Consider the following 57,671-nt stretch of genomic DNA (forward strand, 5'->3'; position numbering starts at 1 on the left):
GCTTCGATGCATCCAGATTCAAAGCTTTCACCACTGCCAAAGCTGCTAAAAAATTCAGTGCATTGTGTTCTCCTAGCAAAGGTAGAGGAAACGCTAGATCCTCTACTTTCAGAGTTTCAGGATTGATCAAGTGCCCCTGCACATCACCACCGCTCAGCCCGTAAGTGATGGACTTGCCTTGCCAAACTGTTTTTGCTGTTTCTAGTAAAAGCGGATTTTCATAGTTCAAAATTGCCACTGAATCTTTCGGCATCTCAGCCAGTAACTCACATTTGGCTTGAGCGATCGCTTCTCGCGATCCCAAAATTCCAATATGCGCTGTTCCTACATTGGTAATCACACTAATATCAGGACTTGCAATCTGAGACAGCAGCGCAATTTCTCCGAGCGCTCTCATTCCCATTTCAATCACTGCAAAATCATGATCTTGATTTAATTCTAAAAGTGTTTTTGGAACTCCGATCTCATTGTTGTAATTTGCTTGCGTCTTATGAACTTTGCCGTATTTCGATAAAACTGCTGCAATCAATTCTTTTGTCGTCGTCTTTCCAACTGACCCAGTAATCGCAATAATTGGAATCTTAAATTGAGTCCGCCACCAATGCCCGATCGCTTGATACGCAACCAAGGTATCTGGAACGATCAGGACAGGAAGATCACCTGCATCAAATTGAGCATCCACGATCGCGGCAATTGCCCCTTGCGCGATCGCGGATTCTACAAAATCATGTCCGTCGAATTTCTCACCACGTAATGCCAGAAAGATTTCACCTGGTTTGACAGCACGGCTATCTGTTGTGATGGAAGTTGCCGTGCATGACCGATCAGGTAAATTCTGAAAAGATGCCTCAAGGACTGAAATAATCTGCTCTAGAGTTGCGTGGAAAGACATGAGAATCAATTGGCGTTTAACGGATTGAGTTTACATCTTGGCGCTACGCTTGCCTAGAGGGGATCGAAAGCTCCTGCTACCCCCCACTCCCCACTCCCAAAAACCATGGGACGAAAAAAAATGGGGCGAGACTCACCCCATTTCTCTCGAATTTTCTACCCTCTACGGCAGATTTGCATTTGCCATAGCCGGAGTTGGTGGAAACACTTTCTCTTCCACCTCTCCCGGTGAGCCTAAAGGCTGCCCCGCGCTCTCGTTATAAGAAACAATCACGCTCCCTGCATCTCCTGCCGTGACCACGACCTGCTTGTTTGCTGTCCAAGTCCGCTGCGTCCCCTTCGGCAACGCTCCTTCGTAGGCAACTTGGTCATCTGCGGTCACTCGCACCCAAGACTCCGCAGTCAAGGTCATGCCAACCCGCACAGGCTTATTCGAGGATGGAGCAACTTTCTTAGCCCCTGTCTCTTGCTTCGCCGGGAACATCGGTCCCATCGGAACCGTGGGAGGCTTCTGCATCTCAATCGTTGCCACTGCCGACTGAACCGATCGATTGAGAAAATACGATAAGCCATTCACTGCCCCAACAATCAGCAGCAGATAGAGCAGATACAGATGCACCGGGCGCAACTGTGCTCCGGGCAGACTTCTCCAAGGCGCACGGATCTGAGGGAGTGCCATCACACCAGTCGTTGGAAACTCGCTGGCAAATTGCACACCATTTAGCCCGATCGCATCGGCATATTGGCGGATAAAACTATGGATATAAACAGGCTCAGGCAACTCGTCAATCTTGCCCTGTTCGATCGCACGTAACAATCGGGGCTGAATACAAGTCGTGCCTGCCACCCGTTCGAGGGGAATCTCTTGTGCTTGACGGCGATCGCGGAGTCGAGCACCCAATTCAGCGAGCCGTTCGGCTTGTTCTCGATTCGTTTGGAGGGTTTGCTGTCTCATCTGCGCTGCTCCTTCATCTGTGCTGGCAACCTCTCTGGGAGGGTCATTCCCTGCTTCAACAAGCGAATTTCAAACTTTTCGAGTGAGCGATATTGTCCTGGGCGCAAGGTAGATTTGCTCGGTGGCTGGAGTAAAACATCCCCAATCGCGATTCGGTGAAGCCGAACAACAGGATAACCTAACTGCTCAGCAATGCGCCGAATTTGCCGATTTCGACCTTCTCGTAAGACAACTCGCAATAGTGTACCAGAGGAATTCCGGTTTAGAATGTTCACAGTTGCAGGCAAAGTCTTTCGATCGTCTAACATTACGCCTTCTCGCCATTGCCGCAGAGCGGAACTAGACAATTGTCCCACCACTTCGACATCATAGGTTTTCGCAATGTGATGGCGCGGATGAGTCAGATAATGAGTCAATGCGCCATCGTTGGTCAATAAAAGCGCTCCGGTCGATTCTACATCTAACCGCCCTATCGGGTGAAGACCTTGCCCCTGTCTTAAGTCTTCAGGGAGAAGCTCAAGAACAGTACGGCGGTCTTGCGGATCGTGGCAGGTCGTGACCACTCCTACAGGTTTATTGAGGAGTAAATAGAGAAATTCGGGGCGATCTTGGGGGTAAATCACTTGCCCATCGACTTCGACTTGGTCTAGGTCAGGGTCAGCTTTTTGTCCCAATTCGGCGATCGCGCCATTCAGCCGAACTCGTCCTTCGAGAATCATCTGTTCCGCCTGCCGTCGGGAGGCGATTCCCCATTGTGAAAGAATTTTTTGTACTCTTTCGGTCATGACAAGATTGGGCAAGAGGAGTAATACCGAAACATCACCGTAACTATGTGCATCAAAACTAATATGTACAAATATTACATCAGCCTGTATTCAGTAAAATGGCGGAAGAATTGAATCGTTCGGAATTCGTAATCCGCTGCGACTTAGCGATAAGTATTTATGAAGTTCGCTCATAGGGCAGAATGACTTGTACCCATGCCCCTCCCGTTTCAGGATGGTTTTGTGCACGCACAGTGCCTTGATGGGCTTCAATGATTTGTCGGACAATCGCAAGTCCCAAACCACTGCCGCTGGTTGGCTGCATTGCTTCTCGCCCTTGAGTCGAACGAACTCGGGAAGGATCAGCTCGATAAAAGCGTTCAAAGATATGAGGGATAGCGTCTTCAGGAAATCCTGCGCCAGCATCAACGAGATCGACTTGAATCTGGGGGGAAACTGATTGGTCGTTTACACTGGTTTCGATCCGAATGATCCCTTTGTTTGGGCTGTACTTGAGGCTGTTATCCAGTAAGTTGAGAAAAACGCGGTGCATTCGAGCCTCATCTGCGCGAACGATCACAGATGCTAGACCACTGTAATAAAATTGTACTTGTTTTTCACTTGCGATCGGTTCTAAGCTTTGCCAAGCAGCATTGATCAGTGTGACGAGATCCGTTTGCTTTAACTTCAATCGCTGCGCCGGATTGAGATCCAGTTGGCTCAGATCCAGCAAGTCTTGAACTAAACGACTTAAGCGCAAGGTTTCATTGAGCAGGCGATCCACCCACTGACGATTTGGGGGATCGATGCGAGATTGCAGGGTTTCGGCAACCAGTCGAATCGAAGTCAGGGGAGTTTTAAGCTCATGGGCGACATCAGAAGTCCAGCGATCGCGTTGTTGCGATAGAGTAACCGCTTCTTGGCGGTCTTCTAAGAAAACACCCACTTCTCCACCTTGAAGTGGAAAAGCCAGCCCTCGCAGCGGAGTTGAGCGCGCTTGAGAGAGGTTTTCAGCATCGGCAGAAGCCGGATAAAATCGCCATTCGCGCTGATGGGGTTGACCTTTTTCCCGCGCTTTTTCGATCAGAGCATCCAGTTCATACGATCGCACTAACTCCAACAATAGCCGTGGAGCATAGTCATCGCCCTGATTGATCCCCAACAGTTGCACAGCCGCAGAATTGCACCAAATCAACTGATTCTCTTCATCGACTTGCAAGTAGCCGATGGGAGCCAGGTAAAGAATCTGCTTCCAAACTTCCAGTTTGCGTTCGAGTTTTTCCGTCTGAGCTTGATCATGTGCAAGCCGCATGGACAATCGAGACATGATCGATAAGTCCACGCTTGCCTCATCCGGCGGCAGCGTCTTTGCCAACTGGTCAATGCGAGAACTAAGATGACTCCGGTAAATCGTCAGTGGCAGAATTCCGATCGCAAGTCCAGCCAGAAACCAGAAAACAGACACAGGCAAAACAGGGGGCGAGAGTTCACTATGAGCGTTGTGCTCATGACTCCTAGCTTAACCGAATCGATACCCAAAGCCTCTGACTGTGATTAAATACTGCGGATTACTCGGATCAATTTCTAGCTTTTCTCTAATCCAACGAATATGAACATCAACTGTTTTACTTTCCCCAATAAAATCGTGTCCCCAGATTTTTTCGAGCAGTTGATCTCGTGACCAAACTCGTTTGGGGTGACGCAGAAACAGTTCGAGCAGTTTGAATTCTTTGGGAGAGAAGTTCACGACTTCACCACGCACGGTCACCCGGCATTCCTGCGGATAGATTGTGACTTCCTGATATTGCAGAGTCGGCTCAGTCTGAGCGGGCTGAAATTGCTGGTGACGACGCAGGAGCGCACGGCAGCGCGCGACTAATTCCCGCATGCCAAAAGGCTTGGTCAGATAGTCATCCGCGCCGACTTCGAGTCCGACAACGCGATCCATCTCGCTGCCTTTGGCACTGAGGATGAGAATGGGAACGCTGCTGCCTTCGCGTCGCATCCAACGACAAATATCTAATCCGTTGATATAAGGCAGCATTAAATCCAAAATAATCAAGTCAGGCAGAGCCGTCTCGCTGCTACGGTCTGCATTCATCGCCGCTTGTAATCGCGCTAATGCTTGTTGCCCATCTACAGCAGTCGTTACTTCGTAGCCTTCATCAGAAAGGGTGAGCGCGATCGTATCTCGAATTAAATCTTCGTCTTCGACAACCAAAATGCGTCCGAGCGTAAGCTTGGGTGAGATGGGTGCGGATTCGGTCAGAATCGGGGTCGGCATATAAAGTGCATCTCGACTTGTCGGCAAAATTCTACCATTGATCCAGAATCTAGTATGGATTTATACAGTTTTTTATGATTCTAATAACTGATTACCAGCCAGATCGGAATTGTCACCAGAATGGCGATCGTACTGAGGGCGATGCTACTCGCTGCCAGGTTGTGATCTAAGTTGTACTCTTCCGCCAAAATCAAGCTGGCAAAGGCACTGGGAACGCCTGCCATGATGATTAACGATAGCCGGGCATCGTGATTCAGTCCTAATAAGGTAACGGCGATCGCAACTAAACTTGGCAAAATGACTGCTTTCAAGGCAACCGGGACAGCCGCTGCTTTCAGACTATCAATTCCATTCAGTTGAATCAAGCGCATCCCCATCAGCAGGAAAGAAGCAGGAATCACAAACAATAACGACGATTGGCAGAGCGTTTCTGCCCAGTTGGGAAATGCGATCGACTGAGTAAAATAAGCAGCCGCAAATGCCCATAACGTCGGAACCGTCAAAATGTCACGCAGCAAGGTTAAAGGCGTACTTTGAGTTTCCGATCGCCCATAGTGACTCGCGACTAAAACGCCAACGCCAAAGGTTCCTACAAGATTTTGCGTCACGCTAAAAAATACAGCCCAACTGAGATCTCCATCGCCAATCAAAGCCGGAATAAGTCCTAACCCAACAAACCCAGTATTGCCGATCGTCGCTGCGATCACAAATGTCCCTTGAGAAGCGCGGTCAAGCGGCGGAAACCAAGGTTCAATTTTATCGAGCCAAGCGGGTTTGACTTGAGTTTTGAGCCAAATCAAAATTCGCAAAGCAAGCCACGCGATCGTTAACCCTGTGCCGAGGGTGGCGATCGTCACTGCGGGAACAATCCCAATATTGGATGAAAAATCTGTTTCTCGTACCAGGGCAAAGATCTGCCAAGGAACACCGACCCAGTAAAGACTTCGACCTAAGAATCTTGGAAACGATTCTGGTAAAAAACGAAACAACAATGCTCCCACCCCTGTCCAAAGGATTAAGGGGGTGTAAGCGTGAACCAAACTTCCGATCATGCCCTTTCCGCCACTGGGCGCTACTCCCATCGCTATCGTAACGGATCATGAAAGGAATTAGTACAGTCAGAAGAGAGACATTTTTGGCAAAAAATTACTGCCAGGTTTTAATTCTCCACTGATTGTCTTGACGAACAAGGGTGTAGCTGACTGTCATATCGCGATCGGTCTGAGTCTCGGCAGGCTGACCCGGCGAAAAATATTTACGAACTTCCGTCACCGTTGCTTTAGCGATCGCTTGAGTCGGATCAGTCGGGCTGACCTCTACCGTGTCTACTTTCACAGCATGATCGTATTCAATGTGCTGGTTTTCGCGTTTTGCTTCGTCAGATGCACGTTGCCATTCTGCCAACTTCGGCTCGGCTAAAACTTGCGTCAGTTTGCTAGGGTCATGATTGCTTCCCATTGCCGCTTTTTTCGCATTGAGCCAAGTTTCGATCGCGGTTTGTGCCAGAGCGACATTCATCTCTCCCGTGAGTGAAACGGGCTGTTCTGCGGGTTTTAAGTTCACAATGGGCTGATCAAGCTGTACGAGCAGCGGATCAACTGCTGGAGTGCCAGGACTTAGAATGGCTCTGAGTGCGCGAATCATCAGGAACCCTAACCCCATCGCCATCGCCACTCCCAGTAAAAGGAGCAACCAGCGCGATCGACGGCTTTCTCTAGGAGGTGCAGTGGATTCATCGTGATCCGGTGCTTGATAGCGCGATTGAGTCGGACGAGGACGACCATTTCGAGGACGTTCCGATCGCGGCTTTGTTCTTGCGCCATTTGAACCAAGTTTTGCAGACCTTTCCGCCGCAGGCAGCGGAGCGGTTTCAGCGGTCAGCGTTGCCGTTGCAGAACGATAGCCCCCCAAGTTCTCTTCAGTCACGAAGGTTTGACTGCGCGATCGACCATTGCGGCTAACGCTTGAGATCAATTCGCGATGGAGTCCGCGCTCTCCTAAAGACCAATCCGCCACAACTTCACCGTCTGCGGGCAGTTCTTCGAGATAAGCCTGCACTTGCTCATCTGCAAAATACTCTTTCAGCAAGGCTTCGCGCTTCGCTAGATCGCGGAAATGGGGAAAGACTTCATCTTGAAGCCACCGTTCAGAATAAAGGCACAGTCCGGGCAATAGATCCGGAGCACCCTGGGAATTTTCACGAATAAAGGCGAGCGGCTCATATTCTTGAGACAGTTCGAGGACTCGACTCGCTTCTTCAGTTTGACCGAGCAGTAAGGCACAGACCGATTGCTCTAAATGGACATCTTGCCGACTGCCTAGCCGCGATAACATCCCTTTGGCACGGCGAATCAAGGCAGGCTGATGCTCAGCAAATCCTCTGGCTAACAGCGAGTATACGGCTAGATAAGTTGCGACAGCTGAAGGACGACGCGATTCTTCTTCAAACAGGGCTTGTTGTTCTTCCGCGCTCAAATAACCGCGCAATTGTTGAATAAACCGCAAAAAGTCATCAATGCTTAACCCAGACTGATCGTTTCCGGTTCCATCAATGCCGCCCCGTTCTCGCAGCATGTCTTTCAATAAGCGCAACCCGTGCTGACGATCGTTCGCCTCACTTTCCGGCAGCGCTAAGAGTTCCAAAATCCGGTAGGGTCGCAGTTTATACAAATCAGACTGAATCTCACCCCGCACTCCCGCAAATAAGCCTTCTCGTAACAGCAATTCTTGCCCAGTTTCCAGCGCTTCGGCGGCACTTTCATACTGTCCTTGTTGCCATTGCTCCCGACCCAGTTCGAGACACGCAAGCGCGATCGTCAATACAATATCCGACAATACAATCCGGGGATCACCAAAGCGCCCATCTTTAATCGTTGCGGTTCCGCTACTGAGGTAAGGACGACCGATCTTCAGAACTAATTCATATTCACCCAGCTCTTGGAGAATCAGCAATCCACCAATGAGTTGCTGATCGTCAATCTCGATCGTGATCGCATCGCTGTCTGATTCGTACTGAGTACTGAGTAGCGTTTCGTCTACTTGTTTACGCTGCTCTGGATCAGACAACACCGCATAAGCTTGATCTAAAAGGCTGCGGCGCGTGGCAATGGCAGCTTCCGAGTACTCGCGGCGCGGGAGTTGTAAAGTGCGATCGCGATGAGCTTGCTTCAGTTGGTCTGCCGTCGCTTGCATCGGCAGACCTAAAATTCGGTAGTAGTCGAGCGGTATACGCACGGTTCACGTCCCCAGCAGTGGTATCGAGTAAAGATTGAGAAGATGACGTTCAAGTTGACAGCCATCATACCCTGTAGATGCAAAGTCGGTAGCTTCCGGGTGCGTAACTTTAAAAGGTGATCCTAACAATAATCTCATCTATAGAGAGATGGAACCACTTCAAGTTAAATAATTCTTGAAATTTGTTAAAATCTGCCTCTGTGTCTGATACGTTTCCGGTTTGAGCATTTGATCTTTGATACACCAGGAAGGTATTTTAGATTAGATTATTCAGAATGGCGCGCAATCTTAGGCGCAGTTTTCAATTACTTTCGGGTCGAGTATTGCAGCGAGGTTAATGGATTCTCATGGTTCAAGAAAGAGCATTTCCCGCATTCCAGACCGTTCCCGCGCAAGTGACTCGCGAGGAAGGCTTGATGCTATATGAAGATATGGTTCTCGGTCGCTTCTTTGAAGATAAGTGCGCCGAAATGTACTATCGCGGCAAGATGTTTGGGTTCGTTCACTTATATAACGGACAAGAGGCGGTTTCGACGGGTGTAATCCGAGCGATGCGCCAGAGTGAGGACTATGTCTGTAGTACGTACCGGGATCACGTTCATGCACTCAGCTGCGGAGTTCCGGCTCGCGAGGTGATGGCGGAGCTGTTTGGCAAGGCGACGGGCTGTAGTAAGGGTCGGGGCGGTTCGATGCACTTGTTTTCAGCAGAGCATCGATTACTCGGCGGATTTGCATTTATCGGAGAAGGGATTCCCGTCGCGACTGGGGCAGCATTCCAGTCGAAATATCGGCGCGAAGTGATGGGCGATGAGAGTGCCGATCAGGTTACGGCTTGCTTCTTCGGTGATGGCACAACGAATAATGGTCAGTTCTTTGAATGTCTGAATATGGCAGCGTTGTGGAAGTTGCCGATTATTTTCGTAGTCGAGAATAATAAGTGGGCGATCGGCATGGCACACGATCGAGCCAGTTCTCAGACTGAGATTTACAAAAAGGCGAGTGTCTTTGGGATGCCGGGTTACGAAGTCGATGGCATGGATGTGCTAGCGGTTCGGGGCGTGGCTCAAGAAGCGGTGAGACGGGCACGGGCTGGAGAAGGGCCGACTTTGATTGAGTGTTTGACATATCGATTTAGAGGACACTCGCTGGCTGATCCGGATGAACTGCGATCGAAAGAAGAGAAAGAAGCTTGGTTAGCGCGTGATCCGTTGAAGAAGCTTTCGGCTTATCTGATTGAGCAGAGTTTGGTGACGCAGTCGGAATTGAAGGACATCGAGAAGAAGGTACAAGCTGTTGTCGAGGATGCGGTGAAGTTTGGGTTAGAGAGTCCTGAACCTGATCCGAGTGAACTTTATAAGTACATCTTTGCTGAGGATTAATCGAGTTGAGGTCGGTCTTAGGATCGACCTTTTTTATTAATTTATTGCAATCGCAAGGGCTTTTAGGAATCGGAAGTTGAGAAGTGCGGAAAGCAACATCTTTGTGGCTGTAGCTGATGAAAACGAGAGAGTCTCTTAAGCCACAGCCTCACCTGTTCCAAAATCCGTATATTGACGAATTTCAGGTTCATGAAACGCCAGGATGATATCTTGCTTTGGAACACCTAGCTCGACCAGTCGATTTGCAATTCCTTCCTCTGTTCCATCATGCTGAATCCAAATCTTTCCATCTTTAATATCTAGATGTAGAATGCAGCCAAAATCTCGACGTGTACCCCGCCAACCCACATAGAGCAGTTGATAGTGATCCTGTTCTGTATCAAATAAAGTTTGGACTTCGTACTCCTGAGCATTTCGAGGTCGAGAAGCACGCGATCGACGTTCAGAAAGTAACTGACGAATGTATTGGCGATATTGCTCTACAGCCATTGTGTAAAGACCTCCTGTTGTACGTCATAAATTACCAAGCGAAGTTGATACCGCTCAACTGCTGAAACGATAAATTTTCTCTGAAAGAAAGTGGTGTAAACTGGCTCGCGTACTGCAAGGTAAAGCCGTCGATCGGGTTCAATTTGTGTCAGTGCGTCCCGATAATTCAGAAACTGCCCCAAAGCAGTATGAAACTCTCCAACATTGGATGGACTGATGAAACTTTTGACTTCTACTGCAATCTTTCGTCCTTCTCGTTCTGCGGCAAGGAGTTGTTCGGCAGCTAAATCAATTTCAAAATCGACATCATCCACATTGATCTCGTAAGGATCATCTGTAATGTTCCACCCTTCCTTTTCTAGGGCAGTTCTTACAACTTGATGAAATCGATCTTTTGCCATTAGACTTCTAAGCTCATTCTCTTCTCATTGTAGATAAGCTCTGATTCAAAAAACGAGCATGATCTCTACATGGGCTAGAAACTGCGATCTCGAGCCAGCACGAGGTAAACAGTAGGGATATGAAATTAAATCTCTCGGTTAGAATCATCAGATATGAGTCTGGTCGCAGACTATAAAACACAGTAAATTTCTATGAATCGATCAGAACGATTTCGAGGGTGTCTGTTAGGACTAGCTGCAGGCGATGCTGTAGGCACAACGGTTGAATTTCAGCGTCGTGGCTCTTTCTCTCCTGTAACAGATATGGTCGGCGGAGGCCCATTTAACCTCAAGCCTGGTCAATGGACTGACGATACATCAATGGCGTTATGCCTGGCGACTAGTCTCGTCGAGGTTGGTGCATTTGATGCGATCGATCAAATGCATCGTTACTGCAATTGGTATGAGAACGGTTATCTGAGCAGTACTGGTGACTGCTTTGACATTGGTAACACAGTCTGTCAAGCCTTGCATCAATACAAAACCTCTGGCAATCCATTTAGCGGTTCCACGAGTCCACGGTCTGCCGGAAATGGCTGTTTGATGCGACTCGCACCTATCCCTATGTTTTATTTCTCAGACCGCGATCGCATTCTACATTTTTCCGGTGAGAGTTCTCGAACAACACATGGTGCACCAGAGTGTATTGAGGCAAGTCGTTTGTTTGGAGACATCCTGTTCCGCGCACTCTCAGGAGCTAGCAAAACAGAGATTCTTTTTGGGAATAATCGAGAAACAATTACATCTCCATCCATTCAATCGATTGCTCGTGGGGAGTATCAAAGTAAACAAGTCAATGATATACGTGGCACAGGATATGTTGTCGAGAGTTTAGAAGCTGCACTTTGGTGTTTCTGGACAACAGAAACTTATGAACAAGCAATCCTTACAGCGACTAACTTGGGCGATGATGCAGATACAACCGCTGCTATTTGTGGGCAAGTTGCTGGAGCGTATTACGGAGAATCGGGTATCCCGATCGATTGGCTTAGAAAACTTACGATGCGCGATGAAATTACTAAGCTTGCTGATCAGTTACAAACTGCTGCGGCATAAGCCTCAACACACACCGCTCGCAAAGAGATGATTGGTTAGAATTCAAAACTGTCTGCGGTGGATAATTGGGAACGATAGCTAGCTTCAGTTTCTGGTCGAGGAGACGACATCAACATTTCTACAGCAGGCACGGATACTACTGTAAACCTTGAGTACCAATGCCTGAAATCACGGTGAGAATTGCTTAAGGTAGCCAGGGATATTTGCGAAAGTCAGGTTTGCGTTTTTCTAGAAAAGCTTGTTTGCCTTCGGAGCCTTCTTCGGTCATGTAGTAGAGCATCGTTGCGTTTCCAGCGAGTTCTTGAAGTCCAGCTTGTCCGTCACAGTCAGCATTTAAGGCAGCTTTCAGGCAGCGAATCGCGATCGGGCTTTTCTCCAAAATTTCCTGTGCCCACTGAATCCCTTCTGCTTCAAGTTGTTCAACGGGGACAACAGTATTGACGAGTCCCATGTCTAGAGCTTCTTGAGCATTGTATTGACGGCAGAGGTACCAGATTTCGCGAGCTTTTTTCTGTCCTACAATTCGAGCCATGTAGCTTGCGCCAAATCCACCATCGAAGCTGCCCACTTTTGGCCCTGTTTGACCAAAAACTGCATTATCAGCCGCGATCGTCAAATCACAGAGCAAATGCAAGACATGACCACCGCCGATTGCATATCCCGCAACCAAAGCAATGATCGCTTTTGGCATCGATCGAATCAAGCGCTGTAAGTCGAGAACATTTAATCTCGGTACGCCTGCTTCGTCAACATAGCCTGCATGACCGCGAACGCTTTGATCTCCACCAGAACAGAAGGCATATTTGCCATCAGTGTGAGGTCCTGCGCCTGTGAAGAGGATCACTCCAATGCGGGAATCTTCGCGGGCATTGGCAAATGCGTCGTAGAGTTCGACGATCGTTTTAGGGCGGAAAGCGTTGCGTTTGTGAGGGCGATTGATGGTGATTTTGGCGATGCCGTCGGCTTTGTGATAGAGGATATCTTCGTAGTCTTTAACAGGTGTCCAGTCCAGAGTCATAGTAAATTCGCAAAGTGTTTTAGTTTGGTTTTGCGCCAGTTGGCATCGTGATGGCGATCGGTTCTGAGTTCTAGAACTCGAATACCATCAGGTGGGAGAGGATTTAAGCGATCGCGCAATTGATCCCAAGTTTCGATGATTTCATGTTTTACGTCGTATGTTTGACAGAGTTTAGAGAAATCTATGTTTTGGGGCGTTGCAAAAAATTCTTCAAAGGGCGGATCAAACGGTGCGATGGGAAGCATTCCGAAGATTCCGCCACCGTTGTTATTGATTAGCACGATCGTTAAATGTCCTTTGAACTGCGATCGCATTAAAAATCCATTTGTATCATGTAGGAGCGCTAAATCTCCAGTGAGCATCACGGCAGTCTGATGATGAGCAATTCCCAATGCAGTAGACAGTGTGCCATCAATACCGTTCGCGCCTCGGTTGAAAAAGGGTTGAATCCTTAAATCTCCAGGCTTCCAGAAGAATTCAGCATCGCGCACAGGCATACTGCTTGCAATAAAAAGAGGAATATCAGGCGGAAGTGTTTGAGACAGAAGCCAAGCAGATTTGCCCTCAAATAAGGCAGTTTCTTCAGCAAGGCTTTGGTCAATGATTTGACGCATTTTAGATTCTGCTGCGAGCCAATCTTTGAGAAAGTCTGTGATGGGTAGAGTGGGAACGGTTTGGAGATCTTCGATCGACAAGCGAATGTGAATGGTTCTGCTATGCAGCGGGTCAAGACTACGATCGCTCGGATCAAGGACGTATTGCAAGGGTTGAATTTGCTCAAGCCAGAGTCGCACCTCTTTACTAGTTGGCATTTCACCAATTCGGATCACTACTTCAGGAGCAAGGTTTTTCGCTAACTCTTTGTTTCTTAAAATTGTGTCGTAAGTAGAGATTAAGTAAGGATTGAGGCTGGCAAAGTTCCGAAGGGGAGAGAGAGCTTCAGCGAAAACGGGCATTGAGAGCGATTTAGAGAGGAGTGCGATCGATTCACAGTATTTTTGTAGATCTTTAGGTTGGGAGACTCCTGCAATGATGATTCCTCGTTGGGTTGCTAGATCGTCGGGAAGCCCCCTAAATCCCCCAAGCTTGGGGGACTTTGAATTGGAAAGATGCTCGAAGAAATTAGCAGGTAATTGAGCAGGCATTCCTGATTGTTCGATGGGTGCTAGCGGTTCTCGAAAAGGTAAGTTTAGATGCACCACTCCTGGAATTGGATATTGAGTTTGCTCGATCGCATTCAGAACGGTCTGTCTTAAATATGACAGGAGTGATAGTTCTGGAATTGTAATTTCAGTGTAGAAATTTGTGAATGAGCCGAAGAGTTTTTGTTGATCGATCGCTTGTCCTGCATTGCAATTTCTCAACTCTGGCGGGCGATCTGCGGTTAAGACTAGCAAAGGAACTCGACTTTCTCTGGCTTCGACTACAGCAGGAAAAAAGTTAGCTCCGGCTGATCCGGAAGTACAGACTAAAACAACAGGCTGATGCGTTCTTCGAGCAATTCCTAAAGCGAAAAAAGAAGCCGATCTCTCATCTAAAATCGGAATCGCTTCAATGTCTGGATGTCTAGCAAAAGCAACAGTTAGAGGAGTCGATCGAGAACCGGGACAGATAATTGCTGTTTTTAATCCTGATCGAGCTAATGTCTCAACGAGCACCGATGCCCACAAGGTATTGATATTCCGAAAATCTAAGTTCATCTCGATCGCAGTGCTTCTACAAAGGCTTGATGTTCTGGAGATTGCACACCAGCTTGAACGGTTTGAACAACTGCAAGCCTATCTCCGCTTAAAAGGGCATCAGCTTTGAGCCATAGTCCAGGAAAAACTCGCGATCGCATGATTCCTTGTTCATCTGGCAAAATTGGCTGATATTCCGCATCTATCAATTCAACCCAGTCCAATTTATTTTCAAACGATTGCCAGACGATATACTCTTGCACACCATTTCGACGATAAACTTGCTTTTTCGTTCCAGTGTCGATCGACGCACTACTGGCTGCAATTTCAACTACTAGCTCAGGAGCACCTGATAAATAGCGATCTTTGTCGATCGTAATTCTGCCTCCGCAGGATGGATCAATGAATAAAACTAAGTCAGGTTGAGGCTCATTATCTAAATCCAGGCGAACTGTAGGAGTATCACCCAGACGAACGCCAGGAGTAGAAACAATGTAGGTATACAGCCAACCGTTCATATCGCTATGAGGTTCGGCATGGGGTTCAAATCGTAAGGGAGAAGCCACGTATACAATTCCTTCGATGAGTTCAGCTTTTTTGATTCGGGGATCAGCGCTGTATCGTCGCTCGAATTCTGGGCGGGATAAGCGATCGCCGTTTTCCAAAGGTGGAATTTTGCTCAAAGGAGTGTTCATGTTAGGGCATTCAACAAGGCTTGCAGTTTGAGTTGAACTTCAGCGAATTCCTTCTCTGGATCTGATCCTGCCACAATTCCCGCGCCTGCGAAGAGTCGAGCTTGATTTCCTTGCAAAATACAAGACCGGATTCCAACCGCAAATTCGCCATTGCCATGATGATCCATCCAGCCAATCGGAGCGGCATACCACGATCGCTCAAATGGCTCGAATGATTTCAAATGCTCACACGCAATTAGCTTCGGTGCGCCTGCGACGGCTGGAGTGGGGTGCAATTCTGCAACGGCATCTAAGAGATGTAAATCGGATGGAATCGTGGCACGAATTGGAGTTTGTAAATGCTGAATGTTTGGGAGTTGTAAGAGGCTTGGAGGTGAAAATTGTGGTGTGAGTCCTAAATTTCTCAGATGTTGGGCGATCGAGTCAATTACTACCTGATGTTCGTGTTTTTCCTTTTGGCGGCTGAGTAAAGTCGCTGAGAGACGAGCATCTTCGGCGCGAGTTTTGCCACGGGGAACTGAGCCAGCGAGAGCAACTGTAAATAAGCGATCGTTCTCGATTTTGACAAGCCGCTCTGGAGTTGCACCGATAAACGTTGCCCCTTTGCCATTACTTGCTGAGAACACATAACAATTTGGATAGCGCGATCGTAAATTGCTTAAGGATGAAACTAAATTAAAGGGCAATGGTGAAGTGATATCTAGCGCATCAGCTAAAACGATTTTTTGAAAATGCTTCGATTGAATGAGTTTCAATGCAGCCGTGACGGATTTTTGAAAGCGGTCTGAAACAGGATTTTGATTGAAAAACGGTTTAGGAATATCAAGGGCGAGGCGAATCACTTTAACATTACGAATTCGCTGAATCGTGCTTAAAACTTCGTCTGTCGCGGTTGCTGGATCGAAGGATTCTGAGATTTCTAGATTGGCAACGATCGTCGATCGCCCTTTGTTGCGAGAAATTTGCCAAGCCGGAACGAACACACTTGCAGCAGGAAATAAGCGATCGCTCGTCTGATCAAAAAATGAAAAATTACAGAAAAAATGAATACCAGAAAATTCAGAATCTAGATCACCGATTTGATAGGATTTTTTTCTTGTTGTTTCGATAAATGATTTGATTTGAGAAAAGCGATCGCTGCCTTCGGCTTCAAACTGTAATGCAGTATCAAATGCTAAAACTGCACCGTGGTTTTCAAAATAGAAATGCTTTTGATCCGGCTTTACAAAACTATTGAGAACGGCAAGTAGGTCGATTTCTTCAACATTAATCGAAATACTCGCAACACCTTGATGAGTAGATTGTTTACACCTGAGAAGAAATTGATAAAGATCTTTAGAATCAGGTTTTGGATGAAGCTGATACTGGATCGCAGGCATAACAAACTATCCCAAACATGGCTTTTATAATGCTCAAGCCGATCTTACGGGATTTAGGTTTTCCGATTTCCAATTGATGATTTATGTAACGTAAAATTCGCTTTTTTTGTTAAGGATTGTGAATCAATTCGGGGATGATGGCGCGATCGCGAACCACTTTTAACTGGAACGAATCCGGTGGCACGAAGGTAATGCCACGTCTTGCAGGTCGAATCTCTCGGTTCAACGTCGATTCAAACTCATACCAGGATAGAACCGTTGCCAAAACCAGTTTCATCTCGAACATCGACAACGCCATTCCGACACAGCTGCGACTTCCACCGCCAAACGGCAAATACTCATACGCTGAAAATTTCCGCTCTAAAAACCGCTCCGGCTTAAATTGATCCGCCTGCTCGTAAGTTGCTTCTCTACGATGTGCCAAATAGATGCTAGGAATCAAAACCGTTCCTGGCTCGTAAGTGTAACCTTCGATTTCAATCGTTCGTTTGACTTTTCGAGGTTGGGAAATCAGCGCGATCGGATAAATTCGCAATGCTTCCTTACACACTGCCGTCAGATAGGGAGCCTGAGACAGGACGATCGGATCAGGATTTTCGCCAAATTCGTCTAATTCTTGCCGTAAGCGATCGAGACAATTTGGATTTCGATGCAGCCAATAAAACGCCCAAGTCAAAGCCGATGCAGTCGTTTCATGTCCAAGCAATAACAAAGTCATTAACTGATCTCGCAATTCTTGATCGTCCATTGATTCACCTTGTTCATCTCGCGCTGTCATCAGCACAGAAAGAATATCCGTGCGATTTTGCAGAGAGTGAGAACGTCGATCGCGAATTTCGGCATAAATCAACTCATCAATCTGAGCCATTTGGTCGAGAAATTTGCCCCAAGGACTCCAATCTCCCAAGTTTTGCTGCAAGATGGGGAAAAAGAACTGAGTCGAATACAGCGGCGAAGTAATCGCTTCGAGTAATTGAGCTAGTAACTGCTTTAACCGCTCATATCTCGCGCCTGGAACCAATCCAAACACGACTTGTAGAATCACTTGCAGCGAAATTTCCGACATTTCAGATCGCAGAGCGATCGTTTCTCCCACATTCCAGTCGATCATGCGCTTCTGCGCCAACTGACAAATCAAATGCCCCTGACTATGCAACTGTTCGCGATGCAAAGCAGGCATCAATAATTGTCTTTGGCGTTGATGCCTTGCACCTTCTTGCATGATCAACGATTCATTCCCAACCAGGGGACGAAATACATCAGTCACTTTGCCAAACTCAAAGGCATCTGCCAAAGTCGTAAATACAGCTTGAATCGCATCAGGATGGCTAAGAAACACGACAGGCGGGGAATTTAAGCCGAGAACTCTTGTGGTGAACGTATCGCCGTACTGAACGGATTGTCGATCGAAGAATGCGATCGGGTCGGCGACCAGTGACAGCGTTTGAAAGAGAGCAGGAGTGGAAGAACCGATCGGCAACGTCATAGCAAATTGCAATGCACACACGTTTCTAGTGTACGGAATTCTTCAATTCAAATCTCATCCTCTACTCAATGAGACACAAACCGAAAAACATCAATTGCGCTGAGGGCGATCGCTCTGTACAGCAGTCGCGTACTTTAAATTTCTAAGCGAGTGCGAGTTGCACCACGAGATAAGGGTTTGTAGATGTTGCCTCGAAAGTCGATGTCGTAGACTTGCAATTCGTCTGCTTCGGTATCGATCGTGAAAATGACTCTGACTTTTCCCGCCCGCATCCTGAAGAATCCTTTCCAGTCTCCTTTCAGACTCTTGATGTCCAACTCATTGAAGGGAATGATTCCTTCAGCTTCAATCGATTGCAAGAGGTGTGCCAGTCTGTCTTGGAGTTTTTCGGTTTCTTTGGCAGAGAGTTTTTCCAAGAATTTGATTGAGGCTTTACTGAGGACGAGTTCCATTCTTTACCCAGTCGGTCATGTTGATAAATTCTGTGGTTTTGTGTTCAGCAGGTGAACCGAGTTTGGTTTGGATTTCTTGCATCTCTTTGTCACTGACGTAGGGGATGAGAACTTGGCAGAGTTTGAGGCGTTCTTCTCGAAGCACTTCTCTTAAGCTCTCTTTCACTAGTTGTTTTAGCTCATTGCTTTCCATACGATGATGCGCGATCGCTCTTGGGTGTCCGTTCGCTCAATTTTAGTCTATTTCTAGTTTTGTCACGATCGCAGGTTGTTATGAGGATGCGCGATCGCGGTTACTTTTGCTTGGATGTGCGATCGTTGCTCTAAGATTGCTGGCTGAAAATACCAGGCTGTTGAGTGGATCGACTGGATTAAGACTTGCAGTTTGGTTTGCATTTGCTGAAAATCTGAAGCCGTTAGGGTTCCGAGTGATTGCTGGACTAATTTTTTCTCTAGGGTTGCAAGTTTGTGAAGCCGAACGATCGAGGGAATTCTCAATCCTGCTTGCTGCCATTCTTGAAGTTCAAGATCGAATGGGGTTTGGTTGAGTTGTCCAGTGATGCGGGCAACTAAAAGATCGTTGTCTCCGGTGTCGAGTAGGACAAGGGCGGGTCGTCGTTTTACTTCTGTGGTGTTGGTGAAGGGAAATGATAGTAGGAGAACTTCACCGGATGAATAAGTGGGCGCTGCTTAGATCTCATCGTAGATGGCATCAACGGAGTCATACCCAGCTAAGAATTGGGTTGCGGTGAGGTTTTGCCATTGGGGCTGTTCTGAGGTGGAATCTGTGTCGTTCGTTAAGACGATGATTCTAACGGCTTGATTGTTGAGTTCGCTTGGTAATACGGCTTCGGGGAGTTCTAGTTTTCCATCGGCGGTGATGTGGGCTGGAAATTCGTATGCTTTCATGAGTGTCTCCGATCGCGTCTGATTTGATTGTACTGGCAAGATTTGTCTGATCGCTTTGCTGCCTAGAAAGTTCGATCGACTTTGCACTACGAACTGTCCAGCAAGCAACCCCAACGCTCTTTTCCCAATCCAAAATCAACCCTCGTCTGATGCACTTTGTAGCTTTTGAAGGATTGATCGTGTTGTCGGATATCGGAGAGTTCGGATGTTCGATTCTCTACGAAGAATTTGTTAGAGAATTGATGTAGATGAATTGAAAGCCGACACCATTGACTTGAGGCAGGTTGAATAATTTTGGCGGATAGTCATGGTTGTTGGATGAGAAACTCCTAAAGCACGTTCACTAATTGCTAACGATCGCATATAGAGCGGTTCGGCTTCCTCATACCGTCCTTGCGAACCGTAGAGTTCTGCCAAATTGTTCAGACTCCTTGCCACATCGGGATGCGATTCTCCCAGCAGTGTTCGGCTTAATTCCAAAGCTTGGACATAGAGCGGTTCGGCTTCCTCATACCGTCCTTGCGAATAGTAGAGTGCTGCCAAATTGTTCAGACTTGTTGCCACATCGGGATGCGATTCTCCGAGTCGTTGAGTTGAGATCGATCGACAATGCAGATACCATTCCTCCGCTTCCGCAAACGCTGCTTGTCCCTCATAAAACTGCCCCAGTCGAGTTGCAGGGCTAAGGATGTCATCGTCTACTAGCCAAGGTTCCAGAGTCGTCGTTGCTTCCTTCAGGTGTGGCATTGCATCTGAAAATTGCTCGATCGATGAAAGTGTCCAATCGCTCGGCATTTGCAGTGCAATCTCGCTCATCACCGCACAAAACGATCGCTTCATCGCCTCCTCTTCTGGCATCGTCGATCGCTTCACCGCAAAAAACTCTCGCAACAACTGATGGATCTGATACATCCCATCCCGCTCAAAATTCAGCAAACTCAGATTTACTAACTGTTGATCTCGTAAATCTTCCAATTCTTCTTCATCCGCATCCGGCAAACAAGCCTGCACCAGCGACCAAGGAATCTCAGCCAACGCAAACAAACTCAAGAGCATCGCCAATCGCTGCGCGTCCTCGTTCAACTCTTGCCAACTCAACTCAAACGCTGCCACCACACCCCAAGGTGCGGTCATCCCTGATTCAGCTTCTAGTAACGCTTTCGCCGCCAACCGTTGCGCTTGCAATCGCTCCCACAGTTTCGCGATCGAGGTTCCCTGCTTCCGCGCCAAATACCGCCCCACTAGCTCCAATCCCAACGGCAAATAGCCCAACCACTCACATACCCGCTTCGCTGTATCCAAATCCTGATCAATTCGCCCATCCCCCACCAGCGACCTCAACAACTCCAACGATGCCGCCTCACTCAGTACCTTGATTTCGTAATTTTGCACCGGAGATCCAAAGCGCGATCGCGTCGTCAGCAAAACCTTAAAATACGATCGCTGTGGCGGCAGAAACCGTCGAATCGCCCCATAATCCTGCACATCATCCAGCACAATCAGAGTCTCTTTCTGCTGCCATTGCTTCCAGATGTCCTGCACCTTCCTCTCAGGCTCAACATCCTCTGGAATATTTAGCTGCAACTGACCCCGCGCAAACTCAATAATTTGCTTACTCAGATCCGTTCTTGCGCTCAACCACAAAACACCCCCCGGATAACCCCCCAAATCTCGCTGCTGACTCGCATAGTGCGCCGCCAATTCCGTCTTACCAATTCCCCCCATTCCCGCGATCGCCGAAATTGCAGTCGGCTTGCCAGTCTTCACCTGCTCATGCAGCTTCTCGAGATCTTCCGCTCTCCCAACAAACACATCACTCAAACGCGGCAAATTCTCTGGAATACTCGGCGGATAAACAGGCTTCGATTCAATCTGCGATCGAGGATACTCCGGCTTCTCGGAAGGCTTCCCCCGCTCCTCCGTCACCGCTCGTTTTGCCGCCTGCACCACCCGTTCTTCCGCCTCTGCCTCCTCCACCCCCACCAAATCCACATAGACAATCTGCGCCCACAATCCCTGTGGCGTACATTCCCCCACCCGAATCGGAATCAGCGATCGTTCCATCCCCATTGGATCTTTTGCAAACGCCGCCGCCCATTCTGCCTGCACATACCCCGACTCCAGAGAATGCTTCGACAACACCGCGATCGTCCGTTTCGCTTCCGATGCCGCCTTTTGCATATCAAGCACAAAATTCCCACCTGCGCCAAAGTCCCATGCCTGAATGACGACACGATAGTTTTCCGCTTCAAGAATCCAAGCAATCCATTCTGCAAATCCTCGATCGTGGTGATTGTAGCTGATGAAGAAATCAACAGGCGTTTCAGGACTCATCTAAAAAATTCTGAACGGGGGATATCTCTTTTATACTTACAGAACCCAATGGTTTCCGCAAAGCATCCGCGTTTCATCTCACAATGGCAGCAGTACGATAAAAGAAACGCTTGCTCAACCTGCGATCGTCCCTCTTGATGTCCAATTCTGCAACGGAGACACCCAACATGGAACTCACTCTTCCTCTAAAGCTAGATCTCCAGCACGTTCATCTCACCGATGAGCAGTTTTATCAACTCTGCATCAACAATCCCGAATGGAACATTGAGCAGAACGCAAAAGGAGCCTTGATTGTTATGCCCCCCGTGGGTGGAGAAAGTGGAGAGAGAGAAGCAGATTACATCATTGATTTAGGAAACTGGAATCGCCAAACTCAACTCGGAAAAGTCTTTAGTTCTTCAACGATTTTCAGGCTTCCTAACGGTGGGAGCCGCTCTCCTGATGCAGCCTGGGTCGAATTGTCTCGATGGCAAGCCCTCACCCCAGAACAACGCAAGAAATTTCCGCCCATTGCTCCAGATTTTGTCATCGAATTGCGATCGGCGACTGATAATCTCACAACTTTGCAAGAAAAAATGCAGGAATATCTCGAAAGCGGAGTCCGACTCAGTTGGTTGCTCAATCCCCAAAATCAACAAGTCGAGATCTATCGGCAAGGACAGGAAAAAGAAGTACGATCGCTGCCCACTCTACTTTCAGGCGAGACAGTTTTACCTGGATTTGAGCTACAGGTCGATCGATTCATCGAAGAGTAAACCGGATCATTCTCCTTCAAAGTGCGATCGCTCCATCTCAAAACCAAAGCAATCTCATTTTCAGATAGAACGACGTGCTGGAGATTGGTATACGATCTCGTCTTCTACAATGAGATTTGAAGATTGGAAGTGCAAAATGGTAGATGCGATCGTCATTGGAAGCGGAATCGGGGGCTTAAGCTGTGCGGGGATTTTGGCAAAATATGGCTATGACGTTTTAGTTTGCGAAAGTCATGCGATCGCAGGGGGAACCGCTCACAGCTTTGAGCGCAATGGATTTAAATTTGATTCAGGCCCATCGCTCTACTCGGGCATGTCCTACAGTCCATCTCCGAATCCGTTGCGGCAAGTCTTAGATGCGATCGACGAAGATATCGAATGGCTGAATTACGACACTTGGGGATGTTGTCTGCCTGAAGGCGCGTTTGATACGCAAGTCGGGGCAGAACAGTTTTGTGAGGTTTTACAGCAACTCCGAGGCGAAAATGCAGTCGCTGAGTGGAAAAAACTACAACAGGTCATGGCTCCTTTGGCAAAAGCCGCGATCGCGCTTCCACCTGCCGCTGTTCGATATGATTTCGGAGCCTTACTGAGTGTTGGACAATATCTTCCTAAGATGCTGCAAAATGCGATCGGACTTTCTCAAATTACAGGAGCGTTTTCGCCTGTCATGGATAAAGTTGTGAGTGATCCATTTATTCGCAACTGGATGGATTTACTTTGCTTTTTACTATCAGGATTACCCGCCGAGAGTACCAATGCGGCTGAAGTCGCTTTTATGTTTGCAGATTGGTATCGCCCGAATGTGCAGCTTGACTATCCAAAAGGTGGAAGTGGCGCGATCGTCGATGCTTTAGTTCGAGGATTGAAAAAGTTCGGCGGCAAGATTCGCCTCAATGCTCACGTTGAGAAAGTCTTAGTCGAAAATCAAAAAGCAGTGGGAGTAAAGTTGCGCAATGGAGAAGAACTGCGATCGCGCTATGTGATCTCAAACGCCTCAATTTGGGATACTTTGAAGCTCGTCAACAGTTCTGAATTTACTCAGCAACGCCAAGATACTCCGCAATGTGATAGCTTCATGCACTTGCACTTAGGAATTGATGGACAAAGTTTAGACCATCTAGCTTGCCATCATATCGTTGTCAATGATTGGAGCTTAGGCATTACAGCACCACAGAATGTTGTTCTAATTTCAATTCCATCCTTGCTTGATCGTGCACTTGCTCCGCCTGGAAAACATGCAATTCATGTCTATACTCCCGGAAATGAACCCTATGAGATTTGGGAGAAGTGCGACTCTTATCCAGAACTCAAGCAACAGCGATCCGAAGTGATGTGGAAAGCTTTGGAACGAGTAATACCCGATATTCGATCGAGAACCGAATTGACCCTAATTGGAACACCCTTAACCCACGAAAGATTTCTCCGCCGACATCGTGGAACTTATGGGGCAGCAATTCGAGCAACAGATGGATTATTTCCTAGTGCTTTAACTCCCATTTCAGGCTTGCTCTGCTGTGGTGATTCAACTTTTCCGGGAATTGGATTACCTGCGGTAGCAGCAAGTGGAATGATTGCAGCAAATACGATCGCACCTGTTCGGAACCATTTAGAACTCTTGAAACAAATCCAATAAAATACCCAGCACTCTCGCACTGGGTATTTGACTAGGAAGTTCACTCAAATTTGCGAACTACTTTGCAACACCTGCTGGGAATTTGACTTCGTTCGGCGTTTCATTATCAGACTCAACGCGCTTACCTTGAACGAACGATCTCAACATCCAAGCCATTTCCTCATGTCCTTCCATCAATCCGGTGAGAAAATCAGCCGTTCCTTCATCATGGAAATCTTCGGAACACTGATCAATGTGCTGACGCAAATTGCGAATAATTTGCTCGTGATCGTCTACTAGGTTGATCACCATTTGAGAAGAAGAAGGAACGTCACCAGTATGTTCCTTAATCGACGAATATTGGATAAAACCAGCAGCGGTTCCGACAGGGTACTCACCCAAAGCGCGAATCCGTTCAGCCGCTTGGTCGATCGATTCATTCAGAATAGTATATTGCTCTTCCCAGATTTGGTGTAGCGATCGAAACTCAGGACCAGTCACATCCCAATGATATTTCTTTGTTTTGATCAATAGCAGATTCATGTCTGCCAAATCACGATTCAACAGTTCACAAACGCCTTGACGCTGTTCATCCGACAAACCAATATTAATCTTACGCATGGCAATTACTCTTTATCTTCGGTTTCCTTGACTAGTTCACCAAATTCCACCGAGAACAGCATCAGTCGCAGGAAAGAAGGCAGCGATCGAGAATCCCATCCTTGAGAGCGGTTTATTCTTGGTCAGCGCTAAAATCAACTTTGTCGTATAAGTCTGCAATCACGAACTGACAAGGCACAGAGTTCAACGAAACCGCTAAATTCTCATCTTCATAAGTTGTGGTCGTCCAAATGCCGTTATCGTCTTTAATTCGATGCTCAATCTGAACCTTGTACTGATCGATTAGCAAGTACTCTTGGAATTGCGCGATCGTTTGATAAGCTTCAAACTTTTCCTCCCGGTCATAGCTCCGAGTGGATTTTGATAGAACTTCTGCAACAAAAATAGGATTAATCAAAGTATCGCGCCGACCTTCCTGATATTGAATGGGTTGCGGCATGACCATGACATCGGGATAGGTATAGATACGTTTCTTCGGAATCCAAAGTCGCTGATCCGTAATGTAGATCTCATACGGTTTTCGCTTGAGGTCAATGCTTAATGCGATGTAAAGATTTCCAGCAATTTTATTGTGATTCGGAAGTCCACCTGTCATTAGAACAATCTCACCGTCAATGTACTCATGCCGTTCCTCTGAGTGAATTTCAAATTCCAGGTATTCTTCGGGGGTGTAATCACGTTTTGAAGTTTGCAGAATCATACGATCGACAGTCCCAACGAGAGTAGTTTTATTATACGGGACTGACTTTGGCACGATAGAGCAATCGTTCTCCTTGCCGATATCCTGCATATCTCACTCGAACTAAATCACCAGCTTCAGCCATGCCGCCCATCAATTGATGCTGCTGCGGGTCGTATGGAATTTCAGAACCGACGATCGCGCTTTGCTCAATTCCCCAATTTTGTAAAAGCTGCTCAATCGGACGAACTAAGGGTAAAAGCTTCACCGCAGGTGCTTGCGGATTTTGCTGAGCCGCATAAGCAGCAGCAGACCATTGCAGTAACCAAGGTTCTAAAGTTTGTAGACTCGATTGTTGGAACTCTTGTAGTAAAGTTTCTCGTTGTTCAGATAGCTGTGCTTTGAGCCGATCATATTCTTTTTGCAGCGATGGAATCAGCTCGAACAGTGCTAGTAAATCTGCTAGGCTCAATTCTAACTTTATCGCAAACTGCGTGAGGGTTTCGAGCTTTAATTGTTGAAATTCGCCTTTGCGGATTTTGAGTAACTGTTTCTCAGAGATGCCCGTACGATCGCGTAATTCGCGAAAGGTTTTGATTTGACGCAATCGCATCAGTTCTCGAATTTGCGGTGTGTAGTCCATGACAGCAAAAATACCAGATTGTCTCAACTTTACCAGCAGCGCGATCTCATGAGAATTTTGTTAGAATAGAGAATATGCGTATGAGTAGATATCATGTCGCCAATCAAGGAATCTTTGCAGAATGCGATCGCCAATCTGAGCGAAGAAGATTGTGTGCAGGTGATGGGATTTATTCAGGATTTGCAGCATAAGTCAGAGAGTCACTATGTTGCAGACGAGGATTTATTTGAGTATGTGAATGGAGTTTTAGTCGTAAAAGCGACACTTGATGAGGGGGTAACACCTGAAGACATTGAGTTTGCAGTTGAGCAAGATCGAGCAATACGAGATAGGAAGTTAGAAGCTTGGTAAGAGTTTTATTTGATACGTCTGTTGTCATTGCAGCGATCGTGCCTGTGCATCCGCGCCATTCGGAATGTCTTCCTTGGTTAGAGCAGGTTAAGTCAGGTGAAATTCAAGGTGTGATTGCGATTCGGTCTTACGCTGAGTGCTTTTCGACTTTGACAAATTTGCCGCTTCGTCCTCGGATTAGTCCAGCACAAGCACAACGCTTGATCACAGAAACTTTGAGTTCATTTGAAGCGATCGTATTGACGATAGAGGATTATCAAGCTGCGATAGCTCAAATGGTCAATATGGGACGTGCAGGTGGAGGCGTTTATGATGCGCTGATTGCTCAAGCTGCCTTGAAAGCCGAAGTTGATACGCTTCTAACCCTGAACGCTAAGGATTTTACGCGATTGGGAGAATCAGTTTCTCGATTGGTACAAGTTCCAAGCTAAGCTTTTCTTCCTGCTTCAATAAAGCTAGCAAGTCGTAACAGAAAAAACAGCGATCGTACTCTTAGCACGATCGCTGCTCAATTTGTAAGCTCAGAATAACGACTAAAGTGGCTTGCTCACAATTCGTTCCAAAATCCAACGTCGATGTTTGATCACAAAGAAAATGTACAAGCCCAACAGGACTAACCAACAGAGATTTCCCAACCCCGTATAAGTATTGATAATTTGGGCATTGCTCCAGTTATGAATCTCACTGAGTTGATTCATATCGCCAACTGAATCACCAGCAATCAGCGACCCCCACGGAATCGATTCAGTTCCCTGTTTTACCGATCGCCAAAACGAGAAAATTGTCCAAAACGTATTTGCTCCCAAAAACATTGCAGGATATCGCCAGAAATCCCATCGAAAGTAATCGGGAAGCCGAAAGTAAAAACCAGCAATCAGCAAAGCACTCAAATAAAACTCTCCGCCCACTCCTCCAAAAGACAGCCACATATCAAAGGTGTCTTCTGGCAACAGCCAAGTCATGCCAAACTGAATCACCGCACACACAATCGCCACAATCATCGTCGATCGCTTTTTCTCCCGCCATCCTGCTCGAAACAGCAAACCTAGGAGGATCAATCCCCCAAAATACACAAACAGCGATCGCTCAGGAATCACAGTTGTCCAGCCAAAGGGCAAAGGCAGTGCCCGTCGTCCTGAAAACCAAGCGATCGTGGCATGTCCAAATTCATGGATCCAAATTTGCAAAAAGATGAATACCCGGTGAAAGCCGATCGTATGCAGCAAAACAGCTAAACTCATTGCGATCGGAAAGGCTAAGAACAACACATAGCGATTTTTAAACGAATACAGATCTAAATCATTTTTCTCGATCACATGTAGATCAAATTGCTTTTTCCAAAGAACAGCTTTCGACGATCGCATTCCATAAATCACGATCTTGCTTATCTCTTCTGGTAATTCCAATTGAGTGAGGTGCTGATATAACCGATCAGCGACCTCGGCTTTCCCATTTGTTTTGATATAAATTTGCAGTATTTCTTGCTGAATCCGAACCTGAAAGTGTTCTAAATTCAAGCGATGGAATAACTCAGTAATGGGATCTCGTGTCTGGGCAGTCTCGACGCTCTGATAAATATGTTCCTGAATTCGTTCATAGGCAGCTTTCAGCAACGCTTTTTCTTCTTTTGCCTCTTGCCGAATTGCTTGCATTAATCGCGCTGAATAAACCGCGTCAACATCTTCCATCGATGCGCCCAACTCTAATCCCAACACCTCGTAACATTTTGAAATTTCCATAGCGGGACTTCTAGATCTTTACCGCTAGCGTTCCCGATCATTTCACCTGTGTACCCAATTATCTTGCCGTAGGGAAGTGGGGAGTTTGGAGTGGGGAGAAACCAGGCTCAGATGGCTCGCTATCTCCTTATCACAATCTCACAATCTATTGTGATGAACTACTAGCAAATCTATGAACGGTGCTCGTCGATCAACCCATTTTTAGAAAATCAACGGGCAATCAACGAGGAAAGAGATGACGATCGCGTTGAAAATTCTTTATTTTTTCGAATATTTCTTAGTTCTGAATTGCTCTTGTTGCCGAGGTTTTAGCGAATCGGGGCAGTAGATGCCAACAAATTTATTTAAAATAAATCATCAAATTGCATCGGATAGTAGTAAGATTTGAAACCACATCAACCAGAATGTACTGATTAGCAAACGAGCTTGATTCGAGTGACCGAGTACTGACATATTAAGGGGTGCGATCGAACAAACTTGACTGAAGCCCATCGCATCAGCGAGGCTTTTTTAGGCGCTCGATCAAATTTCATCTCCCTGGGTAATATACGGACTCTCGTAACCCCCAACGCGATCGTAAAGAGGAATTGTGAATGTTTTTTAGGTCTAGCCGAAAGTCCTCCTGGTCTAGCCGTTCTTTATACCAAAAGAAGAAGGCGGTGCCGAAGCGGTGGATCTTACTCTCCATTCCGCTAGTTCTACTGGGGCTGGAATTATTAACGCGGTTGGTCGTCAGTGCTACAGGCAAAACCGCAGAGTTGAACGCCTTTGAAGGCGAACCGCTGAATTTAACAGCCTACCGCTTGAAGTTTTTAGATGCGAAAGGGCAACCTTTTGACGGGTTGCCAGATCATGGGCAATTAGCAGCAAAACGCAGTCCTGTCATGGGCTACCGCTTAGTCGGCAATCAGCAAAATTCGGCTTGGAAAATTAATGATCAAGGGTTCCGCTCCGATCAGCCGATTAGCTTAGATAAACCCAAAGATGAAGTCCGAGTCTTCATTTTGGGCGGGTCAGCAGCGTTTGGGCAACTGAGCACCAACAATCAAAGTACGATCGCGGGTCAACTCGAAACTCGACTCAATCAACAAGTCGCGGCTCAGAAAGCGAGTCCGAATAAATTTCGACCGGATACGCTGCCTTACTTCGCAGATGAGCTAGAAAAAGCGCTAAAACTCCCGCCCCGAATTCGAGAAGCCCGCTACCGCGTGGTAAATGCCGCAGTTCCCGGCTATGCTTCTGGGAACGAACTCGCCCAACTGGCGTTTGAAATTTTGCCTTATCAGCCCGATGCGATCGTTCTGATGAATGGCTATGCTGACCTTTTGGTTCCGAGTGCCCAAGAAGGAGCAGACATGCCTGGAACAGACGCCATGTTAGAAAGTGCGCCTCGGCATTTGATGGCAGGCTTAGGCAATGGAATCCGTAACTTTTTTGATCAGTTCTATCTCGTTAAGGGGTTCCAATATTGGGTCTTACGCCCACAAGCTAGCTTCCATCAAATGATTCCGCCCGCATTTGATACATCTGTTCAAGATCACCTCACGGCAGATTCCAAAGAGCTAGAAAGACGTACCGATCGCTATCGTCAAAATCTCCAACAAGTGGCACGTCTCACTTCTGCTGCTAAAATTCCTTTATTTGTGGGACTTCAACCTGAAGTATCGATTCGCAGCGCAAAGCCTGCCGGACGAGAAAAAGAGATTCTAGAGCAGTTGGGGTCGCAGTACCCAGAGCAGATCAAATCAGGTTATACCAAGCTTCAAGGCTCGATCGAGCAGGTGAAAAAAGGCTCACCTCAGCTCTCGACGCTGAATTTAGCTGAGATCGCGAACGGAACGCAGGGTGAAGTCTTCCAAGATGCCATTCATCTTACAGACACTGCAAATCGCGCGATCGCGAATCGTCTCTTTGACACGATCACGCCCAAACTGCACGTGCAGCCGAAACCCTATGCAGGCGGTGATGTGCCGCCTTCCTAATCCTCATCCGCTAAGGAGTTCGATAGGGCATCGGTGCGCCCCCGATTGGGGGCTGAATTTGATAACTCGGAATCAGCGTTGCAGCATGTGCACCAGTTGGGGGCTGAATGGGCGCGCTTGGAATCAGGGTTGAAGGTTCTGAGCCAATCGGCGGCGCAAACGAACAACATTCAATCGGTTCAGCCCCAATTGGCGGCTGAACGGACGCGCTTGGAACCAAAGTTGAAGGTTCTGAGCCAATCGGCGGCAAATAAGATGGCTGAATCGCGACTCCTCCGATCGGCGGCTTAATCTCATAGCTCAAATAGCCAGGAGGAGGAGTCGTTACAATCGGAGGAGGCACCATCAAATCATGAGAAGGGATGACCCCGCCAATCGGCGGACGAATTGCCTGTTGATGCGGATCGGTGGGTGGCGTATAACCGGCAGGTGGACGGAGATACTTGTTTTCACGACGATGCGGCATAGGAATCGACTCAGAGAAAATATTGAGTAGCATTACTATACCGGGGAAGCGAAAACTTTTTTAATTTTTAATTAATCTTTTCGATAGTGACGAGGCGTATAGACCCAAACGTTGCTTTCTGATTGATTGAAAATTCGGGTCTGACTTGATCCAATCAAAATGACCGTTCTCATATCTGCATCGGTTGGCTCTAACTCTTTTAAGCTCTTCACTTGCGTTTGCTGTCCAGGTCTTCCTAAATTGCGCGCTAGCACGACCGGAGTATTGGGCGATCGATAATTCAACAAGAGTTCTTTTGCTTTTTCAAGCTGCCAGGTGCGAGTGTTAGAAATCGGATTGTAGAATGCGATCGCAAAATCTGCTTTCGCAGCCGCACAAATTCGATCCGCGATCGTGTCCCAAGGCTTGAGAATATCCGAAAGTGAAATCGCGCAGAAATCATGCCCTAACGGCGCACCCACTTGAGCCGCAGCCGCTTGCATCGCAGAAATCCCTGGACACACTTGAATCTCGATCGTCTGCCAGTCTGGCTTCGCATCGCGTTCTAGCACTTCAAACACTGCCGCTGCCATCGCATAGATTCCCGGATCACCCGAAGAAACCATTACAACAGATCTGCCCTGTGCTGCAAGATCGAGTGCTAATGCTGCCCGGTCTAGCTCTTCACGATTATCAAATATATGCAAATTCTGATAGGTGCGCAGTGGCTCAACTAAGTTCAAGTAAGTTTGGTAGCCAATCCAATCGGTTGAATTGCGAAGTACCGCTTTGACCTGAGGGGACATCCATTCAGCCGATCCGGGACCTGTTCCAATGATGGCAAGCCGCTTAGAAGATTGATAAACCAAACATTCTGAACTGCCTTGAACTACTTCTGCTGTAATCTTGATCGTGAGCTTTGCATCATCCGCGATCGGTAACTGGCTCTTTTCTAACCAAGGCGCAGAGCCTTCAATTTTAACTGTCGCTCCTGCCAGTAGCTCAGCGAGGAATGTTTTTGCATCATCGGGATTCACTAACCGATAGCCATTAGGCGGAGACAGCAATGCGGTGCGAAATCGAATATCTCCAGTGGTTGTAATCGCAGGTACGACTTCTACGACAGTTGCAATTTGGCGAGCGAGATCATTTACGCCCTGCAATCCACCGAGTAATGGAACGACTGCGCTCCCATCTTCAGCCATTGCAATTACGGGCGGCTCTTGCCACTTATTTGACAGCAAGGGAGCGATCGTGCGAATTAAGATCCCTGCTGCACAAATTCCGACGATCGCAGTTCCTTGGGTAAATAGCTCTCGAACGGTTTCGCCAAATTGAGTAAAAGAAACATCGACGCCTGTCGTGCGATGCTCTAGCCCATACAAAGTCGCATTGGGTAGAGCATCGACAATTTGACGCGCGATCGGCACACTCGCCTGACCTAAAACGATGACTGCAATTAAGGTTGCCATTTGCTCGGAATCACAATCATAGAGAAATAAGGAACTTCTGCCGGATCAAGCTCACTAATCGGAACAATCCGCTGTTGAGAAGTTGTTGCTCGCTCGATGTATTTTGCTCGATCGTACAATCCCAACTCTTTCAGGACAGTCACAACTTTTGTAAAATGCCGTCCCAGTTTGATGATCGCGGCTGCATCTGCAACTGCTAGGCTTTTTTTCAAGTCTTCAGCCGACATAATGGCAGAAACAACCATAAACACATCATTTCGATAGGTCAAAGGTGTCCCTAACATCGCTGGACTTGCCATGACACAAGATACACCCGGAATCACTTCGGTAGGAAACCGATCAGACAACCGACTGTACAAATACATGAATGAGCCATAGAAGAATGGATCACCTTCACACAAAACGACAACATCGCGTCCTTGCTGAAGATGTTCTGCAAGGGTTTCTGCTGCTTTATCGTAGTAGGGCTGTGCAGATTCTTCGAGCTTAAATGGGAAATACATGGGAACTTCGATTTGTTCCGGGTGTAAGTACTCTGCCACAATCGATCGCGCTAATTTCAAAGCACTATCTGACAGCGGATATGCCACAACTTGCGCCGATCGCAACACGCGAAACGCTTTCATTGTAAGCAGTTCTGGATCTCCAGGACCAATTCCAATTCCATAAAGCCGACCCGTCATAAGTTATATCTCCTCTTGTTTTGCTAAAGCATTGACTGCCGCTGCTGCGATCGCGCTTCCACCTCGTCGCCCATGCAAGGTAATAAACGGCACACCTCGACTGTTGGCTGCAAGTTCGGCTTTCGATTCTGCCGCTCCAACAAAACCAACGGGAAAGCCTAAAATCAACGCAGGTTTTGGTGCACCTTCATCGAGCAATTCCAGCAATCTAAATAATGCAGTCGGCGCATTCCCGATCGCAATCACGGCTCCTCTCATGTCCCAAAGATCTAAAGCAGCAGCCGATCGCGTATTGTTCAGCTTTTGCGCCAGTTCTGGAACAATTGGATCATTGAGGGTACAAATCACAGGATTATCGACTGGCAAACGTTTTCGAGTCACCCCATTTGCCACCATTTGAGCATCGCAGTAAATTGCGGCTCCATTGGCTAACGCCTGACGACCTGCTTGAACCGCATCTGCAGAAGCCTCAATATCATTCGCGAGATCAGTCATTCCACAAGCATGAATTAATCGCACTGTGACGTGAGCCAGATCCGCAGGCAACCGTTCGAGATTCGCTTCAGACCGAATAATGGCAAATGATTTACGGTAAATATCCTCACCGTTGCGAATGTAATCAATCATATCGAGCATTGATAAGTTGAGCGATCGTAGAGAGGTCTGACACAGGCTGTTCTGTCAGCAGTTCCTCTCCAGCAAAAAGATAGTAAGCTTCGGACTGTTCCATCCTAGTTCCAAGCAAGGTGATATCAGCAGGACTCGGTTGAGCACAACCTTTTGGACAGCCTGTAATATGAACATTAATGGGATGCTTTAAGGACTGAGTCAAAGCATGAGCATCAGCTTGCGTATGTGTCTCAGCAGAAGCACATCCAGGCTTGCCAGCACAGGCAACGATCGAGGATTGAATCGGGTCAATTGAGAAACCAGATAGCTCTTGCAATACGGTAGATGGATCGGCAATATTTGGCAGAATGATCGATTGCCACGGTGTTAGTCGAATTTCGCCTGAACCGTAGGTTTTAGCAAGTTCGATGAGGTGTTGAAATTGCGCGATCGAGAGTTGCCCCAAAGGTAATGCAATCCCGATATAAAACAATCCAGCTTGTTTTTGAGCATGAACTCCGATAAGGGAAGCAATCTCAGATTTTAAAGAAATTGCAGTGCTGAAGGTTGCAAACCCTGCACGATCGAGAATTCCTTGAACCCCCCAATCTTTCAACATATCTCTCATCCTTGGCTTTTTCGGACGCTGAGATTGTTGGACATAGCTCAAATAAACTTTGGCTAGAGTTGCGATCGCAGAAACACACTCCGTCGCATCAATCACGACTCCAGTTTCATACAGTTGTTTATCTGCTGCAAAAGCTAACTGAAGCTGATTCGATGATATCGCTGAAAGTTGAATCTCATTGTATCGATGTTGCCAAGCTTGTTCGGATCGCGTTCCGATACTCACCTGCCCACCGCCATCAATCCCAATACTAAATTTTGGGGGCAGACCTGCTAATTCTGGCGTGGATTGAATGTAAGTATCAATGTCTTGAACGAGCGATCGCGTATCGATTAATTCGCTTGGATCAATTCCTGCGGTTGGGCTTGCCATCACATTGCGCAGATGATCCACCTGAGCATTTTTTGCCGCAAGCCCAATATTTTTCAAGATTTCAAAGATTTCTGGAGCCGATGAAACCGCTCGAAATTGAAGATTCGCACGATTCGTCACTTGAATCGTCGAAGTCTTCCAGCGATCGGTAATTTCAGCGATCGCACTTGCCTGCGCTACAGTCAAAATCCCGCCTGGAACTCGAATTCGCATCAAGATTCCATCTTGGGCAGGCGTTTCATAAAATAGCCCTGGACAGGGGTTTGCACTCACTAACTCACTCATATGCTCCTTCTCCGTGGTTCGCAGAGAATTGAATGAAGACTGACTTGGAATTGGCATTCTGACTCGATTTGATGATCATCACAGCTGCGCCACAGTACCGGATTTGCACCGGATTTTCCCAATCCAAGCCAATGAAGCATATCACACTCGATTGCGCAAGATTTCGATTCTCAAACTTCTCTAAATCTTTCTCAACGCGAAATCATCCATTGAGTTTCAATTTTTGGCATGGATGACTGAGAACATGAATGAGCGTGACAGGGGCGGTAATGTTTTAGATCTATAGACGAACGATGGTGCTGCGATCGCGTTATGTCCAAATGCATCTCAGCAGCGTTCGGTTTCGGCTTCAGTTGCCCTAAATATTTTTTTAATGCTCAAATTCATCTACGCCCATGTTCGCCGCATCATCGAAATGCTGACACTGACAGAGCATTCTGTTTCTAATCATACACACAACGCCCACAACAACACCCAACTTGCTGTTGTGGGCACAATCAAGGCTTGCGCGATTTTTTCCTCTGCACCACTGCCATACGGTTTCGACTACACCGTCTTCCATTCTCGACAGTGGCGCATCAGTCGCGCAAAAACGATAACGATAAGGTAATTCCAGACAGCTTGTTGAAAAAATAACTCAGATTTAGGAAGCCCAAACTGATATTCAAAGAAGCTAAAGGATTAGACTCCTCTAAAGCCCAGATCCATTTCGATGCCCATTTGCTCGGCTTGCTGCATTGTGCGATCGCACTTTGTCCGTCGGCAGATCTGACGAATACCAATTTGACTGAAGAATAGTCCGAGCAGAATGATAGCACCAATTTCGGCGAGCTTGCGCGTGACCGCACTTGAAGCACCGAAAATCAAAATAGCCATCCAGAGGTACAGTTGCCCTGGGACTTTTTGATGCGATCTCGTTCCCTTTCTGAAGTTCATCACAATTTGATTCAAGAAGTAAGATGGTGCTTTGGTGATCATGTCTCTTCACTGATGAAGCCTTTCCAAGTACGAGAAGAAACAGCCCCGTTACTTCACTTCACTAGATGCAAATTGTGTAACACGACCCGACTTAACTGCCACAACCACATCATAGGTTGCACAGTAAGCAAATGTAGTATTGTTGGCTTTGTTGTAGAGATTGACCACCATACCTGCACCACCAGGTTGCACGGAGACTGGCTCTAAATCGCCAAAGAAGTAGCGTCGTAACTCATCACCACCCCCAAACTGTCCCTTATGCTGGACAATTTTAGCGATCTTTTGCGACGGGGTTAAGCCTGTACTATCTTTCATTTCTTGAGCTGCTGATGCCTGCATGAGGTGAGGATTGATGGCTTTGAGTGGAGCATCCCAAATTGTGACCATGCCAACTAAAGCAACCGTGGTGAAAGTTGTGGTGAGTAAAGAAGTAAGTTTCATGAAGTTCATTCCTGAGGAGTTCAGTTAATTCCAGAATGCAGGTCTTCGTTGAGAGGAACCTAAACTGAAACTAAACCTTCTGTGAAGTTAACCGTGTAGAAAACTCATGCCAAACTCAGCATTTTCTCAGAAAACTATGCTGATGCGCCTAAGATCAGTTTCTCAGTCAATTCTCAGCGGTTGATCAGAACGCATTCAGGCTAGTTTGTCATGCTTGTTGTTATCAAACACTTACTAGCTTCAGGAGAGTGATGATAAAACGCTTCTTATTGACAGCATTCTCGCTCATGCTGGTCTCCACGGCTTCAACTGTTCCCGCAAGTGCTCAGCCTCGCATCAACCAAGAGATCGCGAGCAACAATCTAGGCACGACTCAAACCACCGTCAGATTATCTCCAGCTGATCTTGCACATTTTGCTTATCGCGGCTATTTCAAGTCTCAGAGCATCAAGGGCTATGGCAGCTTAATTCAAGATCATAATACTGGCAAAGTTAGCGCTAAAGACATTGTGCAAGCCGCAGTGAATACTCATCATCTGCCAGCTTCTACTTTGGACGATCGCGGTTATCTCAATGCCGTAGACAATCAGTTGCGCGACCTTAACCTGCATTGAGTGCCCCTGAAGAAGCCGAAACGATTTGGCTTCTTCGTTGAGTTCCAGCTAGTCTACAATGAGTTGATAATTCTAGACGTTGATAATTCTAGACGTTGATAATTCTAGACTGAGTTTGAACGCTATCCGCGTCAAAGTAGGTGATCTCCATGCGTCGCTTGAGTAGATTTTCAAGAACAAGGTTCAGACTGAGATGGAATCACCTCGATACCAACTCACTCCATTTTCGGCTGTTTTTCTGTATCGTGATCTTTTCTGCGATCGCTGCTGTGAGTTTCGTTTTTCTCAGTCGTCGAGATGTGCAAAACTTTCTGTCGATGAGTTCGTTTGATGCAGCAACCACTGCAAAATTTCTCACGCTCGCTGCTCAGTTAACGACCTTAAGCTTAATTTTTATTGGCGTGCTGATGTTGATCATGCTCGGATTAGTTTGGCGATTGCTTTCAGCATTACGACATTTCCATCAATGGACAACTTCTTCAACTCATCGACTAGATCCCTATCCGCTCAATTTATACCCTGCACCGACCGAAATCAAAGGATTAGCGCAACGTTGGAATGAGATCGTTACTCAACTAGCAACGGTTAAAGATCAACAGCGACAATTTACGAATGCGGTCGCTCATGAACTGCGATCGCCATTGAGTTTAATTTACGGCTATCTCCAGCGGAGTCAAAAACAAAATCAAACATTGACAGATACGCAAAAAGAAACACTTGCGATGGCAATCACAGAAGCAGAGCGAATGACGCTCATCTTAAAAGACTTGATTGATCTTGCGCGCATAGAAAGTATTAATATCGCGATTGATGAAGAAGTCGTTATTTTAAACGATTTTGTTCACGATGTCGTCAATATGACCGAACAGTTTGAGTCTTGTAATATTGAAACCAAATTATCCACAACGCCAATCCGAGTCCAAACAAATCGCGACTATTTAATGCAAATTCTAGATCACCTCATTAGCAATGCAATTAAACATTCCAATTTAGATATTCCAATCATCATTACACTCCACCAAGAAAGCAACACAGCGATTATTCAAGTGCGCGATCGCGGAAGCGGTATTTCCCCATCTCAACAAGCCTTTGTATTTGAGCCATTTTACCGAACTGATCCGTCGCGGGCACGAACAACTGGTGGGACTGGCTTAGGATTGACGATCGCAAAAACATTAGCAGAACGGATGGGCGGCAATATTACTGTCGAATCTCAACCCGGTGAAGGCAGTACGTTCACATTAACACTTCCAGCAGTAGGAACCCGATCATGAGTGCTCATATTCTATTAGTTGAGGATGAAGTTAAACTTGCTCGTTTTATCGAACTAGAACTGGTTAGTGAGGGCTATACGGTTAGTGTCGCGCATGATGGCATGTCAGGCTTGATGCTTGCTCGCGAGGCAACGCTCGATCTGGCGATTCTCGATTGGATGCTTCCAGGATTGTCTGGTTTAGAACTCTGTCGGCGATTGCGATCGACCGGAAGTAAAGTTCCAGTCATTCTGTTAACGGCACGCGATGAGGTAAGCGATCGCGTTGCGGGTCTGGATGCAGGAGCCGATGATTACATGGTGAAACCGTTTAGCATTGAGGAACTGCTCGCAAGAGTCCGCGCTCATTTGCGTCGAGTGCAAGACGGTGATGAAGAGATTTTACAGTTCAATACCTTACGCCTGAATCGGAAGACTCGCGAGGTATATCGCGGCACTCGATCGATTTCTCTTACTGCAAAGGAATTCGATTTACTAGAGTATCTTTTGCGGCATCCGCGTCAAGTGTTTACTCGTGATCAGATTCTTGAGCATGTTTGGGGCTATAACTTCATCGGCGATTCTAATATTATTGAAGTTTACATTCGCTATTTACGTCTGAAATTAGAAGAAGAACAGGAGCCGAGACTCCTTCATACTGTTCGGGGAGTTGGCTATACGCTACGCGATTGATTCAAGCAGCATTTCCATCAAGATAGGTTAAAGCGGAGCATTGCGATGCTGTCTCGCCCAAGCTGAAAGGCTAACCGAACGGAGTTCTTTCAGGGCTAAAACTTCTCTACTGGGATGTTACGAGCAGCCATGCTGCTGCTGCTGAATGATCAAGTTATGGACAATCCTCGATCGTACACTAACGTTGGCAAAGGCTACACAATGCGAGAACTCAGAGTTTTTCAAAAAAACTGAGTTCTAAGAATTTTGGTTGCATCCCTGAATTCAGTCACATTGCATAGATGATGCAGTTCTAATAGAAAGGTTAATTTTTGCTGAAAGAACAGCAATCTCCATCAAAAGAACTTTAGGATACTTTATCAGAAGTTGAAGGACGCCCATTTCTTGCAGACTTGATCAAACTAATTGCATCATAATGTACATCGCTCCTTGAGGAGTATCGGAAGCAATGATGACGATTCCTTCGAGACCGGAGCAGCGAACCTTAGCAATTCTATCCTCCCTGAGTTATCGAACGGGCGAACTCAGCTCCTATTTGTATGAAGTGGCGCAAGGAGTTAGCGAACTGATTGGGTTAGACTGGTCGGTTGTGACCTATTGCCAAGGGGATAGCGAGCGGATTCTGGCAAGTACGATCGAGCTAGGGGAAGTAGCAAATCAGGTGTATTCGCTGCATGGTAGCTTGACTGGTACAGTTGTAAAAACGGGCGCTCCGTTAGTCGTCGAGAATGCAAGTACCTGTAAGGATTATGGTCAGGCACCAGAAGGCTATCAGGCTTATTTAGGAGTGCCTTTACGAACCTCAAGCGGTGACGTGATTGGGACAATTTGCTCTTTCCAACGGCAGCCCCGTTGCTTTACAGAAAACGAAGTGAAGCTAGCAGAACTGTTTGCTGAACGGGCTGCAACGGCAATCGATAACTATCAGCTTTACCAACAGCAGCAACAATTCAATGAAATGTTAGAAGCGGAGGTCATGAAACGCACAATCGAACTCCGCGCCGCCCAATCAGAGTTATTGACTGCTAACCTTGAATTAGAACAACGGGTTGAGCAGCGCACAGCAGAACTCAAACAAGCAGAAGCAAAGTTTCGAGCAATCGTTGAGAATGCGAATGATATTATCTTTGCAATCACGCCGGACAATGTATTTTCCTATGTTTCTCCTAATGTTGCTGATGTGCTAGGATTCCAGCCTTCGGAAATGGAAGGAAACTTGATCACATCGTTCATCCATCCTGATGATATTCAAGCTTGTATTGGCGAGATCGAACAATTGCTTTCAACCGGACAGAAACAATCGGGAACAGAATATCGTGCTCCTCATAAACAAGGTGGCTGGCGTTGGCTCACTGCAAATATCGGATTAACTCAAGATACAAACGGACAACCGCTGATTGTAGGCGTAACCCGTGATATTAGCGATCGTAAACAAGCCGAGAAAGCATTAGAACGGCTCGCAGAAATTGGTGAGCTAGCCGCGATGATTGTGCATGAAGTCCGAAACCCGCTGACGACAATTTCAATGGGACTAAATACGTTCAAAAAACTCAATTTGACAGAGCGGTTTCAGGAATATCTTTCGCTTGCATTAGATGAAGCCGACCGTTTACAGCGATTATTGAACCAAATTTTGCTGTATTCTAAACCGCAAACTTTACAGCGATCGCAGTTAGCTTTGGATCAATTGATCACCGAAACACTTGATACTCTCAAGACCATTCCTGCTGCGTCGGAGAAAGACCTAAAGGTGGACATCGCATCCTCACCCATTCAAGTTTTAGCGGATCAAGATAAGCTGAAACAGGTGTTCATTAACTTAATCATCAATGCCTATGAAGCCAGCAATACCGGAGAGACAGTAACGGTTAAGCTCTATACGCTTAGAAATCATCAAGCTTGCATTCACATTCAAAATCAGGGTCAACCGATTCCTACAGAGAGTCTGCCCAACTTAACGAAACCCTTCTTCACGACAAAAACAGCGGGCACTGGGTTAGGACTCGCGATCGTCAAACGGATCATCGAAGCTCATGAAGGTGAATTGAGTATCGAATCCTCTGCGACAACAGGAACGATCGTTCAAGTATTGCTGCCTCTAACACCATAAATCCTCAAGATGAGAATTCGCTGAAAATGACCTGAAAACTTTCTCTGTGAAATATCAGCATTTTGTTCTGGACTGTTTAAGCGCTCATCATCTCACTGCTCAACCTAACCATCATAATCAGGGATGTATTCATCCAAGCAAGCTTTAATCATGAAAGTAAAACATTGGATTTCACTCAGTCTAGCTTCTCTCATCTTTGTTGGGTGCGTTGGAACGATGGCTAAGAATCAGACAACGGAACCGGAACTTCCAGCAAAACCAGAATTAGCAACTCAAGCGAAAACTCCAGCATCAACCATTGTAAAATCAGGCAGTTTTCAGTCTGGAGAACATCCAACCCAGGGAAAAGCTCAAATTGTTACTCAGAATGGCAAATCTTTCCTAGAACTAGATCAAGGGTTTAAAACCTCTAGTTTGGGACCTGATTTAGTTGTTGTTTTACATCGCTCCAACAATGTACTGGGATCTGCAAAACCACCTTCTTATCCCTTGAAAGAGGGAGAATATGTCGTTCTCGCACCTTTACAAAAGTTTAATGGTGCTCAAAGCTATGCGATTCCAGCCAATGTTAACCTAAAAAACTTTCAGTCCACTGTAATTTGGTGTCGCAAGTTTAATGCAACTTTTGGGACTGCTCCATTAAGTTAATTCGGAGAATTGTAATGTCACTTGACCTTCAAGTTGCTCTAGTTACAGGGAGTAGCCAGGGCATGAGCCAGGAAATTGTAATGCCAGACTGAGTATGCTCAATCTGGCAAAGTTAGAAGTTCTACAACAGCATTAGTGACAAAGCGCCCGTAATAGAACGGCTCAAGCCTCTGCAGTGACAGCGCGATCGCCGCTTGATTCTGTCTCCATGGCAGTTAATAGGGAGATTAAGGACTGCAAGTGTTTTTCCGTAGCATTTTCCCGCAGCACTTTTTCATGTCCGCGTTGTGCTAAAGCCGCAGCTTCTTGGGGATTGTTGAGCAAAGACATGATCGCTGCTCTTAAACTCGCTGCATCGCCGACTGGCACACCTCTCACCACACCTTCATCTCTCAAAGCTGTGTTACGACCCGGTGTACTGGTGAGAATCACAGGCTTGCAGCATGCCATTGCCTCTAAGACCACCGTTGTTCCAGCAGAATAGGTATGATCCACGACGGGCACCACCACAATGTCAGCATCGCGGTACAACTGGCGCAATTCCGCAAAATCATAATATCGCGCTTCCATGTTTGCCGGAATGACTTTCGGAAATCCTCCCGATCCTGCTGCTTTTGCCGCACAGGAAGCAGCGCAGATTTTCACATCCACATCAAGATCGTGCGTTGCTTCGGCAAGCGTCACATAGTCTCGCTGCTCTAAGCCTGCACTCGCAATGATAGGACGGGATTTACTCGGAGAAGGCGCACCCGGGGAAAAGAAATCCGTATCGGTGTGAAACGTGAGCACACTAATACGATCGCTGCTGAGATTGAGGAACGATTGAAGAAAGTCGCCCTGACTCTGGTTGTAGACATGGAAAACATCAATATGAGTGTCTAGCGCAAACAACTTCAGAAGTAAACGTACCCGTCTGTTTTCGGGAACCATCACATGCGTCACGAGCTTCGGGCGCTTGCCTGCAATCTTACACAACATGGCTAACGGAAAGCCAACATCAGTCCCATTGGAAAAGATGATATCTTCATTGCTGAGTTGGGGCACTATCGATCGAGCCATTGCCCATTGTTCAGGTAACGTGCCGAAGAACTTCGCAAACACTCGATCGAGAAACGTGATCGGGTGATTTCCGGTTTTGTGAATCGTCGCATCAAGTTTCTGGCTTAAGTCTGCTAAGACATGGCGTGGATTTATTCCTTGTCTTGCGCCTTCGCTGAATTGCTCTAAATCAAATGGCTTACTTAAAACTATATGATGTCTCATCGTCTACACAGATAGATAAAGTGTACAGGTAGATTCGCTAAAGGCTTAGACGAATTAGATTTAAGCCTTAAGTTGAAGATGAACAAGCCAATCCTGAGATTTATCTTAAGTTTTGCAATTTCATTGCAACAGCGTCGCTATAGATGCACTGTGGAGATGCCGAGTGCAGTCTGTTCAAATCTTACAGTGACTTATGACTGTCAGTAATACTGAGAAGTAGTGCTTATAGACTCTTTATAATAGGAGAATTTTAGTAAAGCTTAGGTTAAATATTCAGTAGAAGCCCTGAGATATATCAGATAATTCTAGGCAGCATTGATACCGTGAGAGGGCAAGGACTTATGGTTGAGATAGATTTAATCAAAGCGAAGTAGCTTACCTTTGATATGAAGGAAGTTATAGAGCCTCTACAAAGTCTTGAATTCATACTGAGCTTACTTTTGTTCAGTGCGATGGAGCCTGAAATGACCCTTCAATTCGGACAGAAGCACAAACAGTTTAAGCGTGACTACTTTCTACCACATTGCTACTTCTGTTGTTCGTTCCATTTGTCCTTTATTGAACAAGGATACTACTCTTAGTGCTCTGTGCAAATTTGGGGTGACATTTCACAATCTCTTCTTAAATTATTCGGCTTCTTGGTTGACTAAGGTTTGATAAGACTGGTGTTGAAGGGGCAATTGCACTTGCACAATTGTTCCTTCAGGCTCAGAAGAAGTAATACTCAGACTTCCGAGATGAGCTTCGACAATGCGTTTGACGATCGCGAGTCCCAATCCAGTGCCCTCCGCTTTTGTCGAGTAAAACGGCTGTGTTAATTTTGGTAGACTATCAAGCGCGATCGGATCACCCCCATTCTGGATTGAGAGACAAAGCTGCTCTGGCAACAAGCTCATTGTCCATAGAATTGTTGAACCAGGATCAACCGCTTCACAAGCATTGCGGATCAGATTAATGAAAACTTGTTTGAGTTTGGCTGCATCACCCAAGATATAAATTGGTGAATCCCAAGGAACAAAGACAATCCTCCGTTCTTGCGCTTGGGGCATAGATTGCAACAGCATCAGTAAGACTTGAACAAAAGCATTGATCTCGATTTCAGCGAGCTGCAACACTTGAGGTTTGGAGTAAAGTAGAATCTCATCGAGTAAATTTGCTAATCGCTCTGCTTCATTGGTTGTTAGTGACAATCGCGCTTGAGCCGATGCGGGTCAGTCAAGCTTTGAAAAATGATTTAATCCAAGCTGAACGGTTGTGAGTGGATTGCAAATTTCATGCACAATCATCGCAGCAAACTCTCCGATCGCGGCGAGTCGCTCTTGCTCGATCAATTTTGCTTGTGCGGCGCGGAGTTCGATCGTGCGTTTGATCATTTCTGCTTCGAGCAGTTCATTAAACTGCTGTTGTTGTTGATAGAGGCGATAGTTATCGATCGCCGTTGCTGCTCGTTCGGCAAAGAGTTCGACAGAGGCGATGAGATCTTGACTATACTGGTGATGTTGCTGACTAAACGAACAAATTGTCCCCACAATCTCGCCCGGAACCGTCCGAAGGGGAACACCTAGATAACAAAAATAGGTCTCTAGCAGTGCTTCACACCCAGCATCTTCGATCAGAAAAGGCTCGCCACTTTACATAACTCTTTCCGCGAGCGTGCCATATAGCGAAACTTCAGCCTCAGTCTCGATTTCTAGACTGCTCGCAATCACCTGAATCGTATTGCCTTCGCAGAGCGCCACGATTGTCCAATCAGAATCGAGGAGTTGGTTGACTGCACGGGTAATTTCATGCAGATAGCTGCTTAAATCATGAGCACGATAGCTTAAAGTCGTCAAAGAATCCAGAATGCTCTGCTTTTGATCGACGTGTTGCATCCTCTGCTGGTTGATCATGCGCTCTCATCACTTAGGAAATATTCTTTCGTCTGTTTTAACGAGAATAGGCGGTAATTTTCTGCCTGTCTTTGATTCAAATCAATTTTGCAGCATTCTTTATTCTTTAGATTATTTTAAGTTGACTACAGCTTATTCGAGGAGTGTAATTCGACGTTTTTCCCGTAAAATAACCTCTTCGATCTCTAATTGAGTCAGAGTACGCGATAATACTTCCGGACTGATCCCCAAATCATAGGCAATGCTCTTCAAAGGCTGCTTTAAGAGGACAGAGTTTTGATCCGTTGGCATCACAAACCGTAAATAATGCAAGACCCGTTCTCGTGCTGACCGAATTCCACGGACTTCTAGCATTGTTTTTGTCAAGTGCAATCGATACGCCATTTGTGCCATAAACGCGATCGCAAGATCCGAATCTTGTTGCAGTGCTTTCAGAAAGGCTTGTTTCGGAAAAACTAAAACCTGAGTGAGTTCTTCCGCGATCGCAGTGCAAGCATAAGTCTCAATGAATAGTACCAACTCTGCACAAAGTTCACCGGGATTGACTTGGTAGTGATTTACAATCTGCCCACTTTCGGTGTAATGCAGTAACCGAATCCGTCCAAACTGAATCACAAATACTGTGTCAGCAGGTTCACCTTTATGAAAGAGCGCCTGACCTATCGTCAAGGTTTGCTGAGTGACGACGGTCTGTAAGGCGGTAGGAAGTTGGTCAAAATTTGAGAAGTTCATATCTTTAAGAGAAACGGTAATCTTCTAATCCCTAGGTCAACCGGGATATACGACTGCAATTTGCCTAGTATCCACTACTTGCTTTAACGGTTGATGAGAGATGACTTTATACACGCTGAGAAACCCTAAACTGTGAGTCCTCATCTTTTAAGCACAACATAGTTTCCTCATGCTCGTAGTAACCTTCCTACAAGCTCTATCTCTCAGCTAACCTTAATCTCGCTCTCAGGTTTTCTAGAGCTTCATACAGCATTATCTAGTTAGGCAATTCAACACTCGACTGAACTCAATCGTATCCAACCACTTTTTATCCAGGGCAATTCTTATGAAACGCTTTGTCTTAGTTGGTCTATCCTCGATCGCACTTTCAGTAGCCACATTTCTTCCTGCTACTGCTACCGCTCCTCTGGTGAGACCCTAGAACAATCAGATGTTTTTTAGCTTCAATTCCCCTTTTATCAGTAGTTCCGAAATTCGAGGTGAAAATCATCTGATCCGTGTGATGGTTTTAGGAATGTCATTGCAAGATGTGATGGTTCTCGTTCCTCCTCAAATGGCGAAGTTTCGGAGCATCACTGTGGCTGATGAAACAGGTAAAATGATTCCTGCAAAAATTGAGAGAGTTGATAGAAGAGTAGCAGTCGTGTTCAATCAGCCCGTAATTTCAGGAAAAACAATCGAGATTAATTTCTCTGATACCGATATCACCATGGAAGAAGGCGAAATTTTACTCTATAGTGTCACAGCTAAATAAGTTGGACTCAATGCAGAAATCCCAATTGGTACAGCTCGGATTCAAGTTCCTCCTCGAAATTAATCGCTCAGCTTGCTCATTGTCACACCAATGCTGGACAAAGCTCAGATGTCTGAACTTTGTCCATTTCTTTCATTGATAGACTGAACAATAGAGATGACCGTTTTCTTCAAAGTTCTCTTACAGTCTTAAAAATAAGGTGGAGTCGTCATTCCCGAGTCGATGCCGCCTTTCAGAAACTAGACATAGCTCAATTACTAAGGTGATCTTCAGCCCAAACCATAAATTATGCCTGTTGCTCGCGCCAAAGGTCAGGGGAAATCTAGAAAAAACCTAGATTTTTGAGACGCATCCTTCCTATGGCACCGACAACTCACACGCATCCAACGCCTTTTCCAAGCCTTCCTGGCTATGAGATCGTGGAGCAGTTGTATGCTGGGTCACGCACTCGGGTTTATCGAGCGGTGGAAGAGTCTAGCCAGCGTCCTGTCATCCTGAAATTTCTACAGCAGGAGTATCCCACCTTCGACGATCTGTTGCATTTTCGCAATCAATACACGATCGCCAAAGCCCTCAACCTGCCAGGGGTGATTCGTCCCTACAGTCTTGAACCCTATGGCAACAGCTATGTCTTAGTCATGGAAGATATCGGTGGGCTGTCGCTTCACGACTATGCTCGTCAGTCCGCGCTGTCCGTGTCTGAGGTCTTGACGATCGCGCTACAGCTGACGGAGATTCTACACGATTTGCACCAGCAGCGCGTCATTTACAAAGACCTCAAGCCTGCGAATATTCTGATTCAACCCACCTCGAAACAAGTCAAGCTGATCGACTTCAGCATCGCGTCACTCCTTCCTCGGGAAACCCAAGAAATCCAGAATCCGAACAGTTTAGAAGGAACGCTCGCTTACCTGTCTCCAGAGCAAACCGGGCGAATGAATCGGGGCATTGATTACCGCAGTGACTTCTATGCTTTTGGAGCCACCTTGTACGAACTGTTGACCGGACAACTCCCCTTTCAGTCCGATGACCCGATGGAACTCGTCTACAGTCATCTCGCTAAAGTCCCGAGTGCACCCCATGAACTCAATCCAGAGATCCCGATCACCGTGTCGGAAATCGTGCTGAAGCTCATGGCAAAAAATGCGGAAGACCGCTACCAAAGCGCCTTGGGTCTGAAGTATGACTTGGAAACTTGCCTACATCAACTGAAAGAAATCGGCACAGTGATACCTTTCGAGATTGGCACTCGCGATCGCTGAGATCGCTTCACCATTCCCGAAAAGCTCTATGGACGAGAAGCGGAAGTGCAAGACTTGCTCGATGCCTTCGATCGTGTTGCGCAGGGACAGACCGAATTAATGCTAGTCGCGGGATTCTCCGGAATTGGCAAAACTGCGGTCATCAACGAAGTGCATAAGCCGATTGTGCGACAACGCGGCTACTTCATCAAAGGCAAATTTGACCAATTCAATCGCAACATTCCCTTCTCTGCCTTTGTTCAAGCTTTCCGCGACTTGATGGCACAACTGCTCTCAGAATCAGATGAGCAACTGCACACCTGGAAATCCCGGATTCTTAAAGCTTTAGGCGAGAATGCTCAAGTCATTATTGAAGTGATTCCGGAACTCGAACGCATTCTTGGTGTGCAACCTCCTGCGCCAGAACTTTCTGGCACTGCGGCTCAGAATCGTTTTAATCTTCTGTTTCAGAAATTTATTCAGGTGTTTAGCACCTCAGAGCATCCTCTGGTTATGTTTCTGGATGACTTGCAGTGGGCAGATTCTGCTTCACTGAACTTTGTGAAGTTGTTAATGAGCCAAGCGAGTTCTGGCTATTTACTGATTCTGGGAGCTTATCGCGATAACGAAGTCTTCACAGCCCATCCCTTAATGCTGACCTTGGAAGAAATTCAGAAAGCACAAGCCACGATCAATAAAATTACCCTTGCTCCTCTGAGAGAAATGACGGTAAATCTGTTAGTGGCTGACACTTTGAGTTGCACTGATGACCTAGCACGTCCTCTCACGCAACTGATTTATCAAAAAACCCAAGGCAATCCCTTCTTTACGACGCAGTTTCTCAAAGCTCTTTATGAAGAGAGATGGATTACATTCCAGGCTAATTTGGGCTACTGGCAATGTGATTTAGCATCAATGCGGCAGTTAACACTTACCGATGATGTCGTGGAATTCATGGCGCAGCAGTTGCAGAAGCTGCCTGTGGAGACGCAGACTGTGTTAAAGTTTGCCGCTTGCATTGGCAACCAGTTTGATTTGAAAACCTTGGCAATCGTTGCAGAACAATCCTCGATCGAAACAGCAAGTCAGTTATGGAAGGCATTACAAGAAGGATTGATTCTCCCGATCAATGAAACCTACAAGTTCTTTCAATCGCAGGATCGAGATACGCAAGAGAACGAAGTTATTGTGATTTATAAATTCTTGCACGATCGAGTACAGCAAGCTGCTTATTCTCTCATTGCTGCTGGTCAGCAGCAGTCTACGCATCTAAAAATGGGGCAATTATTACTCCAGAATTCTTCTCAGCAGGAACGGGAAGACCGCCTCTTTGAAATTGCTAATCATCTTAATGTGGGCATTCCCTTGATCACACATCTGCCAGAACGGGAAAAACTGGCGGAGTTAAACGTAGCAGCGGGCCGCAAAGCGAAGACTTCGACAGCTTATGGAGCCTCGATCGCTTATCTGAGGATAGGAATTGAACTCTTGCCAGAAGCCGCGTGGGAGAGCCACTATCCACTAATGTTGGCACTGCATGAAGAAATTGCTGAAGCTAGCTATCTGAACACAGATTTTGAGCAGATGGAACAGTGGGCAGGCATCGTGTTGCACCATGCTAGAACTTTACTCGATACCATCAAAGTACAGCAAATCCGAATCATGGGAGCCAAAGTCCAAGGGCAATTCCTCGATTCAATCGCCGTTGGTTTACAGGTCTTAAAAGAATTAGGAATCGAATTTCCAGCCCAACCCACCCAAGCAGACATTGGACAAGCCTTTGGAGTAACGCGATCGCTTTGGGCAGATCAAGCACCTCAGCGTTTACTCGAACTGCCCGCAATGACTGATTCCCATCGATTAGCTACGATGGAAATTCTGACGGTATTGGTGTCTGCGGCTTACATGGCAGCACCGACCTTAATGCCCTTACTAATTTTCAAGCAAGTTGAATTATCCATCCAATTTGGGAACAGCCCGGTTTCTATCTTTACTTACGCAGACTACGGTTTGATTCTGAGTTGTGTGATCGGTGATATTGATAACGGGTATGAGTTTGGAGAGTTAGCGCTAAGTTTACTAGAACAACTACAAGCCAAACCCTTCAAGAGTCGTTCCTGGTATGTAGTTCATACTTACATCAAACATTGGAAAACCCATTTATCTAACATGCTTCCGCCTTTGCAGGAAGCATACCAGAGTGGGCTGGAAACTGGAGACATTGAATCCCTGAGCTTGAATGCAACAGCTTATTGTTATTACGCCTATCATGCAGGGCAGGACTTAGTCGATTTGGCTCCAACCTTGGAGGCTTACCGTCAAACGATTGCGCGATACAAACAGACATTCAGCCTACCCTACCAAGAGATCTATCAACAAACTGTTCTGAATTTACTAGGACAGACCGCAGTTCCTTATCGGCTCACTGGCGATATTTTTCACCACGACCAATGTTTGCCTCAGCTAAAAGCGATGAATCATCGCGCTGCGTTGTTTATCTGGCACATTAACCAAACGATTCTTTACTATCTCTTTGAGAAAAATCGGGAGGCTATCGAAACCTCTGCCCAAACTGCCCGATACCTTGATGGCGGATTAGGAACGGTTATGGTTCCGCTCTACTCCTGGTTTGAGGCACTCATTCAACTGGCTCAAGTTTCAGAAGTTGCAGACGAAGAGCGTCAAACAATACTCCTCAAAGTGCAAGAGCATCAAGACCAATTGCACCATTGGGCAACCTTAGCCCCAATGAACCATCAACATCGTTGGGAACTGGTGGAAGCAGAACGATGTCGAGTTCTCGGCGATAAAACGAATGCGATCGAAGCTTACGATCGCGCGATCGCCATTGCTAAGAAAAATCGTTTTATTCAAGATGAAGCGCTTTCCAACGAACTGGCAGCAAAATTTTACCTCCACTGGGGCAAAGCCAAAATTGCTGCAAGTTACATACAGCAAGCATACTACTGCTACAGCCGTTGGGGAGCCAAAGCCAAAACAGCTGATCTGGAAACCCGATATCCAGATTTACTTCATCCAATTCTCCAGCCCGTGAGTCCAGTTTTCAATGTGCTCGAAACTCTTGCACCAATCGCTTTACCACTTTCGATCCATCCCGCTACTAGTTCAAATCATTCTTCTGAGATGAGCGTTAATCTCACGTTAGACTTTAACGCGATCCTCAAGACCTCCCAAAGCCTGTCAGGAACTATTCAACTCGATGACTTACTTCATCAACTGACGCAAGTGATTCTGCAATACTCAGGCAGCGATCTCTGTGCAGTACTCTTACCCGATCAAGCGGGAGACTGGATTGTAAAAGCGATCGCCACAGCTGACGCGACAGCACTTCGTACAGAACCCTTAGCGGATCATGCTCATCTGCCGATTAAACTGATTCAGTATGTCAAACGCACCCAAGATATGGTGCTGATTGACAATTGCGACACAGAGTTACCCGTAATTGATGAATATTTGAGCAAACATCAGCCAAAAAGTGTCCTCTGCGTGCCCATCCTGAATCGGGGAAATTTGATCAGCATGGTCTACCTAGAAAATCGCTCCACGAGTGGCGTGTTTACGCGCGATCGCTTGCTCCTGCTCAATTTTCTCTGTACTCAGGCAGCAATTTCTTTAGAGAATGCGCGTCTTTACCAAGCCTCTCAAGTCTACGGACAACAGCTAGAACAGTCTTTAGAACAGTTAAAAGTCAGTGAAACCCGCTTCCAGAAGCTTGCAGATAATATTCCAGGGTTAATCTATCAGATTCGGATTCAGCCTGATGGCACATCATCGATACCTTATGTAAGTTCGGGCTGCCAAACTCTGTATGAGGTCGCAGCAGAAGATCTGATGAGTGGGAAGTATAGCCTGCGAGAGTTTGAACACCCCGACGATCAAGAAGGAGTTTTTCAAGCTGTACTAGCGTCTGCTCAGAATCTCACACCATTTCGGCATGAGTGGCGCATCATAACACCGACTGGCGCCATGAAGTGGGTACAAGCGATTTCTCAACCCGAGCGTCGGGAGGATGGCGAAGTCGTTTGGGATGGCATTGTGATTGACATTAGCGATCGCAAAAAGGTTGAAGCAGAGCAAGCAAGGTTACTCGCCATTTTAGAGAGTACCTCAGACTTTATTGGCACCGCTGATCCGGAAGGACGAATTCTTTACGTGAACCGGGCTTGGCGCAATCTGTTGCATCTCGATCGAACAGAAACGAATATTGCTGATCACCACCCTGCTTGGGCAATCGAGATCATTGCGAATCAAGCCTTGCCTGAAGCTGTCCGCTCGGGGATGTGGATCGGTGAAACAGCCGTACTCGATAAAACTGGACAGGAGATTCCGATTTCTCAAGTGGTGCTTGCCCACAAATCGAGTCATGGGGAAGTTGAGTACTTCTCGACAATGGCGCGAGATATTAGCGATCGCAAACGGGCTGAAAATGCGGTTTTGCAAAAATCTCAGGAACTTGAACAAGCCTTAGCCAAATTGCAAAATGCTCAACTCCAAATGGTGCAAAGCGAAAAAATGGCATCCTTAGGCAACCTAGTCGCTGGAGTCGCTCACGAAATCAACAACCCGATCGGCTTTCTCAATGGCAGTATCAGAAATGCCAGCGATTATGTGCAAGATGTCTTCGGACACCTAGCACTGTATCAACAACATTATTCCGACCCAGCTGCACCCATTCAAGACAATGCGGAAGACATTGATTTGAAGTTTATCTACGAGGACTTGCCGAAGGTACTGAACTCAATGAGAGGTGCCGTCGATCGCATTAAGTCAATTAGTAATAGTCTTCGCACGTTCTCGCGCGCCGATACCGAGCATAAAGTCTGTGCTGACCTGCATGAAGGCATCGACAGCACGTTGCTCATCTTGAAATATCGCCTCAAAGCAAATGATGCTCGCCCAGCGATTCAAGTTATTCAAGAGTATGGAACATTACCGGCTGTTGAGTGCTTTCCTGGACAATTGAATCAAGTGTTCATGAATATCTTGGCAAACGCGATCGATATGTTTGATGAAATGGCACAAGGCTTCTCTTATGCTGAATTAGAAGCCAACCCGCAACGTATTGAGATTCAGACCGCCATCGTAGGCAATCACGTCGAAATTCGGATTCGGGATAATGGCAAGGGTATGAGCGAAGCGGTGAAAGAAAGAATCTTTGACCATTTATTCACCACAAAAGGTGTTGGAAAAGGAACCGGCTTGGGGTTAGCGATCGCCCGTCAAATTGTGGAGGAAAAACATGGAGGTCAGATTTTAGTCAACTCCAGTTTGGGGGCGGGAACTGAATTCCTGATCCAACTGCCTGCATAGATAGTTATCGACGATTATCCAAATTCATCCGGGGTCAAACAATTTAAGGTTGACACAGAGATTGTCGATCGCTCAACTCTGGCTGACTCCGCAGATAGTCGCGCACTCGGACGCAACTCGCGTTCAAAATCTGATCGGTCTTGAGCACTCGATCAAGCCGCCATAAAATCACTGCTCGATCGAGTCCAGCAGAAGCGAGGAAGGCACTGCTCGTTTGGGTTGCTGGATAAAACGTCACATCTAAAGCTCTGTCTTCATGTCCTTCGAGTGTGGTGAGTAGTGTTCCATCCAGTTTCCACAGTTTGATGGTTTTGTCCCAACTTGCAGAAGCGATAACTGTTCCCCATTCAGCAGGCAGTCCAGCGTTCGGTGGAATAAAGGTGATTGAATTGACGCGATCGTGATGTCCTTTCAAGGTGCGAATTAAGCTTCCATTCGATGACCAGAGTTTAATCGTACTGTCTTCGCCGGCTGTTGCTAGGATTTGAGCATCGGGACTAAAGGCGACATCCCAAAGATTGCCTTGCTGTCCGTTAAATTTGAGTTGAGGGCGGGGAGTAAATTGCCCGTTAGCGTTGCGCTGCCAGAGCCGGATGAATTCGTCTCGACCGACGGTTGCAAGCCATTGGTTATTTGAGCTAAAAGCGACAGCGTTAATGCGATCGCTGAGTGTATCAGACAACTCTCGACTTTTTTCTAAAGCTTGAATCAAGTTGCCATCGCGGTTCCAGAGTTTGATGGTTCCGTCCCAACCTACAGAAGCAATTTCTTCGCCAGTCGGATTAAACGTCAGACCAAATGTTGCGGCTGTGTGAGCCTTGACTGTGCGGAGAAGTTTGCCCTCTTTGCTCCAAAACGTCAGCGTACCATCATCGCTTCCCGCAATGATCGTTTGTCCATTTGGACTGAAATCAACTGCCCAAACCTCCCCATGTTCTGAAGGGAGACGCTGCAACAGTTGACCGCTTTGGGTCCAACGCTTGATCGTGCCATCCGATCCAGAGGAAATGATAGTTTGTCCATCGGGGCTGAGTTTGACGCTCCAGACTGAGGCGCGATGTCCGCGCAAGATAGTGGCAAAATCAGACGAGAGTTGCCAGACTCGAATCAGATCATCTTCACCGCCAGAGAAAAGCTGTTGTCCATCGGGACTGAATGCGATCGACAAAGTACCGCTAGGATGCCCAGGTAAAGTTCTCAGTAGCGTTCCATTCATATCCCATAACTTGATCGTACTGTCCCAACTGCCAGACGCCAGCATTCGTCCATCGGGACTGAAGACTAGACTATCCACTGCATTACGATGCTCAGAAGTAGTATTGATCAGCTTGCCTTCGTTGTCCCACCAGAGAATATTGCCGTACCAATCGCCTGCAACAAGCAGTTTACTATCAGGGCTAAAAGCTAGACCCACGAGACGGTTTTCGCCTTCATTCGAGGCAATTGGATTTTTTAATGTGCGAATTTTGCTGCCCTCTGAGTTCCAAACAATCACAGTGTTATCTGCACCCGCGCTCGCGATCGATTTCCCGTCGGGGCTAAATTTTACTTCCCACACAGTTGCTTGATGTCCAGTCAAAGTGCGAATCAGCTTGCCATCGAAGCTCCAGATTTTGATGAGATTACCCGTTGCTGCGGCAATCTGTTGTCCATCCGGGCTGATGTCGATCGACATTATGAGCTTGTCGCTTCCCTTAAAAACTGCAATCGGCTTACCGTCTTGACTGCTCCACAATCGCACTGTTCCGTCATCTAGTCCCGTGATCAGAACTTGTCCATCTCGGCTAAACAGGACTTTTTGAGCCTTCTCTGGAATGGTGGCGAGTTGAGTGCCGTCAGCTTTCCACAAAATAATAGATGGTCGATCGTGGGTTGTGGCGAGGCGTTGCCCATCGGGACTGACTGCAACGCCTCGAACTCTGCCTTTATCCGGAGCAAATCGGTTACGCTCAACTGCTTGAAAAGCAGAGCGGCGAAGCTCTCGATCAACTTGAGCAGTAAGCTCAACAGGGGCATTCTGTAACTGATTCAGTTGAGTATGTGCTCTGATAGCAGTGATCAGGGCATCTAAGCGATCGCCAGAGGCAAATTGAGCTTCTGAAACATTTGCGATCGCTTCGATTTCGCGCAGAGTCGCTTCGTGTTTTTGGGCAAAGGCATAGAGTCCGAGTCCACTCGCAATCACAAAGGCGATGCTAATTGTTCCGAGCAGCCATTTTTGCAGACGACCCGCGCGTTGCTCTTGATGAAGTCGTTTTTCCACTTCTTGCAAGCGTCGAACTTCTTCTTCTCGTTTGAGCGTATCCAAGTCTGTGCTGGTTCCGAACCATTTTACAACCTGCCCATTGCTATCTCGAATCGGAATCGCTCGATTCAGAAACCAACGATAGTTTCCAGTCGCATCTTGTATTCTCAGTTGGATTTCGTAAGGTTCCCCGGTTGCGAGAGAATGCGTCCAAGCCGTAAGACTCTGCTCTCGATCGTCGGGATGAATAACATCCAATCGCTTCCAATCTGCGACTTCAGAAAACAAGCGCCCAGAGAAAGTACTTCCTTGCTGATTCGTGTAAGACAAGGTGCCATCAGGTTCCACAATCCACACAATTTGAGGAACCGCTTCTGCAAGTTGCCGAAAAAATCGTTCGCTTTCTCGCTGAGTTTCTAGCTCTTGCTGAATGCGCTGCCGTTCTGCATCTTGGCTTGCAGCGATAAACTGATAGTCCAAATCACTGAGACTTTTGTTTTGTGCCCACTGCTGCACATCGAGCAACGTTTGTCCTTGTAAAAGATAGGTTGCATCAGTTCGATCAGAAGCCATCCAGCCATTGATCGCATTGGCATAGGGGCGTAGCATACTAAGTTGTTGATTAACCCATTTCAGGTCAAAAACTTGCTGATAGATTGGATTTTTGATCGCCAGTAAATTCCCTTGCCGAACAACCAAGCCTGAGAGTAATAGTTCAATCTGTTCTCGACTATCATCCAGGAGAATTGCCTCGCCTTGTAAAAGTTGTTGATAGATGCCTAATAGTCGTCCAGTGCGATTCTCATTCCAGAATAGTCGATCGCGAATGGTTCTTAAATGCACAGGTTCGTCATGGGCTTCCCAATTGTCTAGAAGATGGGCTTTGACTAATTCATCGACCCAAAAGGATTCCATACCGGGGGGAATCTGAAGCGGAGTTGCTTGCTCGATCGTATCAATGACTCGTTGACAGAGCTTTTGCGTGAGAAAGGGTTGTCCTTTTGTCCAGTGCAGAATCGCTTGCAGAACCGAGATCGGATGGTCGATCGCAGATTGCAGTCCCGTTGCCAGTGGGATTGCTTCTTCTGAAGTAAATCCATCCAGTTGAATTGCGCGACCGATATTGAAAGGCGTGCGCTGCTTGTCGGCGATCAGATCCGCAGGAGTCGCTACCCCAAACAGAGCAATATTAAAGCGCTGATATCGAACATCATGCGATCGCTGATTGTAGCAAGAGCGAATCCAGGCAAAGAAATCATCGACTGGAAACTCTAAGCTAAGTAAGCTATCAATCTCGTCAATAAAGATATAAATTGGTGCAGTTGCAAACTCTGCAAATAGAATCTCTTCAATAAAAGCAGTTAAGCATTGAATGAGCGGTAAATCGGCATGAGCCGCAAACCATTCTCGATAGTTGACTTGATTCAATCGCTGAAAGCTCTGGAGCAGACTCACAATGATGCCGTAATACCATTGCTTCGGAGTCAGTCGATCGCTGCCTAAGCGACTCATATCTAGATAAGCGCACTCTGCTCCAGCTTGTTGAAGTTGTTGTTTAACGCGCACGAGCAGCGATGATTTTCCCATCTGCCGCGCATTGAATACATAGCAAAATTCCCCTGCTTGCAGTGCCCGATAGAGTTCAAGATCAGCTTGTCGAACAACATAGGTCGGAGCATCTGCCTGAAGGCTACCACCCACTTTATAGTGAAATGAGTTTGTCATGCAGGGATCAATTCAGTAAATAAGTTTGAAACGCAGTTCGATAGAGTTCACAACTCAGTTTCCATCCACCCGATGTAGGCTGAATCAGTCCAATTCCCTCTAGTTTGTAGGCAAAGATTGGATCAAGATGGATTGCATCTGCTCCTTGTACCAGGGGAGCAAGGCGTTCTGTCCACTGTGCATTTCCATTCACTTGAGCAAGCAGGCGCTGAAGATGATTTCGATAAATTCCCTTTAAAGTACAAGCAGATTGTAGTAAGTCGTCGAATCTCATGCCCTGATTCAGATGATAGAGAGCAAGACTGACTAAAGCAGGGTTGCCGCCGCTGAGTGCCAGGATACGATCGCAATCTTGCTCACTCCAACTGACCGAATAAAGCTGGGCCAGAGTTTGCACTTGTTCTTGGTTAAACTCTGGCAGCGTTAAAGGTAGCCCAACATTGAATGGGGATTGATTGATGTCTAACGGTAGGTAAGCATCGGTTGAATAGGCAACGACGAGCCGAAGTTGTTGCCAAACTTCATCGTGCTGGGCTTCTTCGTGCCACGATCGTAGTAAAGGCAGAAAGTTTCTCGCAGTATCAGCGTATTCAAAGACCTGCTCAACTTCATTAATAATCAGAACCAGTGGACGGTGTAACTGCGGTAGAACTGTCTCTCGCAGATACAGGGTTGTGCTGAGCTTACTTCCAAGTAGCTCATCCCAGTATTGATCCTGACTAGAATCCAACTTTAGCTTGAGCGCTAGCACTGCACGAAACCAGCGAAAAAAGGCGTGAGAATCTGCAAGCGCTTCTGTATCTGCCTGCTGAAGATTGATCGAAACCGTTGCGTATCCAAGTTGATTGCAGTGATGTAAGAGCCGCAAGAGCAACGAAGTTTTGCCAAAACCACTAGGAGCTTTGATGCGAAGCACACAACTCGGCTGTATGATTTCATGCAAGGCGCGATCGTCTACCTCCGGACGACTCACATAGCGCGGTGAATCAACTGGAAGCGAACCACTTGGATAGGGGATCTGCACGATCGTCGAAGCAGTACTAGCCCAAGACTGAATCTCTTTTGCTTCAACCTCATCCGAATCGATTTGTAGATCGCCATCGAGGAGATCCAGCTTAAATGCATTAAATAGTAAATGTAGAATTCTGCGATCGATGCCAGATTTAGATGCCCACAAACGGCTCAAAGTACTAGTCGAAATTCCAGTTCGCTTGCTTAACTCTTCGACTGTGAATCGCTTTCCAGCATTCTCTGAGGCTTCTACAATCTGAATCGCCTGATTCAATCGTCGCAAACCACTTGGACTGAGAGAGATTCCACGCTTTCGCTTCGTGCTCGATTTAGGGTTGGGGGTCGAGGTCATGGGCAGCTAGGAAGGGACAGAATCGAGGTGCGATCGTCGATTAATTTTCTATGCTCAAGACTAGCA

Annotated in this window: 51 protein-coding genes and 1 pseudogene (1 of these 52 running past the window's edge); 15 read left to right on the forward strand and 37 right to left on the reverse strand. The window is 46.7% G+C overall.

Features of this window, described 5'->3' with window-relative positions; all coding sequences use genetic code 11:
* The 7 genes from LEPBO_RS0101415 to LEPBO_RS0101445 all read right to left on the reverse strand — a co-directional run.
* On the reverse strand, positions 1-892 hold the 5' portion of the coding sequence (locus LEPBO_RS0101415) for a UDP-N-acetylmuramoyl-tripeptide--D-alanyl-D-alanine ligase (RefSeq protein ID WP_017285739.1). The gene continues 446 nt to the left of window position 1, outside the view; 892 of the gene's 1,338 nt are visible here — the first part of the coding sequence; the start codon lies at positions 890-892; its stop codon lies off the left edge, out of view.
* A 162-nt stretch (positions 893-1,054) separates the two neighbouring features.
* Complete coding sequence (locus LEPBO_RS0101420) at positions 1,055-1,846, reverse strand: helix-turn-helix domain-containing protein (RefSeq protein WP_017285740.1); 792 nt, start codon at positions 1,844-1,846, stop codon at positions 1,055-1,057.
* Positions 1,843-2,631, reverse strand: a complete 789-nt coding sequence (locus LEPBO_RS0101425; RefSeq protein ID WP_026148340.1) for a pseudouridine synthase — start codon at positions 2,629-2,631, stop codon at positions 1,843-1,845. Before LEPBO_RS0101425 ends, LEPBO_RS0101420 begins: the two co-directional genes overlap by 4 nt.
* A 157-nt stretch (positions 2,632-2,788) precedes the next feature.
* Positions 2,789-4,075: a sensor histidine kinase gene (locus LEPBO_RS0101430; protein ID WP_017285742.1), complete on the reverse strand. Its 1,287-nt coding sequence runs from the start codon at positions 4,073-4,075 to the stop codon at positions 2,789-2,791.
* A gap of 54 nt (positions 4,076-4,129) precedes the next feature.
* Positions 4,130-4,894, reverse strand: a complete 765-nt coding sequence (locus tag LEPBO_RS0101435) for a response regulator transcription factor (protein WP_017285743.1) — start codon at positions 4,892-4,894, stop codon at positions 4,130-4,132.
* An 80-nt stretch (positions 4,895-4,974) separates the two neighbouring features.
* Complete coding sequence (locus tag LEPBO_RS0101440; protein WP_026148341.1) at positions 4,975-5,946, reverse strand: AEC family transporter; 972 nt, start codon at positions 5,944-5,946, stop codon at positions 4,975-4,977.
* Between the two features lie 94 nt (positions 5,947-6,040).
* Positions 6,041-8,128, reverse strand: a complete 2,088-nt coding sequence (locus LEPBO_RS0101445) for an IMS domain-containing protein (RefSeq protein WP_026148342.1) — start codon at positions 8,126-8,128, stop codon at positions 6,041-6,043.
* Positions 8,129-8,475: 347 nt separating this feature from the next.
* Between LEPBO_RS0101445 and pdhA the strand changes: the two genes are divergently transcribed.
* On the forward strand, positions 8,476-9,507 hold the full coding sequence (gene pdhA / locus LEPBO_RS0101450; protein ID WP_017285746.1) for a pyruvate dehydrogenase (acetyl-transferring) E1 component subunit alpha: 1,032 nt from the start codon (positions 8,476-8,478) through the stop codon (positions 9,505-9,507).
* Positions 9,508-9,642: 135 nt separating this feature from the next.
* Here the strand turns inward: pdhA and LEPBO_RS0101455 are convergent, their stop codons facing one another.
* Both LEPBO_RS0101455 and LEPBO_RS0101460 read right to left on the reverse strand, forming a co-directional pair.
* A complete protein-coding gene (locus LEPBO_RS0101455; protein WP_017285747.1) occupies positions 9,643-9,996 on the reverse strand; it encodes a XisI protein in 354 nt (117 codons plus the stop codon).
* On the reverse strand, positions 9,987-10,397 hold the full coding sequence (locus tag LEPBO_RS0101460) for a XisH family protein (protein ID WP_017285748.1): 411 nt from the start codon (positions 10,395-10,397) through the stop codon (positions 9,987-9,989). Before LEPBO_RS0101460 ends, LEPBO_RS0101455 begins: the two co-directional genes overlap by 10 nt.
* Positions 10,398-10,589: 192 nt before the next feature.
* Here LEPBO_RS0101460 and LEPBO_RS0101465 point away from each other — a divergent pair, with 192 nt between their 5' ends.
* Positions 10,590-11,492, forward strand: a complete 903-nt coding sequence (locus LEPBO_RS0101465; RefSeq protein WP_017285749.1) for an ADP-ribosylglycohydrolase family protein — start codon at positions 10,590-10,592, stop codon at positions 11,490-11,492.
* A 184-nt stretch (positions 11,493-11,676) separates the two neighbouring features.
* Here the strand turns inward: LEPBO_RS0101465 and menB are convergent, their stop codons facing one another.
* From menB to LEPBO_RS35785, 10 genes and pseudogenes are all read right to left on the reverse strand, one after another.
* Positions 11,677-12,510, reverse strand: coding sequence for a 1,4-dihydroxy-2-naphthoyl-CoA synthase (menB, locus tag LEPBO_RS0101470; RefSeq protein ID WP_017285750.1), 834 nt, complete (start codon positions 12,508-12,510; stop codon positions 11,677-11,679).
* Positions 12,507-14,210 (reverse strand): 2-succinyl-5-enolpyruvyl-6-hydroxy-3-cyclohexene-1-carboxylic-acid synthase, encoded by a 1,704-nt coding sequence (menD, locus tag LEPBO_RS0101475; protein WP_017285751.1) that lies wholly within the window; start codon positions 14,208-14,210, stop codon positions 12,507-12,509. Before menD ends, menB begins: the two co-directional genes overlap by 4 nt.
* Positions 14,207-14,884 carry a Uma2 family endonuclease gene (locus LEPBO_RS0101480; RefSeq protein WP_017285752.1) on the reverse strand — a complete coding sequence of 226 codons (678 nt, stop codon included), beginning with the start codon at positions 14,882-14,884 and terminating at the stop codon, positions 14,207-14,209. The genes menD and LEPBO_RS0101480 overlap by 4 nt, the downstream gene beginning before the upstream one ends.
* Positions 14,881-16,263 carry an isochorismate synthase gene (locus LEPBO_RS0101485; protein ID WP_017285753.1) on the reverse strand — a complete coding sequence of 461 codons (1,383 nt, stop codon included), beginning with the start codon at positions 16,261-16,263 and terminating at the stop codon, positions 14,881-14,883. The genes LEPBO_RS0101480 and LEPBO_RS0101485 overlap by 4 nt, the downstream gene beginning before the upstream one ends.
* 109 nt (positions 16,264-16,372) lie before the next feature.
* On the reverse strand, positions 16,373-17,749 hold the full coding sequence (locus LEPBO_RS0101490; protein WP_017285754.1) for a cytochrome P450: 1,377 nt from the start codon (positions 17,747-17,749) through the stop codon (positions 16,373-16,375).
* Between the two features lie 134 nt (positions 17,750-17,883).
* Positions 17,884-18,201, reverse strand: a complete 318-nt coding sequence (locus LEPBO_RS0101495) for a type II toxin-antitoxin system RelE family toxin (RefSeq protein WP_017285755.1) — start codon at positions 18,199-18,201, stop codon at positions 17,884-17,886.
* Positions 18,182-18,394, reverse strand: coding sequence for a hypothetical protein (locus tag LEPBO_RS0101500; RefSeq protein WP_017285756.1), 213 nt, complete (start codon positions 18,392-18,394; stop codon positions 18,182-18,184). The genes LEPBO_RS0101495 and LEPBO_RS0101500 overlap by 20 nt, the downstream gene beginning before the upstream one ends.
* Positions 18,395-18,456: 62 nt before the next feature.
* A pseudogene (locus LEPBO_RS41615) lies at positions 18,457-18,858 on the reverse strand (type II toxin-antitoxin system PemK/MazF family toxin); the annotation flags it as partial.
* A gap of 33 nt (positions 18,859-18,891) precedes the next feature.
* A complete protein-coding gene (locus tag LEPBO_RS0101510) occupies positions 18,892-19,110 on the reverse strand; it encodes a hypothetical protein (RefSeq protein ID WP_026148343.1) in 219 nt (72 codons plus the stop codon).
* A gap of 231 nt (positions 19,111-19,341) precedes the next feature.
* The gene (locus tag LEPBO_RS35785) at positions 19,342-21,444 is read right to left on the reverse strand and encodes a tetratricopeptide repeat protein (RefSeq protein ID WP_017285760.1); all 2,103 of its coding nucleotides are present in this window, start codon (positions 21,442-21,444) and stop codon (positions 19,342-19,344) included.
* Positions 21,445-21,611: 167 nt separating this feature from the next.
* On the opposite strand from LEPBO_RS35785, the gene LEPBO_RS0101525 reads away from it, so the two are divergent.
* Complete coding sequence (locus LEPBO_RS0101525) at positions 21,612-22,199, forward strand: Uma2 family endonuclease (RefSeq protein WP_026148344.1); 588 nt, start codon at positions 21,612-21,614, stop codon at positions 22,197-22,199.
* 109 nt (positions 22,200-22,308) lie between these two features.
* Positions 22,309-23,835, forward strand: coding sequence for a phytoene desaturase family protein (locus tag LEPBO_RS0101530; RefSeq protein ID WP_017285762.1), 1,527 nt, complete (start codon positions 22,309-22,311; stop codon positions 23,833-23,835).
* Between the two features lie 57 nt (positions 23,836-23,892).
* On the opposite strand, the gene LEPBO_RS0101535 is transcribed toward LEPBO_RS0101530, so the two are convergent.
* The 3 genes from LEPBO_RS0101535 to LEPBO_RS0101545 form a co-directional block, all read right to left on the reverse strand.
* Positions 23,893-24,435, reverse strand: coding sequence for a Dps family protein (locus LEPBO_RS0101535; RefSeq protein ID WP_017285763.1), 543 nt, complete (start codon positions 24,433-24,435; stop codon positions 23,893-23,895).
* Positions 24,436-24,547: 112 nt separating this feature from the next.
* Positions 24,548-25,189: a Uma2 family endonuclease gene (locus LEPBO_RS0101540; protein ID WP_317135178.1), complete on the reverse strand. Its 642-nt coding sequence runs from the start codon at positions 25,187-25,189 to the stop codon at positions 24,548-24,550.
* A complete protein-coding gene (locus LEPBO_RS0101545; protein WP_017285765.1) occupies positions 25,167-25,757 on the reverse strand; it encodes a helix-turn-helix domain-containing protein in 591 nt (196 codons plus the stop codon). Before LEPBO_RS0101545 ends, LEPBO_RS0101540 begins: the two co-directional genes overlap by 23 nt.
* Before the next feature lie 93 nt (positions 25,758-25,850).
* Between LEPBO_RS0101545 and LEPBO_RS0101550 the strand changes: the two genes are divergently transcribed.
* Together LEPBO_RS0101550 and LEPBO_RS0101555 are read left to right on the forward strand one after the other, a co-directional pair.
* Positions 25,851-26,108 carry a hypothetical protein gene (locus LEPBO_RS0101550; RefSeq protein WP_017285766.1) on the forward strand — a complete coding sequence of 86 codons (258 nt, stop codon included), beginning with the start codon at positions 25,851-25,853 and terminating at the stop codon, positions 26,106-26,108.
* On the forward strand, positions 26,102-26,539 hold the full coding sequence (locus tag LEPBO_RS0101555; RefSeq protein ID WP_017285767.1) for a type II toxin-antitoxin system VapC family toxin: 438 nt from the start codon (positions 26,102-26,104) through the stop codon (positions 26,537-26,539). The genes LEPBO_RS0101550 and LEPBO_RS0101555 overlap by 7 nt, the downstream gene beginning before the upstream one ends.
* Positions 26,540-26,641: 102 nt before the next feature.
* On the opposite strand, the gene LEPBO_RS35790 is transcribed toward LEPBO_RS0101555, so the two are convergent.
* Positions 26,642-27,847, reverse strand: a complete 1,206-nt coding sequence (locus tag LEPBO_RS35790) for a hypothetical protein (protein WP_017285768.1) — start codon at positions 27,845-27,847, stop codon at positions 26,642-26,644.
* A gap of 659 nt (positions 27,848-28,506) precedes the next feature.
* Here LEPBO_RS35790 and LEPBO_RS0101565 point away from each other — a divergent pair.
* Positions 28,507-29,829 carry an SGNH/GDSL hydrolase family protein gene (locus LEPBO_RS0101565; protein ID WP_017285769.1) on the forward strand — a complete coding sequence of 441 codons (1,323 nt, stop codon included), beginning with the start codon at positions 28,507-28,509 and terminating at the stop codon, positions 29,827-29,829.
* A 10-nt stretch (positions 29,830-29,839) separates the two neighbouring features.
* Here the strand turns inward: LEPBO_RS0101565 and LEPBO_RS0101570 are convergent, their stop codons facing one another.
* The 7 genes from LEPBO_RS0101570 to LEPBO_RS0101605 form a co-directional block, all read right to left on the reverse strand.
* Positions 29,840-30,295 (reverse strand): hypothetical protein, encoded by a 456-nt coding sequence (locus LEPBO_RS0101570; RefSeq protein WP_026148346.1) that lies wholly within the window; start codon positions 30,293-30,295, stop codon positions 29,840-29,842.
* A gap of 71 nt (positions 30,296-30,366) precedes the next feature.
* Positions 30,367-31,746: a precorrin-3B C(17)-methyltransferase gene (gene cobJ / locus LEPBO_RS0101575; protein ID WP_017285771.1), complete on the reverse strand. Its 1,380-nt coding sequence runs from the start codon at positions 31,744-31,746 to the stop codon at positions 30,367-30,369.
* Complete coding sequence (locus tag LEPBO_RS0101580; RefSeq protein WP_017285772.1) at positions 31,734-32,429, reverse strand: precorrin-2 C(20)-methyltransferase; 696 nt, start codon at positions 32,427-32,429, stop codon at positions 31,734-31,736. Before LEPBO_RS0101580 ends, cobJ begins: the two co-directional genes overlap by 13 nt.
* A gap of 3 nt (positions 32,430-32,432) precedes the next feature.
* Positions 32,433-33,056, reverse strand: coding sequence for a precorrin-8X methylmutase (locus LEPBO_RS0101585; RefSeq protein ID WP_036045125.1), 624 nt, complete (start codon positions 33,054-33,056; stop codon positions 32,433-32,435).
* Positions 33,049-34,323, reverse strand: coding sequence for a precorrin-3B synthase (gene cobG, locus LEPBO_RS0101590; protein ID WP_017285774.1), 1,275 nt, complete (start codon positions 34,321-34,323; stop codon positions 33,049-33,051). The genes LEPBO_RS0101585 and cobG overlap by 8 nt, the downstream gene beginning before the upstream one ends.
* Positions 34,324-35,004: 681 nt before the next feature.
* Positions 35,005-35,301 (reverse strand): hypothetical protein, encoded by a 297-nt coding sequence (locus tag LEPBO_RS45010; RefSeq protein WP_017285776.1) that lies wholly within the window; start codon positions 35,299-35,301, stop codon positions 35,005-35,007.
* A 48-nt stretch (positions 35,302-35,349) separates the two neighbouring features.
* Positions 35,350-35,742, reverse strand: a complete 393-nt coding sequence (locus tag LEPBO_RS0101605; RefSeq protein WP_017285777.1) for a hypothetical protein — start codon at positions 35,740-35,742, stop codon at positions 35,350-35,352.
* Positions 35,743-36,029: 287 nt separating this feature from the next.
* Here LEPBO_RS0101605 and LEPBO_RS43240 point away from each other — a divergent pair, with 287 nt between their 5' ends.
* The 5 genes from LEPBO_RS43240 (at position 36,030) to LEPBO_RS0101635 (ending at position 41,059) form a co-directional block, all read left to right on the forward strand.
* Complete coding sequence (locus LEPBO_RS43240) at positions 36,030-36,356, forward strand: hypothetical protein (protein ID WP_017285778.1); 327 nt, start codon at positions 36,030-36,032, stop codon at positions 36,354-36,356.
* A gap of 269 nt (positions 36,357-36,625) precedes the next feature.
* A complete protein-coding gene (locus LEPBO_RS0101615) occupies positions 36,626-37,630 on the forward strand; it encodes a sensor histidine kinase (protein ID WP_172410476.1) in 1,005 nt (334 codons plus the stop codon).
* Positions 37,627-38,301: a response regulator transcription factor gene (locus LEPBO_RS0101620; RefSeq protein ID WP_017285780.1), complete on the forward strand. Its 675-nt coding sequence runs from the start codon at positions 37,627-37,629 to the stop codon at positions 38,299-38,301. The genes LEPBO_RS0101615 and LEPBO_RS0101620 overlap by 4 nt, the downstream gene beginning before the upstream one ends.
* 448 nt (positions 38,302-38,749) lie before the next feature.
* Positions 38,750-40,411 (forward strand): GAF domain-containing sensor histidine kinase, encoded by a 1,662-nt coding sequence (locus LEPBO_RS43245; RefSeq protein WP_148664747.1) that lies wholly within the window; start codon positions 38,750-38,752, stop codon positions 40,409-40,411.
* 216 nt (positions 40,412-40,627) lie between these two features.
* On the forward strand, positions 40,628-41,059 hold the full coding sequence (locus LEPBO_RS0101635; protein ID WP_239741257.1) for a DM13 domain-containing protein: 432 nt from the start codon (positions 40,628-40,630) through the stop codon (positions 41,057-41,059).
* Positions 41,060-41,221: 162 nt separating this feature from the next.
* Here LEPBO_RS0101635 and LEPBO_RS0101640 read toward each other — a convergent pair whose 3' ends face one another.
* From LEPBO_RS0101640 to LEPBO_RS0101650, 5 genes are all read right to left on the reverse strand, one after another.
* Positions 41,222-42,322: a glycosyltransferase family 4 protein gene (locus LEPBO_RS0101640; protein ID WP_017285784.1), complete on the reverse strand. Its 1,101-nt coding sequence runs from the start codon at positions 42,320-42,322 to the stop codon at positions 41,222-41,224.
* Positions 42,323-42,948: 626 nt separating this feature from the next.
* Entirely contained in the window at positions 42,949-43,512 is a 564-nt protein-coding gene (locus tag LEPBO_RS44275; RefSeq protein WP_017285785.1) for a sensor histidine kinase, read from the reverse strand.
* A gap of 21 nt (positions 43,513-43,533) precedes the next feature.
* Positions 43,534-43,938: a hypothetical protein gene (locus LEPBO_RS44280; RefSeq protein ID WP_347276258.1), complete on the reverse strand. Its 405-nt coding sequence runs from the start codon at positions 43,936-43,938 to the stop codon at positions 43,534-43,536.
* Between the two features lie 15 nt (positions 43,939-43,953).
* The gene (locus tag LEPBO_RS44285; protein ID WP_239741260.1) at positions 43,954-44,196 is read right to left on the reverse strand and encodes a hypothetical protein; all 243 of its coding nucleotides are present in this window, start codon (positions 44,194-44,196) and stop codon (positions 43,954-43,956) included.
* A 150-nt stretch (positions 44,197-44,346) separates the two neighbouring features.
* A complete protein-coding gene (locus LEPBO_RS0101650) occupies positions 44,347-44,946 on the reverse strand; it encodes a Crp/Fnr family transcriptional regulator (RefSeq protein WP_017285788.1) in 600 nt (199 codons plus the stop codon).
* 502 nt (positions 44,947-45,448) lie between these two features.
* Here LEPBO_RS0101650 and LEPBO_RS0101655 point away from each other — a divergent pair.
* The 3 genes from LEPBO_RS0101655 to LEPBO_RS35800 all read left to right on the forward strand — a co-directional run bounded on the left by LEPBO_RS0101655 (position 45,449) and on the right by LEPBO_RS35800 (position 52,272).
* Positions 45,449-45,700, forward strand: a complete 252-nt coding sequence (locus LEPBO_RS0101655) for a hypothetical protein (RefSeq protein WP_144056122.1) — start codon at positions 45,449-45,451, stop codon at positions 45,698-45,700.
* 359 nt (positions 45,701-46,059) lie between these two features.
* Positions 46,060-46,962, forward strand: coding sequence for a serine/threonine protein kinase (locus LEPBO_RS42145; protein WP_017285790.1), 903 nt, complete (start codon positions 46,060-46,062; stop codon positions 46,960-46,962).
* Positions 46,963-46,974: 12 nt separating this feature from the next.
* Positions 46,975-52,272, forward strand: a complete 5,298-nt coding sequence (locus LEPBO_RS35800) for an ATP-binding sensor histidine kinase (protein WP_225885750.1) — start codon at positions 46,975-46,977, stop codon at positions 52,270-52,272.
* Between the two features lie 43 nt (positions 52,273-52,315).
* On the opposite strand, the gene LEPBO_RS39695 is transcribed toward LEPBO_RS35800, so the two are convergent.
* Together LEPBO_RS39695 and LEPBO_RS35810 are read right to left on the reverse strand one after the other, a co-directional pair.
* Complete coding sequence (locus LEPBO_RS39695) at positions 52,316-56,242, reverse strand: AAA-like domain-containing protein (RefSeq protein ID WP_017285792.1); 3,927 nt, start codon at positions 56,240-56,242, stop codon at positions 52,316-52,318.
* A 7-nt stretch (positions 56,243-56,249) separates the two neighbouring features.
* The gene (locus tag LEPBO_RS35810) at positions 56,250-57,605 is read right to left on the reverse strand and encodes an AAA-like domain-containing protein (protein ID WP_017285793.1); all 1,356 of its coding nucleotides are present in this window, start codon (positions 57,603-57,605) and stop codon (positions 56,250-56,252) included.
* Positions 57,606-57,671 lie beyond the last annotated feature (66 nt).

The sequence above is a fragment of the Leptolyngbya boryana PCC 6306 genome (assembly GCF_000353285.1).
Classification (GTDB): domain Bacteria; phylum Cyanobacteriota; class Cyanobacteriia; order Leptolyngbyales; family Leptolyngbyaceae; genus Leptolyngbya; species Leptolyngbya boryana.

Coding starts and splice junctions, on each gene's coding strand:
- LEPBO_RS42145 (WP_017285790.1), top strand. CDS start 46,060: ATGGCACCGACAACTCACACGCATCCAACGCCTTTTCCAAGCCTTCCT.
- LEPBO_RS0101420 (WP_017285740.1), bottom strand. CDS start 1,846: ATGAGACAGCAAACCCTCCAAACGAATCGAGAACAAGCCGAACGGCTC.
- cobJ (WP_017285771.1), bottom strand. CDS start 31,746: ATGGCAACCTTAATTGCAGTCATCGTTTTAGGTCAGGCGAGTGTGCCG.
- LEPBO_RS0101425 (WP_026148340.1), bottom strand. CDS start 2,631: ATGACCGAAAGAGTACAAAAAATTCTTTCACAATGGGGAATCGCCTCC.
- LEPBO_RS0101480 (WP_017285752.1), bottom strand. CDS start 14,884: ATGAACACTCCTTTGAGCAAAATTCCACCTTTGGAAAACGGCGATCGC.
- cobG (WP_017285774.1), bottom strand. CDS start 34,323: ATGAGTGAGTTAGTGAGTGCAAACCCCTGTCCAGGGCTATTTTATGAA.
- LEPBO_RS0101485 (WP_017285753.1), bottom strand. CDS start 16,263: ATGCCTGCGATCCAGTATCAGCTTCATCCAAAACCTGATTCTAAAGAT.
- pdhA (WP_017285746.1), top strand. CDS start 8,476: ATGGTTCAAGAAAGAGCATTTCCCGCATTCCAGACCGTTCCCGCGCAA.
- LEPBO_RS35810 (WP_017285793.1), bottom strand. CDS start 57,605: ATGACCTCGACCCCCAACCCTAAATCGAGCACGAAGCGAAAGCGTGGA.
- LEPBO_RS0101580 (WP_017285772.1), bottom strand. CDS start 32,429: ATGACGGGTCGGCTTTATGGAATTGGAATTGGTCCTGGAGATCCAGAA.
- LEPBO_RS43245 (WP_148664747.1), top strand. CDS start 38,750: ATGATGACGATTCCTTCGAGACCGGAGCAGCGAACCTTAGCAATTCTA.
- LEPBO_RS0101550 (WP_017285766.1), top strand. CDS start 25,851: ATGTCGCCAATCAAGGAATCTTTGCAGAATGCGATCGCCAATCTGAGC.
- LEPBO_RS0101635 (WP_239741257.1), top strand. CDS start 40,628: ATGGCTAAGAATCAGACAACGGAACCGGAACTTCCAGCAAAACCAGAA.
- LEPBO_RS35790 (WP_017285768.1), bottom strand. CDS start 27,847: ATGGAAATTTCAAAATGTTACGAGGTGTTGGGATTAGAGTTGGGCGCA.
- menD (WP_017285751.1), bottom strand. CDS start 14,210: ATGAACTTAGATTTTCGGAATATCAATACCTTGTGGGCATCGGTGCTC.
- LEPBO_RS0101530 (WP_017285762.1), top strand. CDS start 22,309: ATGAGATTTGAAGATTGGAAGTGCAAAATGGTAGATGCGATCGTCATT.
- LEPBO_RS0101440 (WP_026148341.1), bottom strand. CDS start 5,946: ATGATCGGAAGTTTGGTTCACGCTTACACCCCCTTAATCCTTTGGACA.
- LEPBO_RS0101525 (WP_026148344.1), top strand. CDS start 21,612: ATGGAACTCACTCTTCCTCTAAAGCTAGATCTCCAGCACGTTCATCTC.
- LEPBO_RS39695 (WP_017285792.1), bottom strand. CDS start 56,242: ATGACAAACTCATTTCACTATAAAGTGGGTGGTAGCCTTCAGGCAGAT.
- LEPBO_RS0101455 (WP_017285747.1), bottom strand. CDS start 9,996: ATGGCTGTAGAGCAATATCGCCAATACATTCGTCAGTTACTTTCTGAA.
- LEPBO_RS0101535 (WP_017285763.1), bottom strand. CDS start 24,435: ATGCGTAAGATTAATATTGGTTTGTCGGATGAACAGCGTCAAGGCGTT.
- LEPBO_RS35785 (WP_017285760.1), bottom strand. CDS start 21,444: ATGAGTCCTGAAACGCCTGTTGATTTCTTCATCAGCTACAATCACCAC.
- LEPBO_RS0101545 (WP_017285765.1), bottom strand. CDS start 25,757: ATGGACTACACACCGCAAATTCGAGAACTGATGCGATTGCGTCAAATC.
- LEPBO_RS0101460 (WP_017285748.1), bottom strand. CDS start 10,397: ATGGCAAAAGATCGATTTCATCAAGTTGTAAGAACTGCCCTAGAAAAG.
- LEPBO_RS0101620 (WP_017285780.1), top strand. CDS start 37,627: ATGAGTGCTCATATTCTATTAGTTGAGGATGAAGTTAAACTTGCTCGT.
- LEPBO_RS0101495 (WP_017285755.1), bottom strand. CDS start 18,201: ATGGAACTCGTCCTCAGTAAAGCCTCAATCAAATTCTTGGAAAAACTC.
- LEPBO_RS0101605 (WP_017285777.1), bottom strand. CDS start 35,742: ATGAAACTTACTTCTTTACTCACCACAACTTTCACCACGGTTGCTTTA.
- LEPBO_RS44285 (WP_239741260.1), bottom strand. CDS start 44,196: ATGCAACACGTCGATCAAAAGCAGAGCATTCTGGATTCTTTGACGACT.
- LEPBO_RS45010 (WP_017285776.1), bottom strand. CDS start 35,301: ATGATCACCAAAGCACCATCTTACTTCTTGAATCAAATTGTGATGAAC.
- LEPBO_RS0101650 (WP_017285788.1), bottom strand. CDS start 44,946: ATGAACTTCTCAAATTTTGACCAACTTCCTACCGCCTTACAGACCGTC.
- LEPBO_RS0101435 (WP_017285743.1), bottom strand. CDS start 4,894: ATGCCGACCCCGATTCTGACCGAATCCGCACCCATCTCACCCAAGCTT.
- LEPBO_RS0101465 (WP_017285749.1), top strand. CDS start 10,590: ATGAATCGATCAGAACGATTTCGAGGGTGTCTGTTAGGACTAGCTGCA.
- LEPBO_RS0101655 (WP_144056122.1), top strand. CDS start 45,449: ATGGTTTTAGGAATGTCATTGCAAGATGTGATGGTTCTCGTTCCTCCT.
- LEPBO_RS0101490 (WP_017285754.1), bottom strand. CDS start 17,749: ATGACGTTGCCGATCGGTTCTTCCACTCCTGCTCTCTTTCAAACGCTG.
- LEPBO_RS43240 (WP_017285778.1), top strand. CDS start 36,030: ATGCTGGTCTCCACGGCTTCAACTGTTCCCGCAAGTGCTCAGCCTCGC.
- LEPBO_RS0101570 (WP_026148346.1), bottom strand. CDS start 30,295: ATGCCGCATCGTCGTGAAAACAAGTATCTCCGTCCACCTGCCGGTTAT.
- LEPBO_RS0101585 (WP_036045125.1), bottom strand. CDS start 33,056: ATGATTGATTACATTCGCAACGGTGAGGATATTTACCGTAAATCATTT.
- menB (WP_017285750.1), bottom strand. CDS start 12,510: ATGACTCTGGACTGGACACCTGTTAAAGACTACGAAGATATCCTCTAT.
- LEPBO_RS0101510 (WP_026148343.1), bottom strand. CDS start 19,110: ATGAAAGCATACGAATTTCCAGCCCACATCACCGCCGATGGAAAACTA.
- LEPBO_RS0101500 (WP_017285756.1), bottom strand. CDS start 18,394: ATGGAAAGCAATGAGCTAAAACAACTAGTGAAAGAGAGCTTAAGAGAA.
- LEPBO_RS0101640 (WP_017285784.1), bottom strand. CDS start 42,322: ATGAGACATCATATAGTTTTAAGTAAGCCATTTGATTTAGAGCAATTC.